The organism is Streptomyces sp. NPDC059695 (assembly GCF_042733785.1).
Lineage (GTDB): Bacteria > Actinomycetota > Actinomycetes > Streptomycetales > Streptomycetaceae > Streptomyces.
Genome location: NZ_JBHWFF010000015.1, coordinates 156,900 through 201,142, shown reverse-complemented (window position 1 = coordinate 201,142; position 44,243 = coordinate 156,900). Strand labels below are relative to the sequence as shown.

At 72.0% G+C, this 44,243-nt stretch carries 39 protein-coding genes and 1 pseudogene; 8 read left to right on the top strand and 32 right to left on the bottom strand.

The genetic code is table 11. From position 1 onward, the window contains the following. Nucleotides 1–91: 91 nt before the first annotated feature. From ACFV2S_RS20745 to ACFV2S_RS20730, 4 genes are all read right to left on the bottom strand, one after another. Entirely contained in the window at nucleotides 92–388 is a 297-nt protein-coding gene (locus ACFV2S_RS20745) for a DUF2188 domain-containing protein (protein WP_385560940.1), read from the bottom strand. 124 nt (nucleotides 389–512) lie between these two features. Beyond that, nucleotides 513–1,634, bottom strand: a complete 1,122-nt coding sequence (locus tag ACFV2S_RS20740; protein WP_385560937.1) for a glutamate--cysteine ligase — start codon at nucleotides 1,632–1,634, stop codon at nucleotides 513–515. A 58-nt stretch (nucleotides 1,635–1,692) separates the two neighbouring features. Beyond that, nucleotides 1,693–1,866, bottom strand: coding sequence for a CsbD family protein (locus ACFV2S_RS20735; RefSeq protein WP_385560935.1), 174 nt, complete (start codon nucleotides 1,864–1,866; stop codon nucleotides 1,693–1,695). A gap of 94 nt (nucleotides 1,867–1,960) precedes the next feature. After that, the gene (locus ACFV2S_RS20730; protein WP_385560933.1) at nucleotides 1,961–2,785 is read right to left on the bottom strand and encodes a ribonuclease BN; all 825 of its coding nucleotides are present in this window, start codon (nucleotides 2,783–2,785) and stop codon (nucleotides 1,961–1,963) included. 364 nt (nucleotides 2,786–3,149) lie between these two features. Between ACFV2S_RS20730 and ACFV2S_RS20725 the strand changes: the two genes are divergently transcribed. Continuing rightward, the gene (locus ACFV2S_RS20725; protein WP_385560930.1) at nucleotides 3,150–3,938 is read left to right on the top strand and encodes a VOC family protein; all 789 of its coding nucleotides are present in this window, start codon (nucleotides 3,150–3,152) and stop codon (nucleotides 3,936–3,938) included. A 627-nt stretch (nucleotides 3,939–4,565) separates the two neighbouring features. On the opposite strand, the gene ACFV2S_RS20720 is transcribed toward ACFV2S_RS20725, so the two are convergent. From ACFV2S_RS20720 to ACFV2S_RS20710, 3 genes and pseudogenes are all read right to left on the bottom strand, one after another. Next, nucleotides 4,566–5,009 (bottom strand): hypothetical protein, encoded by a 444-nt coding sequence (locus ACFV2S_RS20720; RefSeq protein ID WP_385560927.1) that lies wholly within the window; start codon nucleotides 5,007–5,009, stop codon nucleotides 4,566–4,568. A 222-nt stretch (nucleotides 5,010–5,231) separates the two neighbouring features. Then, nucleotides 5,232–5,765, bottom strand: coding sequence for a hypothetical protein (locus ACFV2S_RS20715; RefSeq protein ID WP_385560924.1), 534 nt, complete (start codon nucleotides 5,763–5,765; stop codon nucleotides 5,232–5,234). Between the two features lies 1 nt (nucleotide 5,766). Next, nucleotides 5,767–6,309: pseudogene (locus ACFV2S_RS20710) on the bottom strand (hypothetical protein). Nucleotides 6,310–7,019: 710 nt separating this feature from the next. Between ACFV2S_RS20710 and ACFV2S_RS20705 the strand changes: the two are divergent. Next, nucleotides 7,020–8,873 (top strand): SpoIIE family protein phosphatase, encoded by a 1,854-nt coding sequence (locus tag ACFV2S_RS20705; RefSeq protein ID WP_385560921.1) that lies wholly within the window; start codon nucleotides 7,020–7,022, stop codon nucleotides 8,871–8,873. Between the two features lie 60 nt (nucleotides 8,874–8,933). On the opposite strand, the gene ACFV2S_RS20700 is transcribed toward ACFV2S_RS20705, so the two are convergent. From ACFV2S_RS20700 to ACFV2S_RS20690, 3 genes are read right to left on the bottom strand one after another with little or no spacing between them, the layout of a single operon-like run. Continuing rightward, a complete protein-coding gene (locus tag ACFV2S_RS20700) occupies nucleotides 8,934–9,962 on the bottom strand; it encodes an iron-containing redox enzyme family protein (RefSeq protein ID WP_385560918.1) in 1,029 nt (342 codons plus the stop codon). Further along, nucleotides 9,962–10,171, bottom strand: coding sequence for a CDGSH iron-sulfur domain-containing protein (locus ACFV2S_RS20695; RefSeq protein ID WP_385560915.1), 210 nt, complete (start codon nucleotides 10,169–10,171; stop codon nucleotides 9,962–9,964). Before ACFV2S_RS20695 ends, ACFV2S_RS20700 begins: the two co-directional genes overlap by 1 nt. A 46-nt stretch (nucleotides 10,172–10,217) precedes the next feature. Continuing rightward, nucleotides 10,218–10,904, bottom strand: coding sequence for a HemK2/MTQ2 family protein methyltransferase (locus tag ACFV2S_RS20690; protein ID WP_385560912.1), 687 nt, complete (start codon nucleotides 10,902–10,904; stop codon nucleotides 10,218–10,220). 414 nt (nucleotides 10,905–11,318) lie between these two features. Here ACFV2S_RS20690 and ACFV2S_RS20685 point away from each other — a divergent pair, with 414 nt between their 5' ends. Beyond that, nucleotides 11,319–11,474 (top strand): DUF6131 family protein, encoded by a 156-nt coding sequence (locus ACFV2S_RS20685; protein ID WP_385560909.1) that lies wholly within the window; start codon nucleotides 11,319–11,321, stop codon nucleotides 11,472–11,474. 226 nt (nucleotides 11,475–11,700) lie between these two features. Here the strand turns inward: ACFV2S_RS20685 and ACFV2S_RS20680 are convergent, their stop codons facing one another. Continuing rightward, nucleotides 11,701–12,030 carry a DUF2610 domain-containing protein gene (locus ACFV2S_RS20680; protein ID WP_385560906.1) on the bottom strand — a complete coding sequence of 110 codons (330 nt, stop codon included), beginning with the start codon at nucleotides 12,028–12,030 and terminating at the stop codon, nucleotides 11,701–11,703. Between the two features lie 176 nt (nucleotides 12,031–12,206). On the opposite strand from ACFV2S_RS20680, the gene ACFV2S_RS20675 reads away from it, so the two are divergent. Beyond that, nucleotides 12,207–13,205 carry a pyridoxal-phosphate dependent enzyme gene (locus tag ACFV2S_RS20675; protein WP_385560903.1) on the top strand — a complete coding sequence of 333 codons (999 nt, stop codon included), beginning with the start codon at nucleotides 12,207–12,209 and terminating at the stop codon, nucleotides 13,203–13,205. Nucleotides 13,206–13,277: 72 nt separating this feature from the next. Here the strand turns inward: ACFV2S_RS20675 and ACFV2S_RS20670 are convergent, their stop codons facing one another. The 19 genes from ACFV2S_RS20670 to ACFV2S_RS20580 all read right to left on the bottom strand — a co-directional run bounded on the left by ACFV2S_RS20670 (nucleotide 13,278) and on the right by ACFV2S_RS20580 (nucleotide 37,778). After that, the gene (locus tag ACFV2S_RS20670) at nucleotides 13,278–15,338 is read right to left on the bottom strand and encodes a hypothetical protein (RefSeq protein WP_385560900.1); all 2,061 of its coding nucleotides are present in this window, start codon (nucleotides 15,336–15,338) and stop codon (nucleotides 13,278–13,280) included. 39 nt (nucleotides 15,339–15,377) lie between these two features. After that, complete coding sequence (locus ACFV2S_RS20665; protein ID WP_385560897.1) at nucleotides 15,378–15,965, bottom strand: hypothetical protein; 588 nt, start codon at nucleotides 15,963–15,965, stop codon at nucleotides 15,378–15,380. Further along, complete coding sequence (locus tag ACFV2S_RS20660; RefSeq protein WP_385560894.1) at nucleotides 15,958–20,220, bottom strand: LamG-like jellyroll fold domain-containing protein; 4,263 nt, start codon at nucleotides 20,218–20,220, stop codon at nucleotides 15,958–15,960. Before ACFV2S_RS20660 ends, ACFV2S_RS20665 begins: the two co-directional genes overlap by 8 nt. Beyond that, nucleotides 20,217–21,542: a baseplate J/gp47 family protein gene (locus ACFV2S_RS20655; protein WP_385560891.1), complete on the bottom strand. Its 1,326-nt coding sequence runs from the start codon at nucleotides 21,540–21,542 to the stop codon at nucleotides 20,217–20,219. Before ACFV2S_RS20655 ends, ACFV2S_RS20660 begins: the two co-directional genes overlap by 4 nt. Then, nucleotides 21,539–22,030, bottom strand: coding sequence for a hypothetical protein (locus ACFV2S_RS20650; protein WP_385560888.1), 492 nt, complete (start codon nucleotides 22,028–22,030; stop codon nucleotides 21,539–21,541). The genes ACFV2S_RS20655 and ACFV2S_RS20650 overlap by 4 nt, the downstream gene beginning before the upstream one ends. A 299-nt stretch (nucleotides 22,031–22,329) precedes the next feature. Then, nucleotides 22,330–22,704 carry a hypothetical protein gene (locus ACFV2S_RS20645; RefSeq protein ID WP_385560885.1) on the bottom strand — a complete coding sequence of 125 codons (375 nt, stop codon included), beginning with the start codon at nucleotides 22,702–22,704 and terminating at the stop codon, nucleotides 22,330–22,332. Beyond that, complete coding sequence (locus ACFV2S_RS20640; RefSeq protein WP_385560882.1) at nucleotides 22,704–24,452, bottom strand: hypothetical protein; 1,749 nt, start codon at nucleotides 24,450–24,452, stop codon at nucleotides 22,704–22,706. Before ACFV2S_RS20640 ends, ACFV2S_RS20645 begins: the two co-directional genes overlap by 1 nt. Next, nucleotides 24,443–24,868 (bottom strand): hypothetical protein, encoded by a 426-nt coding sequence (locus ACFV2S_RS20635; protein ID WP_385560879.1) that lies wholly within the window; start codon nucleotides 24,866–24,868, stop codon nucleotides 24,443–24,445. The genes ACFV2S_RS20640 and ACFV2S_RS20635 overlap by 10 nt, the downstream gene beginning before the upstream one ends. Next, entirely contained in the window at nucleotides 24,865–25,374 is a 510-nt protein-coding gene (locus ACFV2S_RS20630) for a hypothetical protein (RefSeq protein WP_385560876.1), read from the bottom strand. The genes ACFV2S_RS20635 and ACFV2S_RS20630 overlap by 4 nt, the downstream gene beginning before the upstream one ends. A gap of 22 nt (nucleotides 25,375–25,396) precedes the next feature. Beyond that, nucleotides 25,397–29,791: an AHH domain-containing protein gene (locus ACFV2S_RS20625; RefSeq protein WP_385560873.1), complete on the bottom strand. Its 4,395-nt coding sequence runs from the start codon at nucleotides 29,789–29,791 to the stop codon at nucleotides 25,397–25,399. Further along, on the bottom strand, nucleotides 29,788–29,991 hold the full coding sequence (locus ACFV2S_RS20620; protein WP_385560870.1) for a hypothetical protein: 204 nt from the start codon (nucleotides 29,989–29,991) through the stop codon (nucleotides 29,788–29,790). The genes ACFV2S_RS20625 and ACFV2S_RS20620 overlap by 4 nt, the downstream gene beginning before the upstream one ends. Before the next feature lie 22 nt (nucleotides 29,992–30,013). Continuing rightward, complete coding sequence (locus ACFV2S_RS20615; protein WP_383784475.1) at nucleotides 30,014–30,211, bottom strand: hypothetical protein; 198 nt, start codon at nucleotides 30,209–30,211, stop codon at nucleotides 30,014–30,016. Nucleotides 30,212–30,231: 20 nt separating this feature from the next. Beyond that, complete coding sequence (locus tag ACFV2S_RS20610) at nucleotides 30,232–30,627, bottom strand: hypothetical protein (protein ID WP_383784478.1); 396 nt, start codon at nucleotides 30,625–30,627, stop codon at nucleotides 30,232–30,234. A gap of 11 nt (nucleotides 30,628–30,638) precedes the next feature. Continuing rightward, nucleotides 30,639–31,952, bottom strand: a complete 1,314-nt coding sequence (locus ACFV2S_RS20605) for a hypothetical protein (protein ID WP_385560866.1) — start codon at nucleotides 31,950–31,952, stop codon at nucleotides 30,639–30,641. A 67-nt stretch (nucleotides 31,953–32,019) separates the two neighbouring features. Further along, the gene (locus ACFV2S_RS20600; protein WP_385560863.1) at nucleotides 32,020–32,778 is read right to left on the bottom strand and encodes a hypothetical protein; all 759 of its coding nucleotides are present in this window, start codon (nucleotides 32,776–32,778) and stop codon (nucleotides 32,020–32,022) included. A 13-nt stretch (nucleotides 32,779–32,791) separates the two neighbouring features. Next, nucleotides 32,792–35,569: a hypothetical protein gene (locus ACFV2S_RS20595; RefSeq protein ID WP_385560860.1), complete on the bottom strand. Its 2,778-nt coding sequence runs from the start codon at nucleotides 35,567–35,569 to the stop codon at nucleotides 32,792–32,794. A gap of 121 nt (nucleotides 35,570–35,690) precedes the next feature. Beyond that, nucleotides 35,691–35,885, bottom strand: coding sequence for a hypothetical protein (locus tag ACFV2S_RS20590; protein WP_385560858.1), 195 nt, complete (start codon nucleotides 35,883–35,885; stop codon nucleotides 35,691–35,693). Nucleotides 35,886–36,060: 175 nt separating this feature from the next. Then, nucleotides 36,061–36,342: a hypothetical protein gene (locus tag ACFV2S_RS20585; RefSeq protein ID WP_385560855.1), complete on the bottom strand. Its 282-nt coding sequence runs from the start codon at nucleotides 36,340–36,342 to the stop codon at nucleotides 36,061–36,063. A 245-nt stretch (nucleotides 36,343–36,587) separates the two neighbouring features. Further along, on the bottom strand, nucleotides 36,588–37,778 hold the full coding sequence (locus ACFV2S_RS20580) for a cytochrome P450 (protein WP_385560852.1): 1,191 nt from the start codon (nucleotides 37,776–37,778) through the stop codon (nucleotides 36,588–36,590). Between the two features lie 348 nt (nucleotides 37,779–38,126). Here ACFV2S_RS20580 and ACFV2S_RS20575 point away from each other — a divergent pair, with 348 nt between their 5' ends. Together ACFV2S_RS20575 and ACFV2S_RS20570 are read left to right on the top strand one after the other, a co-directional pair. Next, complete coding sequence (locus ACFV2S_RS20575) at nucleotides 38,127–39,242, top strand: cytochrome P450 (RefSeq protein WP_385560849.1); 1,116 nt, start codon at nucleotides 38,127–38,129, stop codon at nucleotides 39,240–39,242. A 31-nt stretch (nucleotides 39,243–39,273) separates the two neighbouring features. Continuing rightward, nucleotides 39,274–40,041: a class I SAM-dependent methyltransferase gene (locus ACFV2S_RS20570; protein ID WP_385560846.1), complete on the top strand. Its 768-nt coding sequence runs from the start codon at nucleotides 39,274–39,276 to the stop codon at nucleotides 40,039–40,041. A 371-nt stretch (nucleotides 40,042–40,412) separates the two neighbouring features. Here the strand turns inward: ACFV2S_RS20570 and opcA are convergent, their stop codons facing one another. Together opcA and ACFV2S_RS20560 are read right to left on the bottom strand one after the other, a co-directional pair. After that, entirely contained in the window at nucleotides 40,413–41,324 is a 912-nt protein-coding gene (gene opcA, locus ACFV2S_RS20565) for a glucose-6-phosphate dehydrogenase assembly protein OpcA (protein ID WP_385560843.1), read from the bottom strand. 79 nt (nucleotides 41,325–41,403) lie between these two features. After that, nucleotides 41,404–41,925 (bottom strand): DoxX family membrane protein, encoded by a 522-nt coding sequence (locus ACFV2S_RS20560; RefSeq protein WP_385560840.1) that lies wholly within the window; start codon nucleotides 41,923–41,925, stop codon nucleotides 41,404–41,406. Between the two features lie 169 nt (nucleotides 41,926–42,094). Between ACFV2S_RS20560 and ACFV2S_RS20555 the strand changes: the two genes are divergently transcribed. Beyond that, entirely contained in the window at nucleotides 42,095–43,462 is a 1,368-nt protein-coding gene (locus ACFV2S_RS20555) for a dipeptidase (RefSeq protein ID WP_385560837.1), read from the top strand. Nucleotides 43,463–43,497: 35 nt separating this feature from the next. Beyond that, nucleotides 43,498–44,112: an HdeD family acid-resistance protein gene (locus ACFV2S_RS20550; protein WP_385560834.1), complete on the top strand. Its 615-nt coding sequence runs from the start codon at nucleotides 43,498–43,500 to the stop codon at nucleotides 44,110–44,112. Nucleotides 44,113–44,243 lie beyond the last annotated feature (131 nt).

Genomic DNA, 44,243 nt, shown 5'->3' with positions numbered 1-44,243 from the left:
GCAACCCGGTACGACAAGACCGCCGAGTCCTACGAAGCGGCCGTCACTCTCGCATCACTCCTGATGTGGGCGTGACATTTGACGACAGAACCTAGTAGAGGCCCCCTCGCTCCCCCGCCCTGCGCCCGCGCTCATCGGGGGCTGTGACGGGAGCGTCACCATAGGTGTAGGCGGTTCTGACGTGCCCGTCGCGGGCGTGGACGACGACCTGCGCGGGGGTGTGCTCCCTGGCGTGCCGGCGTGCGGACTCCAGCGCGTCCTTCTGCGTCTTGTGGGGTTCGTGCAGCAGTCGGCGGCCTTCTCGGCCTTCGACCTGCCACTTCACCCCCGCGGCCGACGCACGCTCACCGGAGGGCGCGACGTGGTAGACCGTCCGTTTGGCAGCCATGGCTCTTCTCCTCGCCTTGTCGGCGGACGTCCGGCACCGGAACGTCGCCGCTTGGATGACGTATGAAGCCGGTCTCGTGGCCGGAGCCTTCCTCGCACCTGCCTCCTTCGTCGGTCCTGGCGCGTCAGGCCCGGGATGCGCTCGTGATCCGCGCGCAGTGGGTGACCACCGCGGCGAGACCGCCGTGGTCGTGCAGGAGCTCGCGCTGGATGCGGGCACCGTTGCCCCGTGTCAGCAGGGCGGAGATGCCTTCGCGGACCCGTTCGTCGTCGCCGCTCTCGACCAAGGCCTCCCGGACATGGGCGTACAGCGCCTGGACGACCTCCGCCGCCGGCGCCCCCCGCATGGTTTCGGGGTGGAGGAGCGGGCCGTCCACACCGGACCGGCCTGCCTGCCATGACGCCAGCCGCAGCAGGTCCGTGCTGACGCGGGAGGCCGGATCCCCCACGCGCCAGGCGCCGGCGGCGGTCTCGACGAGGGCGCGCACCAGGGAGGCGAGGAGCACGGGCGTGGACGCTTCAAGACACACGTCCGCCACTCTGACCTCCACCGTGGGGTAGGCCGCGGACAGCCGGGCGTCGAAGTAGATCATCGCTTCGTCCCGCAGCACGCCGGTGTCGAGCATCGCGCGCACCTGTTCGTGGTAGCGATCGGCCGAGCCGAAGACGTCCCGCGGCCCTGCCGACGGAAGCCTGTTCCACACCCGGCTGCGGTAGCTCGCGTACTTGCTGTCCTGCCCTTGCCAGAAGGGCGAGTTCGCGCTCATCGCGGTCAGCACGGAGAGCCAGGGCCGGATCCTGTCCAGTACGGCGACGCCTTCCTCGTCCGACTCGACCGAGACGTGGATGTGGCAGCCGCAGGTCAGTTGCTCCTGCGCGGTCAGGCCGAACTGTTCGCTCAGCCAGGCGTAGCGTGTGCCCGCGTTCAGCGAGGGCCGGGCGGGCAGCGGCGAGGTGGCGAGGGCAGCCACGAGGGCGCCCGCGGACGCGGCGTGCCGGCCGGCCTCGGCGCGGCACCGGGTGATCTCATCGGCGAGTTCGCCCATTTCCGTGACCGGTTCGGTCGCGAACTCCAATTGTTCCTTCTGCAGTTCCTTCTCGAAGGCGTGTCCCGGCACGCCCTCACCGCGCGGCCTCTGCTTTTCCGAGCGGTCCGCGGCCGCAAGGACGGCGCCGGCCAGGGCGAGAGGCTCCCCCGTGCGCGCATGCACGAGGAGCAGCTCTTCTTCCACGCCCACGCTTCTCACACGCCCACCTCCTCTGCGGTCGTGGGCGCAGGGGGCTTCGTCGGCCCAACGCGCCCGGTCAGCTCTTGAACACGTCCTTGATCTTCTCCTTGGCCTGGCGGGCGTTGCCCTTGGCCTTCTCGGCGCGTCCCTCCGCGGTCATGCGTTCGTTGCCGACCGCGCGGCCCGCCGTCTCCTTGAGCTTCCCTTTGGCCTGCTCGGCCTTGGCCCGGCCCTTCTCCTTGTCCGACACGACTCACCACTCCTTGACAAATAGTTCTTACTGGTACATGTGGCTACTGACCAGGATTTTGACCGCTAAACCTGCGGAAGGCCTTTGCAACACGCTACGGTCGCCTCTTCAGTGCGCTCGTCACCCGGGGCAGTTCGCTGACGATCAGACGACCGGTGAGCGACCCCCCGAACACGACCACGCCGACGGCGACGAGCCAGGTCTGGATGACGAGGAACGCGCCGAAGGGGCCGTACGTGACGGCACTGGACGCGATCAGCGGAGAGAAGACGAGCCGGGAGAAGATCCTCAGCCCGAGCAGTCCGAGCACGGTGGCCACGGCGCCGGGCAGCAGGGCGATCCACCTGACGCGGCCGCCGAGGAGCAGTCTCTGCGACCACCAGAAGAACAGGACCCCACAGACCAGGCTCACCACACCGCTGGCCGGGTTCTGACGCCAGAAGGGAGACACCGCGAACACGTAGAGGACTCCGATGAGCACGGCCAGCCACACCACATGCCGCCACCGGGCCCACCAGCGCGCGGCCGGCAGACCCCAGACCTTCTCGTACCCGCTCTGCACCACCGTGCCGAACGACAGGCCGAACACGGCGAGCAGGGCGAGCCCGAAGGCCGTCGTGGTCCGCCGCACCTGACCGGGCAGCGCGAACAGCCGCTCGATCTCCGCCCTGGCCGCCTCCGACACTCCGATGCCGTCTCCGAGCCACTGCGCGAACCCCTTCCCGCCACCCGCGCCCGCCGCGGACACCACGATGAGCAGGGGCACCAGCGTGAGCAGTCCCAGCGCCGCGAAACCCAGCGCACGCTGCCAGAGATCGAGTTCGATGATCATCCCCCATCGGTGCCCCGCCCGCATGCGACGGAACGCGCTGCGTGATCGACCGAACAGAGACCATCGCCCCGCACGGTGTGCGGTCATCAGCCCACCGACGTCCCGGCGGCCCACGGCAGCGCTTGCACGCCGACGCTGCACGGGCATTCGAGCATGGCGCGCTCCAGGGGACTGATGCTCTCTCCACGGTAGAACCAACGGGCGTCGACGACGACCGCGCAGGGGACCCGGACCTGCTGCGTCTGCGACGGGAGGCAGAGAACCTGTCCCCGCTCCCGTAACCGAAGGGGGGCCGAACCCGTCCCGGAGGCCGCGCCTGGGAGGCAGACCTACGCTGAAGGAGAGGGCAGCGGGATGCTGCCGCAGGCTCCGCCGTCGAAGGCGATCACGGCGCTGCACGGCCGTGCCCGCGCCCTGTGTGCACGACCCCGTGGAGGAGTGTGGCGGCGCAGTGTCGACATCGAGCCGGGAGATCGCGGGAGCCCCGTGCTGGGTCAGCCTGATGGCCCGTGACACGGCCGCCTCGCAGCGCTTCTACAGTGACCTGCTGGACTGGGAGTTCAGGCCGAGCCGCCTCGGAGTGGGGTTCTCGGTCGCCTTTCACGAAGGTGCTCCGGTGGCGGGTATAGGAGCACTCACCGAGGACATCGACGTCCCTGTCGCGTGGACCCCGTACTTCGCCGTCGACGACGCAGACGTCACCGCCGCACGGATCGTCGAACGGGGAGCCACCATGGCCGTGGGGCCCCTCGCCTTCGGGATCGGTCGGGCCGGCCTGGCGGCCGACCCCGCCGGGGCCGTGTTCGGCTTCTGGCAGGGCTCCGTGATTCCGGACTGGTCGGTGGGCCGGGGCAGCGCCCCGGCCTGGCTGGAGCTGCGTACGCGCGATGTCCTGGCGGCCTCGACCTTCTACGGGCAGGTCTTCGACTGGGCCGGGGACCGACCCGGGGCCTGCGTCGCGTCCTTCGAACACGATCGCGTCGTACTGCGCCATGGCTCCGCCACTGTCGCCCGTGTCAGCGGCGAAGCACTCGAAGGGGCGTCCGATGACGCGGCACGCCCGAGGTGGCAGGTCCATTTTCCAGTACCCGACCTGGACGAGGCGATCGGGATAGCCAACCGGACGGGGGGCGGGACAGCGTCTCCCGTCCATGTGTCCCGCACGAGCAGATGGGTCGACCTCGTCGACGCCGAGGGGGCCCGGTTCGCCGTGGTCACGCCGCAGGACCGGTCGGCCTGACCGATCGAGTCCCCGTTCTCCGCGGTCGAGCTCCGGACCTCGGTGACGTGCAGGGAAGGCTCCCTGACCGCGGCTCCGGCCAGGTGTTCACGCTGGTCCGGTCGACCCGGGCCCGTCGGCGCGGATCGGCGAGTCCACCGGGTCACCCTGGACGGCTCTGGCGTGAGGTGCGAGAACGGCGTCCTGGCCGAGCGTGAACGGGCCGTCCCTGCCTGCGTTGCCGCGCCGGCCGAAAGCCAGAGGTCAGGACGCCGCGGTCAGCAACCCTCAGGGCTGTCGCGATGTTGTGCGCCAGGTCGGTCACGCTGTCCAGGACCCGTCGGTCATCGGCCCACGGCGCGGCGGATCGGCCCGTCCTCGTCCTCCCGAGCCGGTGGCTCCGCGCCGACGCCCACACCTTCGCAGCCCGCCATGGGCTGACCGGAGAGGGACTCGACCCCGTACGGGGACAGCGTGTTCCCCCCGTACCGCCGGCGCAACGGCTGCTGAAACGCGCAGCACCCGGACTGGCTGCGTCCGGAGACCTGGGCTTCGTCTCAGGGCTTTCGACCGTGTACGGCGCTCGGGCGGCGCCGCTTTCCCGGTGCCGTTCCCCGGTCCGCGCCTCTCGCCACGCCAAGCCTCCCTTCAGGATGAGGGGGGCATGGTCGTGTGGTCAGGGTGCTGCGGGGTGTGGCGCGACGCCTTGAGACGGGCCTCCAGAAGATGGTCCCGCCCGCCGGCCACCTCCTCGACGATGTCGCGCTCGACCGCGGCGAAGGGCTGGTAGTACGTGGCGTTGTAGGCCTCGATGATCTGGAAAGTCCAGTGCCCCGGGATGACGTTGCGGCCCACGATCTCGCGCTCGACCCGTGCGGCCTGCTCCTCGTGTCCCGCCTCCCTCAGGAGTCGCACCGCGTCGCCGAGCTCGAAGTCAGCTGTCCCGGTCAGCTGGTGGAACCCGTAGAGGTGGCCACGGGCCCGCTCCGTGGTTTCCAGTGCCTTCGAAAGCGCACCCAGAGCACGCACCGTCTTGTCGCTCAAGCCGTCCGGAACCCCATGAGCCGGATCCTTCTCGTGGTCGCTGTCCATGCAGGATGTCCTGCCCGAAAGACACGTCTCCGAGCGGCCGATTCGGCCAAGCAGCGTAAGGAGGATATTGCGGGTGCGGCCGCGCAGACGACGCTCCGAAGGAGAGGCCTCGCGCTGTAGTGGACGAGCCCCACTCCATCGCGACGAGGCTCCCTCACGAGCGCGAGGCCCGGACCAGTCCTGGACCGGGCCCGGCGGATGACGCGGGGCCGCCGGCCCGCGTCAGGTCTTCAGAAGGCGGTTGAAGAACGACCGGTAGTGCTGCAACGCCAGCCGCAGGTCTTCGGTCGCGACCTGTTCGCCCTGGCCCCACTGCTCCTCCAGTCCCTGCTTGTGGGCGGAGAAGGACCGCGCAAGGGTCTGCATCACCTCGGCCACCACGGCGTCCGCCGACCTGACCGCCTCCTGCGGGTCGTCGACGAACCGGCCCTGTATCTCGCCCCACTTCTGCCGGTACTTCGCGGTGTCGTCGGCCCCGAGCAGCGGCTCATCGGCATCGGACCGCGCCGCTCCCGCACCGCCGCCCTCCGGTAGCCCTTCCCCGCTTCCGCGGGTGTCCTGCTCCTCTGCGCCCGTGTCCGCGGTGGCCTCCCCCGGGTACACGGGCCTCGTCCGCCCGTCGCCCTGCGCGGTGCCGGACTCCGCATGCGTGTCGGTGCGGGTACCGGCCTCCGAGGGCGACGCCGAATGGGCGATGTCCTCGGTCGTGATGCCGGCGTCGCCCACTCGCTCGTTCCTGCCTCCGTGATTCTGCATCTCACCGGCTCCTCTGGTCGGTCAGGAGGTCGTCGAACAGGGCGCGGTAGTGCACCATCGCCCCGCGGAGTTCCTCGGTTGTCGTCTCGTGACCGGCGCTGCGCACCTTGACGTCGTGTGCGGTCCGGTAGTGTTCCAGGGTTCGGCCGTGTTCGACCGAAAGATCACGCAGCTGACCGTGGTAGTCCTCTGTCGGGTAGCCCCGCTCCCGCATGAGTCGCGACACCAGTTCGTCGGCTTCCTCCACGGAGCCTTCAGGCCGGTCCACGAAGTGCTCCTGGACGCTGTTCCATTCGACGGCGTACTGCTCTCGCCGTTCAGGTGGCAGCTCCTTGATCTCGAGCTCGTCGTGGCGTTCCTCGCGGGCGCGCAGCTCGCGTTCGGCGGCCTTGCGGCCGCCCTAGGTCTCGATCGTGCGGTCGTACTCGGGGCCGAACTTGTTCTGCAGACGTCGGCGGCGCGCCGCCATCCACAGTGCGACCGCGACGGTGATCACTACGACGGCTGCGATGGCAATGCCGATGATGATCGTGCTGGTTGACATGGTTGGCCTCCGTCCTGGGGCCTCGTCCGAGTTCGATGATGCGGTTGCCCTCTCGCCCCGTCGGGACCAGCTGTGGGGCCCGAGTCCTGGTCCGACTCCTCAGGGCATCGTCGGGAATGCCGCGGGCACCGGTTCTCGGGGCTCGCTGTCGGGCCCTCGCCGGGTGTCGGTCCGTAGATTCGGCACGGCCGGCCGCGCGGTGGGAGACGGCAGGTCGGCACGGGTCCGGCCCGTCCCCCCGGGGGGTTACGGGGTGGGTGCGGTGAGCGGCGTGTCTCCGGAGCGTGTGCGAGGCCTTCGAACACGGTTCCGTGGACCGTTCCGCGCAGCTCACGTCGTCGAGCTGAGCGTTTCGTACGCCCGGCGTCTACCCAGCCGGTCACGGCTCAAGCAGTGGCAGCGGCGGCGACCGGCCTGGTGTCGACGTGTACGAGCAGACCAGCGGGATGCCGACGGAGGGGGCGAGCCCCGGACTCATCGGGGGGGGCACCGCAGGAGGCCGCCGGAGAACAGCCCCACACCTGCGACGTCGGCGTCGACGAACCGCCTGTGACCGCCGCGAGCCCTCGGCCAGGGGCAGGCGGATTCTCGGTTCTGTCGCCTGACGACAAGAGGCACGGCGGCGTCCGCTCCGCACGACCGGTCGCACCCGGCCGACCGTTCTACGATGCTGCTGAGACAGACCTCGGGGCAGCGAGACCGGAGGACGGATGGCGCGACGGGACCGGGACTCGGGAACCGCGGTCCACGGCGCGCGGCGGCGGGCCCTGCAGCTGACCGGGCTCTCGGCCTCCCCTGACTCCGGGATGGACCGGTCGGCCCGGCTGGCGTCACGGCTGCTCCACGCACCCGCGGCATTCGTCGCGCTTGCCGAGGACGGCCGGCAGATCCTGCCCGGCATGTTCGGCCTGTCCCGTCCCTGGGCGGAACGACGGGCACTGCCGGGGTCCCGCACTCCCTTCCGGACCGTGGTGTCCTCGGGGCGGCCCCTCGTCGTGTCCGACCTCCGTACAGACGAGCGACTGGGCAACGGTCCGGCCGTCGCAGACCCGGGCATGGTCGCATTCGCCGGAACGCCGCTCACCGACAGCGACGGCCTGGTCCTGGGCGCCCTCTACGTGATCGATCACGCACCACGCACCTGGACCCCCGACGAGCTGGCCGACCTCGAGGATCTGGCCGCAGCCTGCTCGGCCGAACTGCGCCTGCGGATCCTCTCGGCGCAGCGGCGCTCCGCGCAGAAGGCGGTGGAAGCCGCACGCACCGCCGCCGAGCGGGCCAGGGGCGAGGCGGAGCGCCTGGAACGTGAGGCCCAGACCGGTCTGGACCACGCCGAGCTGCTGTTGAAGGCCTCGGAGGAGCTGGCCCGGGCCTCAGGGGTGGAGGACGTACGACGCAGGCTCCACGACCTCCTCGGCGGTCTGGGGAAGCCCTCGTACGTCGGCCTGCTCGTCGGTGACGAGAACGAGCTCCACAGGATCCCGGACCCGGACGACAAGGGCTCCTTGGATCACGAGAGCCTCACAGTGCCGGCGGACGCTGTGTTTCCGAGCGCCGCGGCCATGCGGGAGCGGCGCATGGTGTTCGTGCCTGATCGCGGGGCGCTCGTCACCGGCTACGGCCGCGACGCCGTTCGCTTCTTCGACCGTCTCGGCCTCGCGACAGTGATGTGCCTGCCGCTCTGGGGCAGCCGCGCGGTGCTGGGCGTGCTCGTCGTCGGCTGGGCCAAGCGGCACGAGGTGGGCATCACCGAGCGAGCGACGCTGACCGCCGCCTCCGGCTACATTGCGCAGGCGGTGGAGCGCGCCCAGTACCTGGACGAGCGGATCTCCGTCGCCCGGGAGCTCCAGGAGGCCATGCTCACCGATCTCCCGCTGGCCGACAGCGTCGAGATCAACGCCCTCTACCAGCCGGCCGCCGACGACCACATGATCGGCGGTGACTGGTACGACGCCTACCATCTGCCGTCCGCCGCACCCGGCGCGGGCGCCCCGCTGATGATCACGGTGGGGGACATCACCGGGCACGACATGCACGCCGCCACCGTGATGGGCCAGGTGCGCAGCATGCTGCGGCAGGCCACACTCGACCATCCCCCGTACAGCCCGGAGACGGCTCTGACCGCCCTCGACGCCGCTTGTGCCGTCCTGCCCATCGAGGCAGGCGGCACGCTGGTCCACGCCCGCCTCGATCCCGCCCCGCCCGGCCGTCCCTGGTCCCTGACCTGGTCCAACGCCGGCCATCCACCACCGCTCCTGCGCACCCCCGACGGCCTGGTGACCCTCCTGGACGAGCACGACATGCTCTTCCACCAGGGCCTGAAGGACGTTGCCCGGACCAAGCACCGACGCGAGCTGCCTCCCGGCTCGGCCCTGCTGCTCTACACCGACGGCCTCGTCGAACGACGCGGGCAGGACATCGACGCCGCCGTCACACAGCTCGCGGGCCTGCTGGCCCGGCACGGAAACGACCCGCTGCCCGAACTGCTCCGGCGGATCAGCAGCCGGATGGCCGACCCGCCTCCCGAGGACGATGTCGTCCTGCTGGCGCTTCGCGTTCCCTGACCGCGCCGCCGACGGTTCACCCGGCCGGATTCAGGCGCGCATCCTCTCCCACGCCATGGGTCACACCTCGGGCAGGGGTGTGCGCAGCGCGGTGCGGCCTTGATCCCAGGCCCGGCGGACATGAGCCGTGAAGCGGTCTTCCAGGAGGACCGTGGCCGCGCAGCCGAAGGCGATGTCCGCCTCCAGGGCGGGTTCGTCGGCGAGGAGCCCACCGATGACCTCACTGCGTACGACCTGCTCGTGGACGGCGTCCGCCTCCACGTGTTCGGCGTAGAAGCGTTCGGCCGAAGGACCGGCCGCGCAGCGCCGCATGGCCTTGGCCATGCGGCGGGAACCGGGCGAAGAGGTGACCTCGACGCACGCGAAGTGGCCGACGAGAGCTCCGCGCAGGGACCGGTGGAGCCCGAGAAGGGACATCAGGTTCACGGTCGCGAGCAGGGGCGCCGGTGCGCGGTCGAGGTAGCGGCCGTACTCCGGATCCAGATCCAGGTCGGCCATGAGGTTCGCGAAGAGCTGCGCGTGGATGCGTTCGGCGCGGCCCGCCCCGAACTCGTCGTACTCGACGGCGACCATCGCGGCCTTGGCGCGGCCGGTGATCCGGGGAATCACCCAGACGTGCGGGTCCGCCTCCTTGAGGTGGTAGAGCGAACGCAGCGCCGCGTACTCGCGCAGCTGCCACAACTCGCCCTCGGTCTCCAGGTAGTGGCTGACGCTGCCGGAGGGGTCGGCGGGTTCGACGAGGAGCGGGGCGAACACGGCTTCCACCGACCCCGGGCCGTCGCGCAATGCGTCCCGCAGGGCGTGCAGGAAGCGGTCCTCCACGGCCCGGCGCAGCCGCAGCAGGTCAGGGTCCCATTCGCGGGCGTCGTCGACGTCCTCGAAACCGCGGTAGTGCAGCTCGTACAGCAGATACAGCGCGAGCTGAAGGTCCTCCTCCCACGGGTCGGCCCTGATCACCGCTCCCGGGTCGTACAACGGCGGACCCCCGGATCGAAGGGCGCCGGTCACCGCGGCGGACAGCTCGCCCCTCCCCTCGACCAGGCGCGGGCCGAAGGCCGCCGCCGTCCCACCGGGGCCGGGAGGGCTCATCACCGGCCCCCATCCTCAGGCGGCGCCACGGCCCGCACGCGGCGGCGATGGCTGGTGTCGCACCACGGATACGTACGGCTGCGTCGGCAGGTGCACACCGCGACCATGAAGCGGTCGGAGCGGACCACGGTCCCGTCGTCCAGGGCGATCTCCACCGGGCCTTCGACCAGGACCGGGCCCTGCGGATCGACGAGCACACGGCGTGGCACGGGGTCCGGCGGGGGCGCCGGGTCCGTGGCACTCGTGCGGGCTGATTCAGGGACGGCGTGCACGGATGATCACCAACTCTTCCCACTGGTCGGTCTCAGCCGCGAGCCCCCGGCTCTCCAGCCAGGCCCGCCGCGAGCGCAGTACAGGGCCCCACGGAACGGACGTCGTCGCCGTGACCTCTGCGGCGAGCCGCGCCCCGGCCAGACGATCGACGGTCTGGGGGGCTCCGCACATCCCCGAATGAACGAGGAGCAGCACGCCCCCGGGACGCAACAGGGCCGGGGCGGCCGAGCAGATGCGGTCGATGACCGTACGCCCGTCCGGACCGGCATCCCAGGCCCGCTCCGGCCCGTGCGACGGCGGTCGAGCCCGCGGGGACGGGACGTACGGCGGATTCGCGACGACCAGGTCGAACCGGCGACGTGCGGCACACGCCGCGAAGTCGCCGTGCAGCACCCGCAGGGGAAGCCGCCTGCGCCGGGCGTTCAGGCGTGCCGTGACCACCGCCGACCAGGCCACATCGACCGCCGTGACGCGCGCACCCCGGCCGGCCGCGTGCAGGGCCAAGGCACCTGTGCCGGTACCGATCTCCAACATCTCGGTCCGGGGCCCCACGTCCTCGTCGCCGAGCGCCGCCGCGAGGAAGCGCGTGTCGGCCTGCGGCCGGTAGACACCCGGCAGCGCGATCAGGCCGGTACCCAGCTCGTCCTCACCCAGAACGGAACAGGACACGCCACACCTCCTCGACCGACCGGCAGGCCCGCCATGACGCTTCGCGGCAGCCCGTGAATCCCGAGACCTCGCGTCTGCCCCGTCTACGGCTCAGCATCCGACATCCGGCCGATCTTAGGATCATCAGACGAAAACACAGACACCTCGGGGGGATGTACGGAGCGGCGTGCCCTGCGGTCTTGCGGCGGCAACCTCAGCCTCCTCCGAGTCCGGCCGTGCGGGCTGTACGGCCGTACGGCTCCAGCATCCGCGTACATCTGCTCCTCGCGGCCGTTGCCGGTGCGCCACGATCACTCGCCACCCGAAGGGCACCCGGCCCGAGGCAACGGCCTTCCGCAAGGCACGGCGCGGCACGCGGCCCGTGACGAACACATCTAGGCTGGAAGAAGCCGCACCCCGAAATCGGAGGACGTCATGATCGTCCTTGGTGTGATTCTTCTGGTCGTCGGCTTCGTCACCGGAATCAGCGTCCTGTGGACCATCGGCATCATCCTCGTTGTCATCGGAGCCATCCTCTGGATCCTGGGCGCCCTCGGACGCTCCGTGGGCGGACGCAAGCACTACTGGTAGCGGGAACATCTCCCCACCACTGGTAGCGGGACATCTCCGCAGCGCCCCTGGATCCGCCCGGCGGCCACAGCGCTGGGCCGACCCCGCACCGGCACCCGCTGTGGACGTCCCGCCGGGCGGGACACGCTCCCCGCACAGAGATGTGACGGCTTCGCCGGGAGCAGGAGGCCCGGTCGCGAGGCAGAGCGACACACCACCCGCAGAGCCCCTCCACCAAGCAACGTGCTCAGGCGAGCGGGACAGTGGCCGTTTTTCCTCTCGCGCCTCCGCCCCCCACACAAGGACTTCTCCCATGGCTGTCCGGCACCAGTTGATCCGGCGTCCCCCGCAGGTGGTGTGGGCGGTGCTCACGGATCCGAACGCGTACAGCGAGTGGGTGGTGGGGCCCACCGAACCCGTCCATCACGTCTTGGCCCGTCGTGCCGCCGCGCTCCCGCGCCGGCCAGGCGAGCTGCTGTTCCAGCGGGTGCGCGTCCAGCGTGGGCTCTCCCACGTACACCTCGAACGGCACCTGGCGGTCCGGACCGAAGGAACACGGCACGGTGAAAGGCCTCATGTGCCCAAACTAACCGCCTGTGCGCCGTCTTCGGCATGCTGCTTCGGCAAGCCCGACAAGCAGGCGCTCCGCCGGGCGTTGTCCTGAATCGTTCGCGCGGGCGCTCTCCCGACGCGTTCGCGCGGATCGTGTCCGGACCGGTCCGGTCCGGGGCCGGGTGCTCTACCCTGCCCCGCATGCGACCCCCGCTGCTGCACCGGCGCTGCCCCGAACTGACCGGCTCGCTCCCCTTCCTGCGGCTGGGTGCGGCGCCCACGCCCGTGCGACCGCTGCCCGCGACGGGCACGCGGGCCGAGCTGTGGGTCAAGGACGAGGGCGGGTACGGCGACGGCGGCTGGGGCGGGAACAAGGTCCGCAAGCTGGAGTGGCTGCTGCCGGAGGCCCGTCGGCGCGGCGCGCGGACCCTCCTCACGGTCGGGGGCCTCGGCACCAACTGGGGCCTCGCCGCCGCCCGGTACGCACGGGAGCAGGGCCTGGAGGTCGCCCTCGGTCTGATCGACCACCCGGTCGACGCGCACGTGCGGGACCAGCTGGAGCGGCTGCGCGCCTCCGGCGCCTCGCTGCACCTCCTGCACACGAAGTCCCGGCTGGTCCTGGCCGCGCCCTGGCTCTTCGCCCGGCATGCCCACGGCTTCAGGCTGCCGTACTACCTGCCGGCGGGCGGGTCCTCGCCGCTCGGCACGCTCGGTGCGGTGGAGACCGCACTGGAGCTGGGTGCCCAGGTCGAGTCCGGGGAGCTTCCGGAGCCGGCGTGGCTGGTCACCGCCGTCGGCTCCGGCGGCACCACCGCGGGGCTGGCCCTCGGACTGCGGCTCGCCGGGCTGCGCACCCGTGTCCTCGCCGTCGTGGTCAACGACACCCTGAGGCTGGACTCCCGCTCCCTCCTCGGGCTGGCCCGCCGCTCCGCGTCCCTGCTCCGGGCGCGGGGCGCCGACGTGACCGGCGCGGTGCCCGGTCCCGACGCGCTCCGTGTGGAGACCGCGTGGCTGGGCGACGGGTACGCCCATCCGACCCGGGCCGGTGACCGTGCTCTCGCCCTGGCCTCGGAGCGGGCCGGTCTGTCCCTGGAACGCACCTACACCGCCAAGGCGTTCGCCGCTCTCCTCGATCTCGACGCGGGCGGCGGACTGGGCGGCGGCCCGGTGGTCTTCCTGCAGACCCATGGGCCGCGATGACACGGCATCGGGGCGAGGGCCGGGCCGCCGTCGCCGTGGACGGCCACGGTGGATCCGGGGCGACGGTCGGCCCTACGCCTCCCCCTCCTCCGGCTCGGCATCCCATGCGTCGGCACGGACGGCGAGCGCGGAGAGGGAACGGTCCGCCGGCAGGCCGATCAGTTCGGGGTGCACGAAGAACCCCTTCTCCCGCGCCGGTTTCGTCTCGTCGGGGGTCAGGGGGTTGGCCCTGGCCCATGCGTCGCGGCGGACGCCGGTGATCTGCCAGCAGACCTCCAGGCCGGCCCCGCCCCCCGCGATCGCGAAGGTGTGGTCGGCGAGGGCGCGGCTGATGTGCAGATCGGGGGCCGGGGCGCCGACGGCGGTGAGCTGGTAGCGGAAGGACTCGTTCAGCGACTCGAACCACTCGGGCAGTTCGACCGTGGCGCGGCCGTCCCCGTCGAGGACGGCCGTGCCGTCGTAGACGTTCTTCAGCTCGGAGGAGCCGACGCCCGCGTGGACCAGGTAGCGGTCCTCGGGGTCGATCGGGTGATCGATCCGCATGATGCCGACGCCGTGGGACAGCTTTCCGGTGATCACGACGTCGCCGTCCAGGAAGGCCGCCCGTTCCGTCCCCTTCGCGTACAGGCCGACGGCTCCCTCGGCCCTGACGCCGTAGCTCTGGTTGCTGTTCCCGTAGACGCCCGGGCCGAAGGTGCAGGTGCCCTCGACGCCGGCGTGCTCACCGCCGCCCTTGCCCTTCACCCCGGGGTTGTCCGCGCTGCTGCCGAGGACACCGGGGTTCTGGCCGCCGCCGGTGCCGGACACCCCTACACCGGCCTCGCTCGTGCCGGAGACGCCGGTGCCCTGCTTGCTCGACGCCGACACACCCGCGCCCTTGTCGCTCCTGGCGAGGATGCCCGCGCCGGTGGTACTGGTGCCCGAGATCCCCGCGCCGCCCGTGCCGGTGCCGATGACGCCGATGCTGGACTCACCGCCGGTCCCCGTGACCCCGGCGCCGCCCGTGCTCGTGCCGGACACGCCCGGACCCGTCGCGCCGGTTCCCCGCACGCCCGCGCCGGCTCCGCCGCCGGTGCCGGTGACGCCCGCGCCGTTCGTGCTCGTGCCGGAGACCCCGGCGCCGTCCGTGCTCGTCCCGGAGACACCCGCGCCGGCCGTACCGACGCCTTCGACTCCGGCGGAGCTCCCTCCCCCGGTGCCACGGAGGCCGGCGCCCTCGGTGCTGGTGCCCAGCACCCCCGGGCCGGAGGCCGCGCTGCCCCGGACGCCCGCGCCCTGCCCTCCTCCCTCGCCGGTGACGCCGTCGCCTTTCGTGCTGGTGCCGGAGACACCGGCGCCCTCGGCGCTCTCGCCCGACACTCCGGGTCCGGTCGGAGCCCTGCCCCGCACTCCCGGCGCCGTGCCGCCGCCCTGTGCGTCCACGCCGGGACCCTGGTCACTCGTACCCGAGAGTCCCGCTCCGGTGGTCGCGGTACCGAGGACACCCGCGCCCGACCCGCCGCCCTCGCCCGTGACCCCGTCGCCGTTCGTGCTCGTCCCCCGGACCCCCGGGCCGTCGACACCCGAGCCCACGACGCCCGCGGCGGAGCCGCCTCCCTGACCGGAGACGCCCGTGCCGTCGGTGCTCGTGCCCCTCACCCCGATGCCTTCCTTCGAGGCCCCGAGCAGACCGGCTCCGGAGCTCTCGGCGATGCCGGACACACCCGCGCCGTCCGTGCTCCTGCCCTCGACTCCGGGACCGTCGGTGCCGGTGCCGGTCACTCCGGGGCTGCCGGGCGCGCCCGTGCCCTTCACCCCCGGGCCTTCGGCGCTCGTGCCCTCCACGCCCGGGCCCTCGGTCCCGCTGCCCAGCACGCCGGCGCCCGTTCCCCTGCTGAGGCCCGAGACGCCGACCCCGGCCCTGCTGATCCCCGCGACGCCCGTGCCCCCCAGGGCGTCCTGGGCTCGGCCCACGACCCCGACGCCCTTGTTCTGCTTCGTGTCGCCGAGCACGCCGGCGACCGGCGCGTCCGTGGTGCCCGTGTTCCCGGTGGTGCCGATGACACCGCTGCCCGCGGAGCTGTCCCCCCACACCCCGAACACCGGCGGGGTCGGGAACGAGCTGGACACATCCTGTCCTACGACCTTGGGCATGGCCGTCTCCTCTCGCCGGACGAAGGGCCGTCCGGACGGTCACTGATAGGCGAGCTGGACGCAGAAGACCGTCACCGACTTGTCCGCTTCCGCCCCTTCGACGTCGACGGTCAGGTAGTAGCGGTGCGAGTCGTTCGAGATCTTCACCTCGCTCTGCGGTTCCACCGGGGTGCCCAGGGTCGTGGACTCGACGAGGAAGCCGGTGCCTCCCCCGATTCTGATGTCGACGCCGACGAGGGCCACCCTGAGCGTGCCCGTGCCGGACAGGTTGCTGCCGGTCACGAGCAGCGACTGCACGAGTGCACCGTCCGGCAGCACCACGTTCATGAATCCGTGTGCCTGTTGCGCGCCGGTCGGCTTCGCGACCGTGTCGATGCGCTGCGACCAGGGCGGCACCTCGGTCCCGGCATCGGTGTAGGACACCAGGGCCGGGGTGAGCGTGAGGTGGCTCGTCGGCGTGCCCAACGACGCGATGATCGGGTTGATCTGCTTCTCCGCCAGCCCGGCGAACTCCGCCTCCAGCAGGTGGAACCGGCGGTTGAGACCGTCCTCACCACCCGCCTGCACGCGGTCCTGGTTGTCGATCCAGTCCTTGTGGGTGAACTGCGGCTTGTAGGTCTCAATCATGACGGTCGTCCTTGCGGAGACGGATGAAGGGGGACGAGAAGGGGTCCCTGACGTGGTACGTCGGGTACGTGTACAGCCGAGGCCGTTCCGTCTCCTCGGGGTCGAGACCGGCCAGGGCCCTCAGGCGATCGGTGCGGCATTCCACGCCGAGGGGGTGGAACCAGTTGAGGACGTTGAGGATCAGGTCGTACTGCTCCTTCGTGACGGCCGCGTCGGGCGACGCCTCCAGCGCGGGCTTGAGCCCGACCTCGCACTGGTAGGGCCTGAGCCCTTCGGCGGGGAGGTACGTCGCCCGGATCGTGACGCGTCCGGGTGCGAGGCCGACGACCTCGCACACGGGGGCGTCGGGCGTGAGCGGTTCCGCGGCGCCGTGTCCGTTCGGGAGGGCGGACCACACGAGGGCCTCTCCCCTGCCGGTGCCCAGCGGAAGCTCGGTGTCGAGCCGCGGCGGGGCGGGCGGTACCCCGGCGAGCGGTGCGGGGTCGGCGAGGAGCACGGTGCCGCCGTGACGCGGAGCCATGACGAGGCAGGGCGGGTACGGGGCACCGCCGGGGCTCGCGGCGAGCGCGGGCCCGCCGCGTCCCGGGCTGAACACCTGCGGCAGGCGCACGTCGGTGGCCACGTCGACGAGGTGCACCCGGCCGACCGCCGAGGACGAGCCTTCCGTCGCCACGTACAGCAGCTTCCCGTCGCCGCTGAGGCTCAGGGCCACCGGCGCCGCACCCGCGGGGAAGCCGCTGACGACGGCCGTCGGGCTGGTGCCCGGCGGGCGGTAGGCGCGGATCTGGCCGCCGTCGGCCGGATCGGCTCCGGGGCAGATCACGTAGAGCTTCTTCCCGTCCGCGGTGACGGCGACGGAGTGGGCGTTCGGATCGCCCGTGTCGACCGTCTCGCGCGGGGTGAGCGTCGCGCGCTCCACACGGCACCACCGCCCGTCGTCGAGGACGGCGAACAGGGAGGGGCTGCCCGCGGCGACGGCGAGGGACCTCGGCGCGGCGGGCAGGGGCAGCGGCGGCGCCTGCGCACCGGTCGTCAGGGCGAAGGCGCGCAACGTCCCGTCGCCGCACCCGGCGTAGAGCCGGTCGGCGTCGGTCGCCAGCGCCGCGGGACCGGGACAGGTGAGGTCCGCAGGGGTGACGGACGGCGACAGGTCCGCCGGGTTCAGGACCGAGATCCGGCCGAGCCGTTCATGCGCCGCGAAGAGGCGTCCGCCGCCGAAGGCGAGGGCGCCGGGGAAGGGGGCGACCCTGCGTGAGGACCCCCGGCGCATCCGGCGGACGGGGTGCTGAGCTTCGTCCACGAGCGTGAAGGAGGTGATCCGGTGCGTGCCCGGCTCGGCGAGGAAGACGCGCGAGCCGTCGGCGGCGAAGCAGGCCGCGGCGGGCTCGGCGGCGGGCTCGACCTCGACCTGGACGGAGTCCTCCACCTCGACCTCGACCTGGACGGAGTCCTCCACCCCGACCTCGCCGGGTCCGGCGACCGTCAGGTCTTCGCCGGGGGCGACGGCGACGCGGACGGTCTCCGTTCCGTCCGGAGCGTCGGACGGGGGCGGGTCGACCCGGATGAGGTCGAAGCCCGCCGCGAAGGCCCGTGCCGCGAGGGCCGACGCGGTCAGTGCGGTGTGGCGGAGCCGCAGGGCCCGGCCCTCGGCGTGGAGGGCCGCGTCGGGGTCGGGTTCCGCGGCCTCGCCGGGGGGTGGTTCGCCCTCGGGCTTCGGGACGTACGACACCAGCACCTCGAGGGTGCCGGCCGTGCCCTTGAGCACGTCGAGCAGCCGGACGAGGGCGTCGGCGGTGACGCGCTGCATGAGCCGGTTCCCGGGCTCGTCCCCGTACGCGACGGGGCGCGGGGGCCGGTCCAGGTCGTCGGTGCGGACGCGCAGCGTGTCCGGGTCGAAGTCGTCGGCGGGCGGGCCGGCCGCGGACGCCTCGGTGGGGTCGCGGCGGCCGGTGCCGCTGATGCCGTGTCCGGCGGTGAGGGAGGTGTCGGCCAGGCCGATCCGGATCCGGCGGGTGCCGCCGCCGACGTGGCCCTGGCGTACGGCCTCGACGCGGACCGAGACGTCGCCGGCGGCGAGGGCCCGCAGGGTGCCGGGTCTGCGCGGCGGGAAGGCGGCGTCGCCGGCTCCCGAGCGGAGGACGGACCACCGGACTTCGGCGTCGGCGAACCGGGAGGGGTCGGGGTCGATGCCGAGGACGAGCGTGTCGCCTTCGGTGACGTCCGGCAGGCCGGCGGCGTCCGCGGGGGCCGGGGTGATCTCGAAGACCTCGCCGCGCGGTTGGGCGGCGAGGACGAGTCCGTCCCTGGTGTGGTGGACCCAGCCGAATCCGGCCGCGTGGGCGAGCGCTCCGAGCCGGGCGGGGGCGATGTCCGGCGTGTGGGTGAGCAGGACGGCGCGCCCGACGCGGTGCAGACCGGTGGAGGTGGCGTCGTACGCCTTGAGCACGTGCAGTGCGGCGTCCGCGGGGCGGTCCAGCGCCGCGAGGCGGAGCAGGAGGGCGTCCAGGGCGCGGGAGACGCCGAGTTGCATCCGGTGGCTGTCCTCGTCGTCCGCGAACGTCAGTCCCGCCTCGGCGGGGCGGCTGATCAGCCAGGCCGGGTCGAAGTCGGGTTCGTCGCGGGCGGCGCTGCCGACGGCGTCCTCCTCCGGTGTGCCGAAGTCGCCCTCGGCCGTGACGGACTGGCTCAGCGGGAGCGTCGCCGGGAGGACGCGCAGGGGCAGTCCGCCCCCGGCCACGGCCGCGTTCTGTTCCCGCACCACGAACGGCTCGGGGTCCTCCGGGGCGAGGGCGATCGCTCCGGCCGCCGTGTTGACCGCGGCCTGGAGCCGGTCGGGGGTGGGCAGGAGCCACGAGTGGAAGATCCGGAGCCGGCGGCGGTACTGCTCGTCGGGCTCGCCGGTGACCGGGGCGAACGTGCCGCGGGCCGTGCCGGAGAGCCGTACCTCTTCGATCAGGCCGGTGTACGGGGCGTCGAGGTCCTGGTTCCCCCGGGCCTCCGTTCCCCGGCCGATGACGAGCTGTGCGGCGCTGGTGAGGGCACCGAGGGATGCGTCCGCGGCGCGGTCCACCTCCTGCCCGTCGAGGTGGAGCAGGACGGTGGAGGTGCCTTCCTCGCGGGCGAGCACGCCGGCGACGTGGTGGAAGGCGCCGTCCGCGAGGTCGTGGTCGGCGTACAGGTCGACCACCGTGCTGCCGTCGGAGAGGGAGAAGCGGAGGTTGTGGTCGATGCCGCGGAAGGTGCCCACGGTCAGGGCCCAGCCCTTGTCCTCCGGGGTGTTGAGCCTCTTGCGCTTGGCGATGACGGCGCCCGTGTCCGTGGTGACCCGGTCGGGTCGCACGACCGCTTCGACGGTGAAGGAGGCGGAGGCCGGGAGGGCGAAGGCCGGGGCGTCGTCGACGCTGACGAAGCTCTCGTCCGGCCCCGAGCCGAAGCCGAAGGCGTACGCGAAGCGCCCCGTCCGGCCGCTGCGGGCACCGGTGTTCGTCCCGGGGCGGCCGGGTGCGGCGGCGTCGACGACGGTGGTCACCGGCGTGGCGAGGTCCTGGACTCCGTCCTCGTCCGGCGGGAGGACGTCGTCGAGGTGGAAGAGCGCGATCGTGGATGCGTCCACCGTGTGGGGCCGCGGCGGGAAGCGGGGGGCGCCCAGGTCGAGGCCGAGGAGGTCGAGGCTGACGCCGTGGGCGGTCTCGGTGTGGCGCTGAGCCGTCACGTCCTGGAGGTGGTCGGCGACGAGCTCGTGTTCCGCGCCGATGATCCAGAGCAGTTTGGCCAGGTTTCCGAGCAGCGCGGTGACGGCCCAGGTGACGGTGCCGAAGGTACGGGTGGGGGTGAAGGGGGCGAGGCCGACGAGCCGCAGCCGGTGGGTGACCTGGACCGCGCGGCCGGGGATCGGGACCGTCACGGCGCGTCCGGCGGGGTGGCCCGCCGGGAGGTGTACGTCGACGTGCTCCACGGCCATGCCCTCGTCCCGCCTGAAGGAGACCCGGACGGTGAGGGGCCGGGTGAGGTCCTGCCGGGGGGCGAGCAGGTAGCGGGGGGAGGCGGGCGGCCTGCCGTAGACGTGCTCGTAGCGCTCGAAGCCGTACGTCGGGACGGTGACCTTCTGGCTGCCCCGCTGGGGGACCACCGGAACGGACATGCGTTCCATGCCCCGGTCGTACGGGGCGGGGAGGGCGTCCCGCATGACGGCGAGGGCGCCGCCGGGCAGCGGGTCGCGCGGGCGGGGAGGTCCGCAGGCCGGTGTCGTGTTCATGTGACCACGACCTGGAGGTCGGCCATGGAGGTGTCCACGGAGAAGCGGGCGATCTCGTCGGGGGCGAGGTCCAGGTTCTCGCCCACGGACAGTTCCTGGGACCCGCCGTAGGTGCCGCCGCCGTAGGAGGTCTGCCCGAAGGCGGGGGCGAAGCGGCGCAGTCGCACGTTCTGCACGTCCACCACACCGGCGGCGGTGCGGGCGCCGAGGACGATGTCGGAGTGGAGCACGCCGTGTCCGAGCCGGAGACGGTTGACGGAGGCCCGTACGGCGTCGAGGATCGCGCCCTTGACCGACTCCTCGTCGTGGCCCGCCTCGACGACGAGGGTGGCGCGCAGCCCGACGTCGACCTGGTTGGCCGCGAGGATGTCGGGGAAGACGGACACGGGGCGCCACTGCCGTACGACGTCGAGCACCTCGTCGTACACGCCGGGGACGAGCGACTCCCCTTTGCGCCACGGCCAGCCGGGCTCCGCGGCGACGACGATGTCGAAGAAGTAGGGGGAGCCGGTCCGGCGCTCCGGGGAAAAGGCGCGGCTGCCGAAGCGGAAGGTTCCGTAGGTGCGACGGGTGGCCTCGACGCCGCCGAGCGGGTCGAAGATCGCCGCGTCCCGCACGCCGTTCACGTCGAGGACCTGGGCGAGCAGGGCCTCCTGCGTCCATACGGTCCGGGGGACGCCGAGCAGACGGGCCCGGTAGACGGCGTCGGACTCGCACACGTCACCGTCGTGGAAGGTCTCCTGTGCGACGGCCGTGACCTCGGCGGCCCCCAGGTCGAGGTTGTGCCGGGCCCATTCGGGGTCGAGGCTCATCTTCGTACCGCCGGGGATGTTCCCGTCCTCGCCGCGCGTGACGGCCTCGGCCTCGACGGTGGCGGTCTTCTCCTCCGCGGAGAGGACGACCGGTCCTGCGCTCCGGAAGGCCAGGAGGGGCTTGCCCGCCGCGGGCTCGGTCACGACGACCGTGCCTTGCGGGAGGGCGTAGCGGCGGCCGGGTTCCTCCTGCGCGATCGTGAGGAAGACGGTTCCGCGGGCCCGCAGTTCGCGGCGGCGCAGGCCCAGGTCGCAGCCGAGCAGGTCGAGACCGGGGCCTTCGGCGGTGGTGATGAAGGTGCCGTAGTACTGGGATTCGAGGGCCCGCCACAGGGCGTGGGTGTCGAGGGCCGCGGCGTCCAGGACCTTGCGCAGGGCGCTGCCCGACGTGAGGTCGACGTCGTCGCCGAACATGGCCCGGGCGCGGTTCTGCTGGTCGGCGATGATCCGGTCGATGCCCTTGACGACGAACCCGTCCTCGCCGACGCCGAACCGTTCCTCGGAGGTCATGGGGTGCCCCTTGCTCGGAGGGTGACTGCGGTGTCCGCGACGGTGTCGACGACGGCGTAGACCGCGTAGACGCGTGCCGCGTGCGCTGCGGCGACGTCCCGCCGGCGGGTCTCGTCGCCGAGTCCGGACAGCAGCTCCAGGTAGCGTGGTTCGTCGTCGAAGAACACCTCGCGCACGTCGGTGACCCGGAGGTCCGAGCTGAGGCAGCGGACGAGTTCCATCGTGAGGAACTGCTTGCGGGTGGGCAGGTCCTCGGCGTAGACGCCGATGGCCAGGCGGTCGAAGCCGAACACGGTGTTGAGCCGGTCGCTGCCCTTCTGGGTGGCGACGCCCAGCTCCAGCGCCTGGCTCAGGGCGTCGGCCCCGGCGACGAGGGCGAGGTCGTGGGTCCCCTCGTCGAGGACGAGGTCCCCCTCGTCGAGGGCGAGGCTGCGACCGAGGCTCGGGGCGCCTTGCGGAGGGGTGTCGCCGGAGCCGTACGGGCGCATCGCGACGGCGGCCGGTCCCGATCCGGCCGACGAGGCGCGGAAGGCGGTCGCGAGCGGCGGGGCGGGGGGTGCGGGACCGGCCCTCAGGGAGTCTCCGGTCTGTCCTCCGGGCCGGTCTCCGGGGCCGTGTTCAGGGCGGTCTCCGGCCTGGCCTCCAGGCCGGTCTCCGGGCCCGTGTTCAGGCCGGTCTCCGGGCCGGTCTCCAGGCCCGTCTTCAGGCCGGTCTCCAGGCGGGAGGCTGGCTGCTCCGCCGTCGGCGGGGAGGTCGTCGCGCGGTTCCAGCGGTTCGTTCCCGGGCATCAGAGACTCTCCAGCAGGTCCTGGCCGGCGTCTGCCACCGTCCACCGTGCCGGTCCCTGCGCGCTGGCGGTGATCCCGGAGGCCGTGGCCAGCAGGACGGGGCTGCCGCCGACGGTCAGCTTCTTCGTGGATCCGTCGGGGGTCGCCGGTGCGGTGATGAGACAGGCTTTCTCCACCCCGCCGGAATTCGCGGTGCAGGGCGTGACCATGCCCGGTACGGGGGCGGTCGCCGAGCCGAACTGGAGGCCGCTCTCCTGGCCGGCGAGGACGACTCCCCTGCCCCTGACGGTGACCCGGGGATCACCCGTGGCAAGCCTGAGCCTGCCCTGGTGGGTGCACTCGATGATCGCGCCTTCGACGAGTACGAGGGACATCAGCTGATCGCCACCTTTCCCTGGCCGACCGTGAGGGTCACTCCCCCGGATCTGAGCACCACGTCCTGCCCGCCCGCGTCGACGGTGACCCTTCCGTCCGAGTCGATCTGGACGGAGGTCCCCGACGCGTGGGTGATCAGGAGGACTTCGGCGTCCCCTTCGGTGGGGCGCTTCCCGACCCGTGAGCAGACCTCCTTGCCGATCCCGACCTTCAGCCCGGTCGCCTCCACGACCCGGCGGCCGTCGGCGGTGATCAGGTCGTTGGCGGTCCTGCCCGTGGGTCTGGGCGTGGTGCCGGGGGTGACCTCGGTGGGCAGACAGAGCCACCAGTCGCCCTCGTAGGACTTGGGACGTTCCATCTCGGGATCGTTGGCCCACACGAAGCCGGTCACCACACCGTCGTCGGGGTCGCCCCTGACCTGGTTGAGGATCGCGCGCATGCCCGGGTACACCGGGGCGCACAGACCGACGTCGTGCCAGGCGAAGGGTGACACGAGGGGCCTGTCGTACCGTTCTCCGCCCTCTCCGGTGACGGGCAGGTCCACGCTGGGCGACGCCTTGGCGTGGTCGGTCCGCTGGCCGACGGTCACGTTCGCCACCCGCCGCTCCGGTGTGGCCCTGTCGACCTGGCCGACCTCGACGGAGGGGGTGGCGGCGGCACGCTCCTGGGCCTTGCCGCCGATCAGTTCCGCGATCGAGTGCGGGGTCGCCTTGCGGGCGAGCTCACTGCGCCGGTGGTTGCCTCCCACACCGCTGTACTCCACGGCGCGGCCGGTGCAGGTGTAGCCGTTCTTCGGCGAGAACGTGTGGGTCAGCTGGAGGACGCGGAAGTTCATGACCGCCTTCTCGTACCCCTCCACTCCGGCGGCCACCATCTGGCCGGCCCGCAGGGAGGGGACGCCGAGCACCGTGAAGTCGAAGAGTTCCACCGCGTCCGGGGCCGGCTTGTCGGTGACCACGGCCGGCTGCTTGCCGACCGCCTCCAGCCGGGCGGGCTTGAACTCGGCCAGTCGGGCCACGGTCATCGTCCGGTACTCGACGAGGCAGTCCTCGGCGAGCATCGCGGCCGCGAGCAGGGCGTCTGGGGGGATGAAGGGGAACCTGCTCTCCGTCGGCGGATGGCTGAGGGTCAGTCCGCACTGGGCCTTGCCGTCCTGGACGAGGATCTCGTAACCGAAGTCGGAGGCCATGGCCTTGAGCAGCGTGAAGGAGTTCGTGCCGGACCTGTTGATCGGGCGGTCGGGGGCGTCGGGTTCCTCCGGGCCGACCAGGTCCACTCCGGCGAGTGCGGCGATGTGCTTCGCCGCGTCGTAGGGCGTCGTCTCCTTCTTCGAGACCGTGGCCACGGGCGGACTGCTGCCCGGGTCGGTGTGCTTGAGCAGCCGGTACGCGGCTTCCTCGAAACCGGTGAGGCGGATGCCGAGCGGAGGGAACCGGGTCGCCGACCTGATCGCGTCGACCCTGCCCGACAGGACCACCTCCTGCCCGGAGGGGTCGTCCAGGTATCCGAGGTGGATGTCGACGTCGACTCCGCCGTCCGGACCGGACCGCTCCGCGAGTGCGTCGGTCAGCACCTTGTGGACGGGGAGCGGCAGGTCCTCGAAGGCGATCTCGAACGTTCCCGGTTCACCGATCGCGTACGTGACCGTGACCTCGGCGTCGGCCAGCACCGACCCGCTGCGGACGTCATTCGAGATCTTCAGCCGGAGGATCGGGAAGTCGAGCTGGTACCAGAGGATCACTCCCATCGCCGTGCCACCCCGATCACGATCCGGGAGCCGTAGTGGCCCAGCCCGTTGAGGTTGCCCCTGGCGATCGTCGCCTCGACGAGCTTGACGGCCAGCGGGCCCGCCTCGTGCACGAGATCCGGCTCGGGAACCAGCTTGCGCAGGAGGAGGACGCGCGGACCGTCGGGGCCGGGGCCCTCCACCCTGAGCACCAGATGGCCGGGGGGTACGGGCTGCAGGGCGGGGTCCTTCGGCTGGGGCGCGCGGTTCCACGCCGCGAGGTCGTACAGCGTCTCGGGAGGATCGTCCTCGCCGCCGTCGAAGTTGGCGTACAGGGCGAAGTCGTAGGTGGTCTCGCCCACCGGACACCGGAAGACCTGCGGAAGGCCCGCGTCGGGCTCGACCGGCAGCCGGTGGAAGACCAGTTCGGCGCTCACAGCCCGCCCCCCAACTGGCGCGCCACGGAACGGGTCCTGCTCACGGTGGGGATCGCGGCGGAGCCGACGGCGAGCGCGAGGTCCAGGGCCTCCCCGAGGATCGCGGTCAGGCTGGAGCGGGGGACCTGTTCGAGGCTGATGGTGACGTCCACGGCGTCCCTCTTCTGGTTGGACTGGGTGAAGCGCAGGCTGGTGATCTGCATGTCGAGGCTGACGGTCATCCCGCAGACCACCGGAAGCCCCGCCAGCTTCATCAGGGGCGCCGTGGAGCCCGCCAGCGCACGTGAGGTCAGCGCCATCGTCTCCAGGCCCTTCTTCGACAACAGCCTTGTCTGGCCGACGAGTACGGCCTCCACGCTGATCGTTCTGGTCGTCGGGGCGGTGAGCTGGGTGAGCCGGCTGCCGGCGATCCTGGCCACCTGGTACCCCTCGCTGAGGGTCAGACTGGTGACCGTGAACAGCGGCACCGCGCCGATCAGGACGGGAACGTTGAAGCCGGCCGGCATGGTCCGCACCTTCCTTCCCTCGTCATGTCCCCGGGCCTCCCCGCCTGTGCGCGCGCTTCTTCTTCCGCTCCGGCTGCGGCGCTTCTCCCGGGCTCTCGCTCTCGTACAGCGGTTCGCCGACCACGTCCTCGCCGGCCTGGGGGGCGACGCGGGTGGGTGGAGCCGGGTCGACGCGGTAGCGCGGTTTCGGTCTGCGGGGCGAGGGGTCGACCCGCACGCGCCGGCCCGCCGCGGCGGCGGCCACCGGGTCGTCCTCGATGTCGATCCGCGGGCGCGCGTCCGGATCGGGCTCGGCGTCCGCCGTCGCCTCGGGCTTGGCCTCGACCTCGGGCTTGGCCTCTGGTTCGGGCTTGGCCTCTGCCATGGCCTCGGGCTTGGGTTCGGCCTCGGGCTTGGCCTCTGCCGTGGCCTCGGGCTTGGGTTCGGGCTTGGCCTTGGATTTCTTCTCCGTCTTGGACTTCGCCTTGGACTTGCCCTCCGCCTTTGCCACCTTCGCTTCGGCCTTGGCCCTGGCCTTGCCTTTGCTCTTGGCCCCGGGCACCGTCTCGGCCTCGGGCTTGAGCGCGGCCTCGGCCCCGGCCCCGGGACCGGCCTCGGCCTTCTGCCGGGGCGTGGGTTCGGCCGTGGGCTCGGGCTTCGTCCTGGCCTCCGGCCTGGCCTTCGCCGTCTCCGGGGGCCGCGGCTGCGGTCCCGCGTCGGCCGCCGTCCCCCTCGGACCCGCCCTCCGCGTGACCCTCGGCGCTCGCTTCCTCTGCTTCGCGGCCCTCAACCTGTCGAGCAGCTCCAGCTGCTCCGCGTCGGTCAGCCAGTCCAGGTTGTGCCGGTACTTGGCGAACCACTCGACGTAACTCTCATGGGGCACGCCCACGTCACGCGGCAGGTGCTTCCCGCTGAGGAGTTTCTCCTTGATCTCGGACAGCGCGCGGATCACCCCGTCCGCCCCGCCCTCCTTCCTCGCCTCGACCAGCGTCTGCGTGATCCACTTGTAGTAGTTGTCCGTGTGCAGCACCTCGTGACGCGTCCAGCCCTGGGGAACGATCTTCGGGTCGATGGAGGTCCTGGGCAGGTAGACACCGTTCAGCGGGTCGTCGGCGGGATTGATGCCCACCTCCTCCAGGATGGCCCTGGGCACTTCGGCACGCACGTCGCTCGCCGCGACCACGTGGTGGGCCGGGTTCCCGAAGTCCTGGTGCTGGCCGACGCGTTCCATGGACTCCTTCAACTCGTGCGAAGGAGAGCCGGCCACGCCGGTCTTCGACCTGAGTTCGTCGCGGGCGCCGAGCGCCTGCGCCGGCGCCTCCTCGGCCTCGTGGTGGAGGGCCTTGGCCTCGCGGGTCGCCTTTCCCTCCGCCTCCGCCATGATGTCGGCGACGTGCCCCTCGGTCGTGGCCTCGGCCCTGACCAGGTCCTCGAACTTGTCCAGCTGCTCCATGGCCTTCGCGGGGTCGGTCTCTGCCGTCCGCGCGATCTGCCGCAGCGCGTTCTCCATCGCCTTCGGGTTCTCGACCTCGCCCTTGGGGAACCGCTTGCGCAGTTCCTTGATCCGCTGCGTGACCGGGGCGCGTTCGGCGGCCGTCGCCTTGACGCGGGGCACCTTGGGCGGCCTGTCCACCCGCCGCCATGCCCCCTTCTTCCCCTGGCTGAGCTTCTCGACGAGCTCGGCGAACTCCACGGCCCTGCCGTCGGCCATGTGCTGCGCGCGCAACTTCTCGAGCTTCGCGAGCAGGGCGTCGAAGGCCTCCGCGCTCCCGCCGGAGCGGGCGTGCATCTGGCCCACGACGGCGATCCCGTACTGGTGGACGGCCTCCATGCGCCGGCTGTCCCCCGCCAGCAGTGCCAGCAGGTCGGCCTTCACCTGGGCCCGGGGCCCGATCCTGCCGAAGCCGATCTGCTCCAGCGTCTTGGCGAACCGTGCGCCCTCACCGTCCTGGAGCGCGTCGACGACCCTGGAGACCTCGGCGATCTCGAAGCCGTCCTTCCCCGTCAGGCGGGCGAAGGTCTGTGCCAGCTCCGGCGTGAGACCACCCGACTTGGCGCCCAGCACCCCGAGTACCTCGGCCTTCGGCCGGAGCTCGGCGAGCACGGGGCCGATCCGGGGATGCTCCATCAGCGCCGCCAGGTGGGTGCCCTGGGGTATGTCGACCTCCTGGAGTACGGCGCCGAGCCGGATGCCGTCCTCCTCGGGGAGCAGGAGCATCAGGTCCACGACCGCGTGCTCGTCCTTGAGCCCCCTCAGGACGGCGCTGCCCGCGTGCAGTGCCTCGGCCAGCCGGGTGAAGCGGGCGGCGATCCGCTCGCCTTCGAACGCCTTGACCATCTTGAGGAAACGCAGGATGGAGACGAGCTTCTCGATCTTGGCCAGTGCCTCGACGACGGCCTGGATCTCCGACATCCAGGTGAGCGCCTCGATGATCACGGCCCACTTGATCCTCGTGAGCGCACGCGGACCGACTCCGAAGATCGCGGCTCCGCGCAGCCCGTGGACGAGCGCCTTGCCGACGTGCGTCAGCAGATCGTTCAGCCGCCTCATCGACACCGGATCGCGGAATCGGGCCAGGTAGCAGGTCACCGCGAGTTCGTGGAGAGCCCAGAGCCCCGAAAGGATCTTCTCGGGCTGCGTCAGCATGATCTTCAGGGATTCGAGCGTGCCCAGGACGAATCCCATGACCGCTCGGACGGCCTCCTCGATCTCGATCGCCTGCTTGAGGCCGATGACGGCGGTCTGCTCGCCCTCCACGTTGTGGCCGAGGCCGGCGTCGTGGCGCATCGTCAGGTTCATGGCCTCGGCCACGAGATCGACGAACTCCCCCGTCGTCAGGGGCTTCTCGCCGCCGAACTTCTCGCCGACCGCCGTGAGGAGCTCCCAGAGTTCGCCTCCCATGTCGGCGAAGAGCTGTTCGTACAGGCCGGCCTGGATGAGGCGGTCGCGGACCGCCTGCAACTGGCTCAGGCCTTCCAGGGAGATCATGATCTGGATGATCGCGCGCCGGTGTTCCTCGAACGTCCAGGCCTTGACCAGGACTTCGAGGTACTTCTCCCTCGTCGCCTCGTCCACCAGGGCGAACGCCTTCGCGCTCATCTCGGCCAGCTGGGCGGCGGCCTTCTCCAGGTCCTCGTCGTTCCCGGCGAGGCCGGAGGTCACCAGGCGGTCGAGTTCCTGGAAGGTGAGGAGCTTCAACTCCTCTGCGGAGAGCCAGAATTCACGGGGCGACCGGCTCATCCGGATCCAGCGCCTGCCCTCGTCCGAGTCTCCCCACACCCAGCCGCGTTCCTTGGTCCACAGCAGGTTCACCGCGTACCGGTGGCCGTCCGTCGTGGAGATGAAGGGCAGGACGCGGAAGCCCGTGAAGGTGCTGATCTTCTGGCCCTCCAGCTCCCAGTTCGCCACCGGTCTGCCGACGGTCTCGTCGGTGACGGTGGGGGCCGTGGCCACGGCGAGGAAGTAGCTCTCGGACGTTCCGAGCGAACCCTCCAGGACGACGAAGGAGCGGGCTCCGAAGATGTGGTCGCCGAGTTGGACCGCGTGGATGAGGCTGCGCGAGCGTGCGTAGCGGGTCGCCTCCCCCAGCAGCACGAGCTGCGTGGCGCCGATGACCATCACGGCGCGTCCGTCGACCGGGCTCGGCCCTTCGACGACCTGGCTCTGCGGGTCCGTCACCACGGTGACGCCCGTCTCCCTTCGCGTGCGGCCGGTGGCGGCCAGGCTCACGTCCTCCGTCCCGCCCTCCTCGGCCGCGGCGGCCTCTTCCGGCGTCGTCCATGGGGCGCGGTCGGTGCCGGGGGCGGGCGCCGCGGGCTGCGGCGACGTCTGCTCGGGAGAGGGAGAGGTTCCGCTGGTGGGGGTGGTGCCGGCAGTCGGGGTGATGGTGGTGGGGGTGGGGGTGGTACTGGCAGCGGAGGTGGCCGGGGGGCTCGTGGCCGTGTCCTCGCCGGTGGCCGTCCCGGAGGTCCGGTCCTTGTGGGCCGGCGGCTCGCCGGGCTCCGCGGTCTCCCTCGTGTCCTGCGTCCCGGTCTCGCCCGGGCCGTCCCCGGCCGTCTCCCGACCGGCTCGCTCCTTTCCCTCCTCACCGGCTCCCGCCGCCCCTTCCCCTCCGTCCTCCGGTTCCGACACGGCCATGGCGAAGGTGAGGTGCCCGCGCGCGCTCAGAGCCGACTCCACCGGCGAGCCGGTCTCCGTCGTGCCGACGGCCGTCGGCCCGGTCGGGCGCGGACCGGCGATCCCCGCGTTCCGGTCGTCCTCGTCGACGGCCCGGGCGACCGCGCGGAGCAGCAGTTCTTCCAGCCTCGTGTCGTAGGCGGGGCGTTCGCCGGGTCCGGTGAACTCGACCGACGCCGGTGGATGCAGTCGCCGGTACGCCACGCCGCTCGCCGCCGTCTCCGCGGCGGTGACCGGCGTGACCTCGGTGGGTGCGTTCACGGCGTCGTCCGCCCCCGGTCGTCGGCGTCGGCGGAGACGATCTCGGGGAAGCCCGCGGCGGCGATCTTCGCCCGGGCGAACTCCAGGCGGGCGACCAGCGCCTGCTCGACCACCTCGCCCAGACGTTCCAGGCCGGCGGGCGACGGCGTCCCCGTGATCCTGACGGTGATGGGGAAGTGACAGGTGATCGTGGTGGGCATGTGAACTCTCCGGCACGTGCGCTCAGCCGAGGGCCTCGTACAGGGCCTCGTAGATGCCCGAGACGAGCTCCCGGCGGGTCTCCTCGGCGATGTCTCCCGCCAGGACCACTTCGATCGGGAAGTGGAAGTGGAGTTCCGCCCCCGGACCGGAGACCATGACGGGCTCCGGTCCCATGACCTCGGGCAGCGCCCCCGGCTGCTCGGTCTCCTGGTGCGACATGGGGTTCCTCCGTACGCGCGTCAGGTCGTGGTGGTGACTTCCAGGCAGACGCAGTTGAAGGTGGTGGTGGGCACGCCGTCGATGAGGACCGTGGTCGCGGCGGACGTGATGAAGCATTCGCTGAACAGGATCTGCTGGAACGTCCAGTCCTTGCCGGAAGCCTCCTGGAGCCCGATGTTGAAGCTCTCGTGGTGCAGGGCGATGTCGGTGAGCTTGGCGACCACCGGGCCGATCGCCTTCACCGCCATGGAGAAGGTGAACGCCTTGGGCTGGACGACGTGGGCGACGTTGTCGGCCTCCAATGAATGCAGGGGCTGCACCGGGCTGTTGAAGGTGGGGCTGAAGGAGTCGATGGGGGTGACCGCCGTGGTGCCGAGCATCACCGTCAACCGGGTGTCCCACTTGACCTCGGGCATCTCATCGCTCCTTAACCCTTGAGGACCAGCTTGACGGCGATCTGGTGGACCACGCCCGCGTAGACGACCGCGATGTCCATGTCGACGTTCCGGCCGCTCCGCCCGTTGCTGATCAGCTGGAGTTCCTCGGCGCTCAGGGTGGCGCGGTCGCGTTCCAGGAGCACGAGGAGCGGGATGTGGATGTCGTAGCTCTCGATCACGCCGCGGCTCACCAGGGGCGAGAGCGCGCCCTGGACGAGCGTGACGACCGTGCGCAGGCCCGGGCGGTCGATGCGGACGTCGCCGACCGCCTCGATCAGCGTCGCCTTGACCCGGAAGCTGATGTCGTCCAGGGTCCGCACGATGTCGATGTACTTCTTCGTGCCCGGGTTGGCGGTGAGTCCCTCCCCCAGGTACAGGCCGTGGCCGGGGAGCAGCACCGGGCTCGTCACCCAGTTGATCGAGGCCGCGTAGTAGGCATCGATCTCGGCGGCCGTGAAGAGGGTGGTCATGTCGATGGAGATCGGCTTGAGCAGGAGGGAGATGTGGGGTTCGTAGCCCGCGATCACTCCGGCCACCGCCGCCGCCACGTCGTCGTCGGACCGGTGGGCGACCAGGACCATCCGGTTGTTGCGGACCGCCCCCTTGTTCAGGGCGATCTGGTCGTCCTGCGACATGGTCCGGTCCAGCATGGCGACCCCGATGCGCTCGCTGCCGTCTCCGCCGCTGTTGGACACGCCGCTGACGTGCTTCGCCAGGAGGTCGACCGGGTGGTTGGTGGCCGGCGTCTCGTTCAGCGGGGTGTTGGCGAGGACCACGATCTGTGCCGGGACTTCCTTGGCCGCCGTGAACGCGTTGGCCCAGACGGGCGTGTCGAAGGCCACCTCGAGGCCCCAGACCTTGGTCGGGGGCGGGGTCTGGCGGAAGGCCAGGGAGATCGAGGCGGCGAGGTCGCTCAGACCGAGAGCGACCACCGGCTCGTCCGCCGCGTGGTTCTTCGTCAGGTTGTCGTCGAGGGTCCAGGTGGACTTGCCGCCCGTCACGTCGGTCGCGGCCGTGATCGTGCGGACCTCGACCGCGTCGTCCTTCCCGATGGCGACCTCCGTTCCGACCGGGTACTTCGACGCCGCCGTGGCGTTCTTGGTGGGGGCGTCGACCTTGTCCGCCAGCTTGGTGCTCCCCTTCGGGTAGGCCTTCTCGGCGTCGCCCGGGTACGTGAACGGCCGGGCGTCCGTGGCCACGCCTCCGATGGCTCCCTTGCCGATGACGAGGATGTCCCCGAAGGCTCTGGTGGCGGGCGCGAAGAGATCACTGCTCGCTGAGACGGTGATGTAGTTGAACGGCATCGACTGCTCCTCACCGTGTGTGCGCCCCGTCTCCGGGTAGGGGGCGCGGCCGGTGCCCGCCGGTCGCTCAGGGCGCCGTCTCGAAGACGGCGACGAATCCCTGGGTCGCCAGCAGATCGCCGACCAGTTGCTCGGTCGTCCGTGACGTCTCGTCGGTGGCGGTGGCGGGGAAGACCGCCAGCCACGCGCTGGAGGCGAGCAGGGCGCTGCCGTCGTGGGCATCCGGCCGCGGACTCGCCATGTCGACCGCCCGCTTGGCCTGGCTGAGCCGGCGCAGCGCGCCGACGGGGTCGAGGCGGTCGAAGATGAGCGTCGACACCCGCAGGGGGAGGCTGCGGGCCGGCGCTGAGGGATCGAAGGGGGGTGGATCCTCGTACTGGAGCCGGTAGGCCCGCTCGAACTCGTCGTGCGTCGCCCGGGCGGCGCCGGCCGCCGCCCAGGCATCCGCCTCCACCGACGAGAGGAGGCTGCCGACCGGTGCCGCCTTCACCGTGACCACGGTCTCCAGCGACATGTCGATCCAGTGCACCGGGGGTGTCGCCGGGATCTCGACGGTGGCGCGGGCCTGCTCCGTGGCGGGGATCGACTTGTCCCATGATCCGTGGACGGCGATCGTGGCGTGGACGGCGGTCTGGAACTCCGTGCGGTCGACCCGGACGGACTCGACCGATCTGATGTCGAGGCAGGCCGGATCGTAGACGGACACCAGCAGCGACCGCACGCGCTCGCGCTCCGGGTCGGCCGCCGGAAGCAACAGTGCCGCCACGTTCTCCGGTCGTAGATACCGGAGCATCAGACCGTCCGTGAAGGGAATCGTCGCTGCCATGGTGCTGTCCCCGTCAACCGGTGTTGAACTGGGGGAGGCAGAAGGCGCAGCCGTTGAAGCCGCGTACCTGCGCCTCCTGTATGCGCGCGTAAGGCTGCTTGTGCGCGGCGCCGATCCGGTTCCAGAGCGGACACGTCTCGATGTGCACCTCGCCTGTCTTCGGGTTGGCGAAGAACCACTCGTGCAGGTCCTTGATGGCGACGATCTCGAGCGTGATGCGTCCGGCCACCTCGAAGTCCTGGATCTGGGTGGCGATGAGGTCGTAGCTCTTGAGGTGCTCGGCCTCGTGGGAGAAGTCGACCGTGAGGACGGCGGAGACCTCGTCGTCGGCGTCGAGCCGGAAGCCGTCGACGAGCGCCTTGCTTCCGCCGGACATCTGCAGGGTGGAGCGGACCTCTCCGGACTCCGTCACCTCCACGTCGGTGAGGAGGGAGGGTGTGACGATGCGGCTCAGGGTCCGGATGGTGATCCGGGTGTCCGGTGGCATGCTCGTGGCGTCCAGCTCCCACGAGCCGTCCGTCGCGGTCGGCCCGCCCCGGAGAAAGAGGGTGAAGTCGCTCTGGCCGCCCAGGACGGACTTCTTCGGGTAGACGTTGCGCTGGCCCACGTTGTTGTCGTAGCGCACGAGCCGGTCGTGCGGCACCGGAGTCGCCGAGGTGGCCGTGACGGAGGGATCGTCCGAACCGTGCGCGATCGCGATCAGGCATTCGTGACCTTCGATGGTCGGCACCCAGGGGAACGGGCCGACGCGCACGGAGCCACCGGGCGGGATCGGTGAGTGGATCGTCTCCTTGCTGATCGACTTGAAGCTGGTCGGCCAGGTCATGCCGGTCCCCGGGTCGCACCGGAAGGTCTCGACGGTGAACCGCTCGGCCCCGGCCTCCACCGTCCCGCGGTTGTGCACGCGCACGTACAGGTAGTTCGTCTGGTTGACGATGGGATCCTGGGCCCCCGCCTCGGGGTCCTCCCCCGGGCCGATCTGGTTGCGGACCCAGATGTCGGGCGAGGTCCAGAACGGGTCCAGGTCACCACCGCTCGGTACGAGACCGGTGTCCTTGTCGGAGTCGGCGATGAACACGTCGACGTCCGGCCTGGGCCAGAGCCCCTGACGGACGAAGGCGTCGTTGAGCACGTTGCGGTGCAGACCGCCGTTGACGGTGACGTCCGCGGCGATCAGGCTCTCGCCCAGGCGGACGGCGTTCTTCCTGCTCTGCGGTGTGTCAGCGCCGAGGAGCGGGATCATCGTCAGGAGGGTCGTGACCATCTTGTCGGCGGCCTTCCTCCGCACGACGCCCTCCTTCGCCTTCCCTCCCATGCCGAGGTAGCACTGCCACAGCGCCGAGGCCAGCATGGAGTTGCGCTGTTCGGCGGAGTAGTCGTCGAAGTCCGCGTCGTCGAAGCGCTGCGTCAGGTCGAGCCGGCGTCCGGGGCTCCACTCGTCCTGCAGGTTGTTGTCGAAGGGGAACGTCTCGGTGCGCCGGTTCCCGGCCCGGTTGAACAGGTCCCGGTAGATGCCGGCCATGACGTCGCAGATGCTGTGCGCGTACTCCAGGGGGCCCGTGGCGCCGGGCCTGAGCCACTGGATGACCCCGTGCGTGTACTCGTGCACGATGACGCCGAGGTCGGCGGCCCCCGGCACGAGCTTCCTGGCGAGACGCATCCGCGGGGGGGTCGCGGTGCCGATCCACTCGCTCTGATCGGTGCTGTCGGGGCCCTGCGGGTCGATGTCGACCTTGACCATGCGGGCGTTGAGCACCGGGTTGCCCAGACCGCGGAGGTACCGGGCGAAGGAGTCGGTCCAGTAGTAGGCGTTCGCGCTGAGGAACGCGTTGTCCTTGGGGTGGTCGAACACGAAGGAGGCGGAGTCCGAATCCGGCTGGACGAACCCGGAGTCGTCCCCGTCGACGCAGCGGCACCAATCGCCGTCGAGGTGGAACCTGCCGTGGGCGTCGGGGGGCGCGATCTGGGTCTGGACCTCGTGGGCGAACGGCATCAGGGCCTCGTCGGTGGACCGGGAACTCAGCGTGCCGTCGTCCGATTCCGTCACGGGGTCGGGTACGTAGACCTTGAGCGTCGCCGTCACGTAGTGGCCCGCGATCTCGATCCAGAGCAGCTTGCCCGCGACGGCGTCGACGACGACGCGGAAGTGCTCGAAGGGGCCGGTGGTCTCGACGATGAGGTCGTGGACGAGGTGCAGCCTGCCGTCGGGGCGCCGCTTCCCCTGCTTCAGAAGCGCGGCCGAGGCGGTGGGGCGGTCCGCCTCCGGCAGCGGGGGCCTGGACGTGTCCCGGAGGTAGACCAGGTCGTCGCGGACGACGGTGGCGGCCTCGTACCCCTCGCGGAAGGGCGCGAGCGCGCTCTTCTCCACGAGGTCGGGGGCCTGTGCCTCGCTCACGTCGGGGGCGTCCGAGACATCGGCATCCGTCGTGTTCTCGACCTGTACGACGGCCGCCTGCCCCGTGTCGGCCACCAGCTGGAGCGTGGCGCCCAGGATGGGAACGTCCTGGTGGAACTGCTGGTAGCGGACGTCGAGCGTGCCCGGGGCCTCGTCCTCGCTCACCCGACGGAGATCCGTGCCGTCCGTCCCGAGCTCCTCCGCGCGCTCCCGTACGAAGGTGTGGACGGCCCGCTGGGCGGTCGGCGCGCGGAAGAGGGTCGCGCCGGGGTCGAAGTACCGGCGCAGGACGCCCCCGGTGTCCCGGTGCTCCCCGACCCCGGGGACCAGCCTCAGAGGCAGGCCGGGCTGCGGGCCCGGGTCGTTCCTGTGCCTGCGTTCCTCGTTCCGGCCCATGATGTGCTCCTCTGCGCACACGGATCCCGCCCCCTGGCGGCCCGCCCCTCGATGGTGGGCGTCGCCGCACGGACCGCGGTCGGCCGACCGCTGCGGTGCGGTGCGGACGGCGCCGGGTTCGTCAAGCGGCCTCCGCGGACGTGGGGGCCGGGACGCGCCTGTGGCGTCCGGCGCCTCCCGCGGCCTGGGGGGCCACGGGGCCGACGCCGTCGGGGAGCGCGCGGGGCGGGGTGGTGCGGGGCGCCGGCATCGCGTGGCCGTCGGCGGCGTCCGCCGTACGGATCACGAGGGTGCTGCGGTGCTGTCCGCCGCTCATGGCTCCTGCTCCCATCACCTGCGGCCGCGTCCCCTTCAACAGCTTAGACACGTGTGCGCCGGGCGGCCACGCAGCCGGTCCGGCCGAAGCCCCTTTGGTCACCGACCGTGTTGATCGGCCGTCACTGTTCACCGACAGTGCTGATCGTCCGTCACCGTTCCCGGGCGTCACCGTGTCAGGCGCTGTTGGCGTCCAGGAGGCTGCGGGTGCGGTCGCTCGCTCCGCTGAGGGCGAGGGGGACGCCGAGTCCCGCGCACATGCGGTGGGCGCGGGCGAGGGCGCTGAGGGTGGCCGGGCTGGGGTCGGCCGCCGGGAGCACGATGACCACGCGGGCGGGCCGGTGCTCCTGGACGAGGGACTGGATCTGGAGGGCGGCCGCGGCGCGGTTGGTGACGTCCAGGTCGTGGTGGAGCGTCACGTGCAGGGCATCGTGACGCACGGCGTGGCTGATGATCAAGAGTGCCTCCGCACGGAAGACGAGGAAGGCCCACAGGGGGACGTCGGTGTGGGCGGTTCGTCCGAGGATGTCACGAGTGGAGGCTCTGTGCCGCTCTCGTGGCGTTCATGGCGCGGAGTGTTGAAGGGCCGGAGCCCGGGCCGCGCAGCGGGCCCGGGCTCCGGCGGGTGCACGTGAGCCGTACACCGGCGTGACGGCCCGCCTCCCGGACGGGCGTCACGCGCGTGAGTTTCAGTGCCAGTACTTCATGGTCGAACCTCCTCCCCCGCTCGTGGGCGCAGGGTGACCTCGAAGCGGTCGAGACCGCGGAGGGTCAGATTGCGCCGGTGGTCCGGTTCCGCGACGGCCCGTGCGTCCGGGTAGTCCCTGGCCAGGGCCCCGAGGACCGATCCGGCGAGCCGGATCGCCATGGACGCGCCCAGACAGGCATGGGCCCCGCGTCCGAACCCGAGGTGCGGGTTCGGGGCGCGGTCGAGTCGCAGTTCTGTGGGGTGGTCGAACCGCAGCGGGTCGTGGTTGGCCGCGCCCAGGAAGAGCGTGACCGGATCACCCGCCTTCATGGTGACGCCACCCAGTTCGGTGTCGGCGACGCAGACCCGGGCGTCCGCCTGGACCGGTGCGTCGTACCGGATGAGTTCGTCCACGGCCGCGGCCGGGCTCGCCCGGAACGCGCCGAGCGCGCCGGGGGTGGTGAGGAGGGCGGCCGCCGCGTTGCCGAGGAGCCGCGAGGCGGATTCGTAGCCCGCGTGGAGGACGGCACGCAGACTGTTCCGAAGAACCGTTTCTGCCACGCCGCTGTCCGCCGCGTGCTCCGCCACGTACGCGATGAGCCCGTCCTCGGGCGGATCCGCGAGCCACCCGCCGGCGTACTCCGCGAGCCGCGCGCGGGCCGCGACGGCGGGCTCGTGCTTCTCGGGCCACAGCCCGGCGTCCATGCCGTCGACGACGGTACGGGACATGGGCACGAACCAGTCGAGCCCGGGTGCGGGGACGCCGAGGAAGGCGGTGACGAAGCGGAGGGCGACCGGTTCGGCCAGCTCCCCGACGAAGTCGAAGGAGGGCCGCCGGGACAGCTCGGCGAGCAGGTCCGCGATCTCGCGCTCCAGGCCTTCGTGCAGGGCCCGGCGGTCCTGGGCGCGGAAGCCGTCGAGCAGCAGGTGCCGGATGGCGGTGTGCTCCGGCGGATCGAGGGTCTGGACGCTCAGCAGCGGCGCGGGGATGTCCTCCCCGGCGCGGCGCCAGTCGGAGGCGAACCGGTTGCTGTCCGTGAGCACCGCGAGGCAGTCGGCGTGCCGGGTGAGGACCCAGGAACCGAGCAGTTCGTGCCAGAAGACCGGCGTGGTCTCCCGCAGCCGGGCGTAGGCGGGGTAGGGGTTCCGCAGGATCGACGGACGGGCCAGATCCAGAATCGGGTCCACGGCTGCCGCTTGCTCCACGAAACGTCTCCCCCTGTGCATCGGGCCTGGTCGAGGCCTTGGCTGCCTGCAAGTCGAGCGGTGCGAGACGCCGGATCACCGGTGGGTGGAACGCCTCGTCAGTGCTTCACCGGCGGTTCGCCGGTCCTTCCCCGTACATCATCCGAGCCGAGCGCCGGTGACGCTACCACGCAACTGGGGTGGCTGGTATGACTACCTGCCTCAGATCTTTCACAAAGCTTCGGGGAGTTACGGAAGATGACCGGTCAAGACCAGACAATCGTTCACGATGTCCCGGTAAACGTTGCTCAACAGCCCAACCCCTACCCGCTCTTCGAACGCATCCGTGAGCACGGTGTCGTCCAGCGCGTGCGGCTGAATCCCACTCTTGAAGTCTGGATGGTCACGGGCTACGACGAGGCCGCCGCCGCCCTCACCGACCCGCGCCTCAGCAGCAGTCCCGTCGGGGTCAACGGGCTCGAGGAGGAGATGGCCCACCAGGAGCGCACCAACGTCCTGATGGCCAGCATGCTGGTGGCCAACGGCGAGGACCACACCCGGCTGCGCAACCTCGTCTCGAAGGCCTTCACCTTCCGCCGCGTGGAGGCGCTCGCCCCCCGCGTCCAGGCGCACACCGACGCCTTCCTCGACGCGATCGCGCAGCGCGGATCCGCCGACCTGGTCTCCGAGTTCGCCCTGCCGCTTCCCATGGCGGTGCTCAGTGAGCTCATCGGCATCCCCGCCGAGGGGCAGCCCGACTTCGCCCGGCTCGCCGTCGGTCTGATCATGCCGCCCAACACGCCCGAGCGGCTCGCCAAGGGAGCGCGGGCGCGCGCCGAACTCACCGAGTTCTTCGAACCGTTGATCGCCGCCCGCAAGGCGGACCCGAAGGACGACCTGCTGAGCGCGCTCTGTGCCGCGCAGGCCGAGGAGAAGATCAGCGACCGCGAGCTGACGGCCATGGCCATCCTGCTCACGCTCGCCGGCCACGAGACGACGGCGAGCCTCATCGCGAACGGCGTCCACGCCCTGCTGCGCCACCCGGAGCAGTTCGCCGCGCTGCGCGACGACCCCTCGCTGCTGCCCGGCGCGATCGAGGAACTCCTGCGCTTCGAGGGCCCGGTGAGCCGGGGGGTCGCGCGCTTCACGGTCGACCCGTACGAGATCGGCGGCGTCACCGTCCCGCCCGGCGAGATGATCATCATCGGACTCGCCGCGGCCAACCGCGACCCGGCGCGCTACGACCGTGCCGACATCCTCGACGTCGCACGCCGCGAGGTGCCGCAACAGCTTGCTTTCGGCCATGGTGTGCATTTCTGCCTGGGTGCTCCGCTGGCCCGCGCCGAGGCCAGGATCGCCATCGGCACCCTGCTGCGGCGCTTCCCCGACCTCCGGCTCGCCGACCCGGACGCCGACCTGAGCCGCCGCGAGGGCATCCTGCGCGGCATGGCGACGCTGCCCGTCACCTTCACGCCCGAGGCCTGACCGGCGGCGACGGACGAAAGGACACAGGCACATGGGATCGGCTTCCGCCACCGCGGAGTTCGACGAGATCGCCCCGGAGTACGACGAGTCGCGCGGCGGTACGGAACGGGCGGCGGGCTTCGCGTCGATGCTGGCGCCGCTGCTCGACCCGGCCCGCCCGGTGCTGGACATCGGCGTGGGCACCGGCATCGTCGCGGCCGAACTGGCCGCGCGCGGGCACACGGTCCACGGGCTCGACCTCTCGCCGGGGATGCTCGCCCGGGCGCGGGCCCGGCTGGGTGCGCGGGTGGCGGTGGCCGACGCCTGCCGCCTGCCGGTGCGGACCGGGTCGGTGGACCAGGCGATGTCGACCTGGCTGCTCCACGCGGGACCGGACAACCGGGCCGTCATGGCCGAAGTCGCGCGGGTCCTGCGGCCGGGCGGCCGCTACCTGGTGATCCCGGCGGGCGGGACACGGCCGACGGACGACGTCGGCGTCCTCGTCGGGGAGTTGGAGGACGCCCTCGATCCGGACGGCAGCCGCCGGGACGACCCGGAGCGGCTGGCCCCGATCGCCGCGGCCCACGGCCTCGTCTACGGGGGAACGGCCTCGGAGCGGCCCACGTCGTTCGAGGTGTCGCCGCGGGCGATGGCCGCGTCGCTGACGCGCGGTCTGTTCACCGGCGCGTGGGCGGTGGGGGGCGAGGCGACCCGTCTGGTCGACGAGACCAGGGCGCGGCTGCTCGCCCTCCCGAACCCGGACGTGCCCCGCCCGAGGCGGGGGGCGGACGTCGTCCTGACCTTCACCCGGTCGACCTGACGCCGACTGTGGGGCCGCGCCGGGGCTGCGCCGCGCCGTTGTGGGCCGCGCCCCGCCGTTCCGTTGTGGGCAATCGTTCCGCTGGGGCGGCGCCCACCTGCGTTGTGGGCAGGCGTTCCGCAAGGGGCGGAACGGGTGGGCACAACGGACGGCGCCCTTGCCGGCGCCAGAGGCTGCTGAGCCTGAACCCGCACCGCCGGTGACGGCGCCCTGGTGGGTGCGGGCCAGGGCACGGAACGCGGAGGCGCCGCGAGAAGGCGCCGTCCCGTGTGCCCACCCGTCCCGCCCTGCGGGACAATTGCCCACACGGGCAGCGGGCGAGGGCCCACCGGGCGTGGGCGCGGGCCCACACGGGCGTGGGCGAACGCCCGTCAGGCCGGGCCGCGCAGTGCCGCCGCGTAGGCCTCGTCCGGGTCCAGGCGGCGCAGCTCCTCGGCGATCAGTTCCGCCGTGGTGCGGACCTTCAGCGCGAGGACCCGGTGGGGCTGGCCGGGGATGGCGAGGCGCGCGACCGGGCCCTCGGGCCGGTCGATGCGGATCTCGCCGTCGGCGGTGCCCATCCGCACGGCCGTGACGACGGGGCCGTCGGTGACGACCCGGTCGACGGTGACGCCGAGCCGGACCTCGAACCAGCGGGCGAGGAGCTCGGCGCTGGGGTTCTCCGCCTCGCTCTCGACGGCCGCGGAGGTGACGGTGAGCGGGGCCTGGTCGAGGGCGGCGGCCAGCATCGAGCGCCACGGGGTCAGCCGGGTCCAGGCGAGGTCGGTGTCGCCGGGGGCGTACGAGGCGGAGCGCTTCTCCAGGGCGGCGAGGGGGTCCTCGACCGCGTACATGTCGGTGATGCGGCGCTGCGCGAGCGAGCCGAGCGGGTCCAGGGACGGCACTTCGGGGGCGTCGACGGGCCACCAGACGACGACGGGCGCGTCCGGCAGGAGCAGCGGCAGGACCACGGAGTCGGCGCGGGCGCCGAGTTCGCCGTAGAGCCGGAGCAGCACCGTCTCGCCCGAGCCGGCGTCGGTGCCGAGCCGGACCTCGGCGTCGAGGCGGGTCTCGTTCCGCTCGCGGGGGGTGCGGGCGTGCCGCTTGATGACGACGAGGGTGCGGGAGGGGTGTTCCCGGGAGGCCTCGTTGGCCGCCTTGACGGAGTCGTACGCGTTCTCCTCGTCGGTGACGACGATGAGGGTGAGCACGGCGCCGACGGCGGGGGTGCCGACGGCCCGGCGACCCTGCAGAATCGCTTTGTTGATCTTGCTGGAGTCGGTGTCCGTCAGATCGATCTTCATGTGCGGCGCCCGTCCCTTCCTCTGCGGCGAGCCTAACCCTCCCGCGCGCCTCGCGCGTGCGGGTCCCCCCTCGCTCGGACTACTCCGGTTCGGGGGCGGCCTGTTCCCGGGCGCGGCGGCCGACGACGGCCGCGGCGGCGATCGCCGTGCCGAGGAAGGCGGTGGCCACCACCCAGGGGCGGTCGAGGACGTGGCCGGTGGCGTGGTCCAGGGAGTAGCGTCCGGCGCCGGCGATGCCGATCGCGGCGGCCGTGAAGCCGAGGAAGGCCGGGTACTCGTAGCCGCCGCCCTGGGCGAAGAAGCCGGCCGGGGCGTGCACGGCGACGGCCCCCGCCATGGCACCGGCCGCGGCGGCGCCGGCGGCCGGGGTGGCGAGGCCGAGGGCGAGGAGGACGCCGCCGCCCGCCTCGCCGAGTCCGGCGGCGATCGCGCTCTCCCGGGGCGGGTGGAAGCCCATGGCCTCCATCCCCTTGGCGGTGCCCTCGATGCCACCGCCCCCGAACCAGCCGAGGAGCTTCTGCGTGCCGTGCGCGGCGAGCACGGCACCGGTGCCGACCCTGAGCACGAGCAGCCCGAGATCGCGTCGGTTGGGGTGGGCCATGAGGTCTCCAGGTGCCGTCGGCGGGGCGTACGGGGTCCACTCTCGCCCGGACCACGCACGGGCGCCCTGCGGAACATCGCTTGATTCGTCCATCTGAGTCATGTTTTGCGGCGATTGCCCACTGTTGCTTGACTGAGTGGGCTTTCGTCCCCGAGGGAAGTGGGTACGCATGTCCGCCGAGACCGCCGCGCTGCGGGAGAAGGTCCGGGCGCTGATGCCCCGGGCGAAGGAGGACCTGACCGCGCTCGTGGCGATGCGCTCGGTCGCCGACCCGCGCCAGTTTCCGCCCGAGGAGTGCGCCAGGACCGCCGACTTCCTCGTCCGGGCGTTCACGGAGGCCGGACTCCGTGACATGCGGCGGGTGACGACCCCGGACGGCACGGACGCGGTGGTGGGCCACGCGCCGGGGCCCGAGGGGGCACCTACGGTCCTGCTCTACTGCCACTACGACGTGCAGCCGCCCCTCGACGACGCCGCCTGGCGGACCCCTCCCTTCGAGCTGACCGAGCGCGACGGGCGGTGGTACGGGCGCGGTGCCGCGGACTGTAAGGGCAACATCGCCATGCACCTGACGGCGCTGCGGGCACTCGGCGGCCCGGAGGGCCGGGGCTTCCCGGTGAACATCAAGTTCGTCGCGGAGGGTTCGGAGGAGCAGGGGACGGGCGGCCTGGAGCAGCTGGTGCCGCTGCAGCCCGAACTCTTCGCCGCGGACACCCTGCTGGTCTGCGACACCGGCAACTTCGCGCTCGGCCTGCCCACCGCCACCACCTCCCTGCGCGGACTCACGAACGTCGTCGTGACCGTCTCCACCCTCAAGGGCGAGATGCACTCCGGGATGTTCGGCGGCCCGGCGCCGGACGCGCTGGCGGCGCTCGTCCGGATCCTCGACGGCCTCCGCGACGAGCACGGCAACACGGCGGTCGAGGGACTCGCGGGCGACGGCGTCTGGGACGGCGTCGCCTACCCGGCCGAGCAGTTCCGTACCGACGCGGGCGTCCTGGACGGGGTGTCCCTCGTCGGCACGGGCTCGGTCGCCGACGAGCTGTGGGCCCGGCCCGCCGTCACGGTCCTCGGCATCGACTGCCCGCCGGTGGTGGGCTCCTCGGCCGCGATCCAGGCGAAGGTGCGGGCCAGGATCAGCCTGCGCGTCCCGCCGGGGATCGACACGGACGACGCCCTGCGCGCCCTCACCGGCCATCTGACCGCCTCCGCCCCGTGGGGCGCCCGGGTGGAGGTGGAGCCGGAGAGCGGCGGTCAGCCCTTCCGTGCCCGCACCGACGGGCCCGCCTACAAGGCACTGGGGGCGGCGCTCCGCGAGGCGTACGGGAAGGACATGGTCCAGTCGGGGCAGGGCGGGTCGATCCCGCTGTGCAACGTGCTCGCCGCGCACTTCCCGGAGGCGGAGATCGCGCTGATCGGCGTCGAGGAGCCGGGCTGTCTCATCCACGCGCCGAACGAGAGCGTGGCTCCCTCGGAGATCGAGCACATGGCGCTGGCCGAGGCCCTCTTCCTGAGCTCCTACGCGGCCTCGCGCTGAACCGCCCCCCGCGACGAAAGGACCGGTTCCGTCCCATGACACAGACCCACGGCAGTCCGTACGACCGCTCCACCCGGGCGGAGGTGCCACCCGGTCCGCTGGGGATGCTGGCGGGCTTCGCCTGGCAGGCCCTGCTCGTCGCCGGGCTCGTCTCCCTGGTCCTCGGCGTGCTGGTCCTGGCCTGGCCGGAGGCCACCCTGAAGGTGGTGGGAGTGCTCTTCGGCGTCTACCTGCTGCTCAGCGGCGTGGTGCAACTCGTCGCCGCCTTCGGCACGCACGCCACCACCGCGCTGCGGGTCATGGCCTTCATCAGCGGCGCGCTGTCGATCCTGCTCGGTCTCTTCTGCTTCCGGGGCGCGGCGCAGTCGATCCTGCTGCTCGCGCTGTGGATCGGGATCGGCTGGCTCTTCCGCGGCATCATGCAGACGGTGGCGGCCGCCTCGGACCCCACGGCGCCGGCGCGCGGCTGGCAGGTCTTCCTGGGCATCGTCAGCGCGCTCGCCGGAATCGTGCTGATCGTGTCCCCGCTGGAGTCCGCGGCGGTGCTGACCGTCCTCGGCGGCATCTGGCTGCTCGTCGTCGGCGTGACCGAGATCGTCACGGCCTTCATGGTCCGCTCCCGCGCCAAGGACCTCCCGGCGGGTGCCTGACCCGCTCCTTCCCGGCCGGACCGCCCGCCGCCCCCCCCCGGGGCACGCCGGGGGGGGGGGGGGTCGCCGCCGGGGCGGCCTGTTTTCGGTGCGTGAGCACCACGCCCCCCCAGACGCCCCCCCCCCCGCCC

What these genes read in the sequence shown, in the direction of transcription:
- ACFV2S_RS20745 (WP_385560940.1), bottom strand. Translation starts at nt 388, where the DNA reads ATGGCTGCCAAACGGACGGTCTACCACGTCGCGCCCTCCGGTGAGCGT.
- ACFV2S_RS20730 (WP_385560933.1), bottom strand. Translation starts at nt 2,785, where the DNA reads ATGACCGCACACCGTGCGGGGCGATGGTCTCTGTTCGGTCGATCACGC.
- ACFV2S_RS20720 (WP_385560927.1), bottom strand. Translation starts at nt 5,009, where the DNA reads ATGGACAGCGACCACGAGAAGGATCCGGCTCATGGGGTTCCGGACGGC.
- ACFV2S_RS20715 (WP_385560924.1), bottom strand. Translation starts at nt 5,765, where the DNA reads ATGCAGAATCACGGAGGCAGGAACGAGCGAGTGGGCGACGCCGGCATC.
- ACFV2S_RS20705 (WP_385560921.1), top strand. Translation starts at nt 7,020, where the DNA reads ATGGCGCGACGGGACCGGGACTCGGGAACCGCGGTCCACGGCGCGCGG.
- ACFV2S_RS20700 (WP_385560918.1), bottom strand. Translation starts at nt 9,962, where the DNA reads ATGAGCCCTCCCGGCCCCGGTGGGACGGCGGCGGCCTTCGGCCCGCGC.
- ACFV2S_RS20685 (WP_385560909.1), top strand. Translation starts at nt 11,319, where the DNA reads ATGATCGTCCTTGGTGTGATTCTTCTGGTCGTCGGCTTCGTCACCGGA.
- ACFV2S_RS20680 (WP_385560906.1), bottom strand. Translation starts at nt 12,030, where the DNA reads ATGAGGCCTTTCACCGTGCCGTGTTCCTTCGGTCCGGACCGCCAGGTG.
- ACFV2S_RS20675 (WP_385560903.1), top strand. Translation starts at nt 12,207, where the DNA reads ATGCGACCCCCGCTGCTGCACCGGCGCTGCCCCGAACTGACCGGCTCG.
- ACFV2S_RS20670 (WP_385560900.1), bottom strand. Translation starts at nt 15,338, where the DNA reads ATGCCCAAGGTCGTAGGACAGGATGTGTCCAGCTCGTTCCCGACCCCG.
- ACFV2S_RS20665 (WP_385560897.1), bottom strand. Translation starts at nt 15,965, where the DNA reads ATGATTGAGACCTACAAGCCGCAGTTCACCCACAAGGACTGGATCGAC.
- ACFV2S_RS20660 (WP_385560894.1), bottom strand. Translation starts at nt 20,220, where the DNA reads ATGAACACGACACCGGCCTGCGGACCTCCCCGCCCGCGCGACCCGCTG.
- ACFV2S_RS20655 (WP_385560891.1), bottom strand. Translation starts at nt 21,542, where the DNA reads ATGACCTCCGAGGAACGGTTCGGCGTCGGCGAGGACGGGTTCGTCGTC.
- ACFV2S_RS20650 (WP_385560888.1), bottom strand. Translation starts at nt 22,030, where the DNA reads ATGCGCCCGTACGGCTCCGGCGACACCCCTCCGCAAGGCGCCCCGAGC.
- ACFV2S_RS20645 (WP_385560885.1), bottom strand. Translation starts at nt 22,704, where the DNA reads ATGTCCCTCGTACTCGTCGAAGGCGCGATCATCGAGTGCACCCACCAG.
- ACFV2S_RS20640 (WP_385560882.1), bottom strand. Translation starts at nt 24,452, where the DNA reads ATGGGAGTGATCCTCTGGTACCAGCTCGACTTCCCGATCCTCCGGCTG.
- ACFV2S_RS20630 (WP_385560876.1), bottom strand. Translation starts at nt 25,374, where the DNA reads ATGCCGGCCGGCTTCAACGTTCCCGTCCTGATCGGCGCGGTGCCGCTG.
- ACFV2S_RS20620 (WP_385560870.1), bottom strand. Translation starts at nt 29,991, where the DNA reads ATGCCCACCACGATCACCTGTCACTTCCCCATCACCGTCAGGATCACG.
- ACFV2S_RS20615 (WP_383784475.1), bottom strand. Translation starts at nt 30,211, where the DNA reads ATGTCGCACCAGGAGACCGAGCAGCCGGGGGCGCTGCCCGAGGTCATG.
- ACFV2S_RS20610 (WP_383784478.1), bottom strand. Translation starts at nt 30,627, where the DNA reads ATGCCCGAGGTCAAGTGGGACACCCGGTTGACGGTGATGCTCGGCACC.
- ACFV2S_RS20605 (WP_385560866.1), bottom strand. Translation starts at nt 31,952, where the DNA reads ATGCCGTTCAACTACATCACCGTCTCAGCGAGCAGTGATCTCTTCGCG.
- ACFV2S_RS20600 (WP_385560863.1), bottom strand. Translation starts at nt 32,778, where the DNA reads ATGGCAGCGACGATTCCCTTCACGGACGGTCTGATGCTCCGGTATCTA.
- ACFV2S_RS20595 (WP_385560860.1), bottom strand. Translation starts at nt 35,569, where the DNA reads ATGGGCCGGAACGAGGAACGCAGGCACAGGAACGACCCGGGCCCGCAG.
- ACFV2S_RS20590 (WP_385560858.1), bottom strand. Translation starts at nt 35,885, where the DNA reads ATGAGCGGCGGACAGCACCGCAGCACCCTCGTGATCCGTACGGCGGAC.
- ACFV2S_RS20570 (WP_385560846.1), top strand. Translation starts at nt 39,274, where the DNA reads ATGGGATCGGCTTCCGCCACCGCGGAGTTCGACGAGATCGCCCCGGAG.
- opcA (WP_385560843.1), bottom strand. Translation starts at nt 41,324, where the DNA reads ATGAAGATCGATCTGACGGACACCGACTCCAGCAAGATCAACAAAGCG.
- ACFV2S_RS20560 (WP_385560840.1), bottom strand. Translation starts at nt 41,925, where the DNA reads ATGGCCCACCCCAACCGACGCGATCTCGGGCTGCTCGTGCTCAGGGTC.
- ACFV2S_RS20555 (WP_385560837.1), top strand. Translation starts at nt 42,095, where the DNA reads ATGTCCGCCGAGACCGCCGCGCTGCGGGAGAAGGTCCGGGCGCTGATG.
- ACFV2S_RS20550 (WP_385560834.1), top strand. Translation starts at nt 43,498, where the DNA reads ATGACACAGACCCACGGCAGTCCGTACGACCGCTCCACCCGGGCGGAG.